This is a genomic window from uncultured Phascolarctobacterium sp., assembly GCF_958349595.1.
Lineage (GTDB): Bacteria > Bacillota > Negativicutes > Acidaminococcales > Acidaminococcaceae > Phascolarctobacterium.
In genome coordinates, this window is the sequence record NZ_CATWDQ010000013.1 from 1 (window position 1) to 56,481 (window position 56,481).

Genomic DNA, 56,481 nt, shown 5'->3' on the forward strand with positions numbered 1-56,481 from the left:
TTTGGTTATTGTTCAGTTTTCAAGGTTCTGCTTGCCGTTTTTGACGACTTGTATATAATAGCATTCCCCGTTATTTCTGTCAACACCTTTTTTGTAACATTTTTTATATTTTTCGATGATACACCAGGCAGCGTTGGCAAAGCCTTCCGCTTGACCACAAGCCATTTTCCGGTTATTTTTTCTCAAAATTTCATATCTTTGGCCTTGTCCTCCATTCAAAAACGTTTCTATTTCCTTTGCATTCCACTGAATTCAGCAAGCTTCTGCCAAAAAGAAAACCCGGTTTTGCCTGCTTAAGCAAAACCGGGTTCAAACACTTTACTTATAAACCGTTATTCCTGATGTACTTCCATTGAACGGCTGGCAACAATATCTACGCCCAAGCCCAGAATATTTTCTACAATAACCTGACCTTCAGACACCGGAGCCTCTATAATAACCTGGCGCAGTGCAGCGGCACAATCCAAAATACGTTCTTTGGGCAGCGTATTTTTAGATACTACCGACACCAATGGTAAAAGTCCCCCGTTTACCCGTACCGTGCTTGTCAGCATCCGCTTAGGCGCAACAACCTCGTCATGGGCATATTTCGGCCCGCGGGGGCAGGTATTGCCGGTAACGCCCGTTACCGCACCATCTTCTATAGTAACAGTCATCTCACAGCCTAAAGGACACATGATACAGTTCATTATGCGAGTTTCTACAGCCATCTTTATGCCTCCTTGTTCAGTGCCACAGTCAAAGTGTCTCCGATAAGCGCTGTTTTCTCCGCCGGAATATCCACAGCAATCATTTCACTTGGTTTGGCAACAGGCAGCATTTTTGTCAAAATGACATTTTCGCCGCTTTTTACTTCTAATTTTACTTTACGTTCCGGATTAGCCACACGCATAAACAAGCGTGCTTTTTCACCATTTTCAGGCAAAGACAGTCTTTGCGGCACGCAGGTACGTACGCCGTCAGCAGCAGTTACATTCACCGTCCGCAGCTGCCCTTCCAATTTTCCCTGAGCATCTAAAGCGGCAAATTTACCCGCTATTTCCGCTTCTTCCGAAACAAAATCTACCAGGTCATGTACGTGCACTACATTGCCGGCCGCATAAAAACCAGGCAGACTGGTACGGCGGCGTTGATCCACGATCGGACCGCTGGTCAGTGGATGCATTTCTAAAGCCAACCCGCGCGACAGCTCATTTTCCGGAATCAAGCCGACAGAAAGCAGTAAAGTATCACATTCAATATCAAATTCAGTCCCGGCGATCGGCTGCATTTTTTCATTGACCTTTGCTACGGTCACGCCGGTAACGCGGTCACGCCCATGGATTTTTACGATCGTATGGGAAAGGTGCAGAGGAATATTATAATCATCAAGGCACTGCACTATATTACGTGTCAAGCCATTGGAAAAGGGACAAATTTCCAGCACAGCCTGTACTTTACAGCCTTCTAGACTCATTCTTCTGGCCATGATGAGGCCAATATCACCACTGCCTAAAATAACGATTTTATGTCCCGGCAGATAGCCTTCCATATTTACCATCCGCTGTGCCGCTCCGGCAGTAAAAACGCCTGCCGGGCGTTCACCCGGAATTCTGATCGCGCCGCGGGTACGTTCACGGCAGCCCATAGTCAGGATGACGGTTTTACCTTCAATTTTCAAAAGTCCGTGCTCCGGGCTGACAGCGATAACAGTTTTATCCTGCAAAACTTCCAAAACCATTGTATCAACTAGGGTCTCAATTTCCGGTTTATCCTTGATCAGTTCAATGCAGCGATAAGCATAGCCAGGCCCTGTCAGCTCTTCTTTGAAATGATGCAGGCCAAAGCCATTATGGATACACTGCTGCAAAATTCCGCCCAATTCGCGGTCACGCTCAATGACCAGAATACTTTCGGCACCGTTCTGCCAGGCGCTGTAAGCGGCAGAAAGACCTGCCGGTCCACCACCGACAATAATTACGTCATATAAATTTTTCATCTTTATGCCTCCCCCTCATCTGCAGAAATTTTTTCATAAAACAAATGAGAATCAGCACGTTCTTTTAGAACTTCCGGTACTGGTATTCCCAGTTCACGGGCTAAAATCTGGGTAACGCGCGGGCCGCAGAAGCCTCCCTGACACCGTCCCATACCGGCACGTGTCCGGCGTTTGACACCATCGACCGTTTTAGCTCCGCAGGGAGCTTTGATCGCATTGATGATCTCCGCTTCCGTAACTGTTTCACAGCGGCAGATAACGCGTCCATACAAATTATTTTTTTCAATAAGTTCAGCCTGCTCTTCATGCGACAATCTGTGAAAAAGCGGATTATGCGGCAAGGCAGCTTTAAAATCAGCTTTTTTAGCAGCCGGACAATAAGCCAATACCGCTTCCGCAAGCATTTCAGCTACTGCCGGAGCAGCGGTAAGTCCAGGCGACTGCATACCGGCCGCATTAAACAGACCGGCTACGGGAGAAGCACCAATAATAAAATCTCCGCTGCCGGAAACTGCGCGCAGTCCTGCAAATTCAGTGATCGAAGCACCCATTGGTAAATTCGGGATCAGCTTCCTGGCAGAATTCATGATCTCGTCCATGCCCGTCAAAGTCACTGCAGTATCTTCCTTATTCTCCAGCTCCTGGGCATTAGGCCCGATAAAAGTATTGCCATGAGTAGTCGTACAAATCAAAATACCTTTAGAGGTTTTGCTGGGTGTCGGAAAAACAACACCTTTCACCAGGCTATCTGCAGCCGTTTTATCAAAAAGAATATATTCGCCGCGGCGCGGATGGATAGTAAAGCTTTCATCACCGGCCAGCCGTGCGATACCGTCTGCATAAACGCCGGCAGCATTGATTACGCAAGCCGTCCTGATCAGACCTTTGGAGGTTTCTACCGCCGTGATTTTACCGTCTTCCTTGATAAAGCCAGTCACGCGGCAGTCAGTAATTACTTCAGCGCCATTCTGCACCGCGCACTGGGCAAAAGCCACAGCCATGGCAAAAGGCCAGCAAACGCCGGCAGAAGGTGCCCATAAAGCACCGACTACTGTTGTCAGATTTTTTTCTTTAGCTAAAACTTCTTCTCTATTTAAAATCCGCAGACCTTCAACACCGTTTTTCTGGCCGCGTTCCAACAATTCCTGTAAAGTCTGCATTTCTTCTTCACTGGTAGCGGCAACAAGCGAACCTGTCCATTCGATATCCAGTCCTAATTCCCTGTGCAGCTGATGATATAATTCGTTGCCGCGCACATTGGTAAGTGCTTTCAAACTGCCTGTTGGTGCGTCAAAACCGGCATGCAAAATAGCACTGTTAGCTTTGGTAGTACCAGCAGCAAGGTCCGGCTCCTTTTCAACGAGCACACATTGCAAATCATACTTCGATAACTCACGCAGAATCGCCGTACCAACAATACCGCCGCCGATAACAACAACATCTGTTGTTTTGAAAAATTCCATCATTTCACATCCTAAACAAAAATTCTAAGTTATACTTAGTAATTTTATCACATTCTTTACAAAAAAAGAACTTACTTTATACTTTTCCCTAATAAAATTTCATTTTTGTCACCACAGGGACTTTTATCGTCCCTATAACCTGAAAAAATAACCTGTCTGCTTTTGACAGGCTATTACAACTTTTTACTTAGTCTTGCTGTCAGGAATCATTTTATCCAACAAAACTATACATCTATCGCTTAACGGCGTCAATAAAACCCAACTCAACCCAACCAAAGCAATACTTAAAGAACCTACGGCAATATCTGTGAACCAGTGCGCTCCGGCCATAATCCGCGGCAGGACGAAAATCATTAAAATAACGCAGCTGCCTGCAAAAGCCTTTTTCCCAAAATATTTCAGCATGAATCCGGCATAAATCATCAGCATCAGACCATGATCGCCCGGGAAACTGTCAAAAGAATAGTCCTTGGCTTTAAAAGCCAGCATTTTACTGACCCGGTGGATATCTTCAAAAAATCCTGTCGGGCTGCAGCGCTGCACAGGGAGCAAATGTCCCAGCTGATTTAATACCACCGCAAAAAAAAGCATTGTGATACCAATAAACCACATTTTACGTTTACCATAATGATCCTGCTGCAAATAATAATAACCATATAAGGCCAGCATGGCCATTAAAGAAATGATATCGAAATGCCGCATGTTCGTAAGCCCGACTATGTATGTAAAAATACTTCCCGGCAGAAGCTGTTCATTAAAATAATAAAAAATATTTCTATCCAAAGTAAACCAGAAACCATGTTCAGCCGGTAAATACCAGCTGAAGAAAATTGCCAGGCCTACAGCATTTAAACAGATGATTTTTACAAAATTTTTTCTCACTTCTTACTCCTTATTCCTTTTACTGCGCCTCTTTCTGCAAAGCCTGCAGCAATTCCTGCTGTTTGCCGGCATCTAATAATTTACGCATTTTATTTTCTACTATTCTTATAGCTGCCTCATCAATAGCGGCAGCCGGCAAATTATTTATTTTAACGGCTTCCAGCACGCCTTGATAAACCTGCCGCTGATGCTCATAATTATGGCAGACCAGCAAAATATCGGCACCGGCCTGCACCGCCGCGACACCCATCTCACGGAAACCGTACATGCTCGTCAAAGCACCCATTTCCATATCGTCGGTAATAACGATACCCTGGAATCCAAGCTCAACGCGCAGAAAATCATTGATTACCCGGGGTGAAACACTGGCCGGCAGAGTATCCAGTCCTGTATAAATCAAATGCCCTACCATGACCATAAAGTCCTGATTATTAAAATTTTGGATAATATTTTTAAACGGTACCGCATCTTCTCTCAGTAAAACTTCTTTCGACGCTGTAATACGGTATTGCTCTGTATGCGGGTCAACTTCACTTTTTCCCATACCGGGAAAATGCTTCAAGCTGTAAATCATACCTGCCTGCTCATAACCCCGGCAGGCTGCTTCGGTAAATTTACTTACAGTAGCGGCATCCTGCCCATAAGATCTGCTGTAAGGAATATCAATATCCAAAACCGGGGCGAAATTAACATTGAACCCTATCGTTTCCAGTTCGCTTGCTGTCTGGTATGCCCAGCGCCGTGCCTCCTCAGGTGTTCCCTGTGCAGCTATTTGGGCTGCTGCAGGAGCAACGGTCAGCTTGTCTTTCATTCTGGCCACCAGGCCGCCTTCCTGATCAACGCCTAAATACAACGGCAATTTATTATATTCTTTATTCAGCCGCTGCAAATTGGCATTCAAGCCTGTTACCTGATATTTGTTATTCATATTACGGTCAAATAAAATCACTCCGCCGATATGATAATCACGCAGCATACTTAAAGCCTCGGCATCGATTTCCTGACCGTCAATACCGATCAGCAGCATTTGCCCGACTTTTTCCTCCAGACTCATACCGTCAACCATTTTTACCGCAGCCTCGTGCAGCGTCGGCGCTTTAACTTCCGGCTTCGGTTCAGCACTGTGCCCACAGCCGGTAAATAAAAAAGCAGTCAAAAAAACAATCAAAGCCAGCCCTCTGCCGACCGCAAGTATCTTCTTCATAGTGACCTCATTTCTAGAATTTAGCTATATGTGTATTTTAACATACTTTCTTTAACTTTTACAAAGGTTTTACCAACAGTCATACTTGAAAAATTGACAGCTTCCTTAGATTAAATTAGAATAAAATCAAAAAGAAAAGCAGGTGATAAATAATGAAACGTATCTTATATCTGACTTTCACTATCATATTTGCTCTGACTATTTTTACTGCCGGAGCCTGGGCCGCCGAAAAAACTTCGGCTGTTTCGGATAAACTTCTGACGCAGCAGCAGGTCGATGAACTTTTACAGGACAGTAAGAATCAGGCCGCATATGTCAAGATCGACGAAGATGCTTATAAGGTTTATCCTGCTTTAAAAGACAAAAAATCACTCCGCAAAGAACTGCTTAAAAATCTTCCCACTAATAAGGTACTTTATTTTTTAACAGCCAGTGAACAGACTTTTACTCTGGCATTTGATGTCATCAAGGATCTGGAAAAATCCGGACGTCTTTATGATAACAGCCGTTATATGGGCGGTAAGGATGATTCTGATGCCGGAGCGGAAACTGCCAATGAAAATATTCATAAGTTCTGGTTTATGAAGATCCCCCGTGGCAGCACTGTTTATGATGACGGCGTCAATGTCGGTATCGGCATCGGTATTGGCCGACATCACCGCGGCGGCGGTATTGGTATCGGCTGGTAAGTCTGCTAAGTAAAAAAGCACAAGCCCTGCATAGCAGGGCTTGTGCTTTTTTTCTTCTACAGCTTGCTTTTAATTTTCCTCAGTAATCACTGCTGTTTCCGTATTTACTACGTCAGCAGTTTCAGTAACAGTCTCACCGGTCACAGCATCTTCTGCGCAGGTTTCTTCATCCTGCTGAACAGCAGCTAAAGAAACTACTTTATCATCATCGTTCAGCGTCATCAGTTTCACACCCTGAGCATTACGCCCAAACTGGGAAATGCCCTCAACGTCGATACGGATAATGATACCAGCAGCAGTGATCATCATTATCTCCTGTCCCGGAGTAATAACTTTCATACCGATCACGATACCGGTTTTTTCGTTGACTTTGATATTGATCACGCCTTTACCGCCGCGGGTCTGTTTCCTATATTCGCTGACAGCGGTACGCTTGCCGAGCCCCTGCTCAGTCGCAGTCAGTACCTCACTATTTTCGCCGGTCACGCTGTCCATGGCCACAACTACATCGCCATAGTTCAGCTGGATACCGCGTACACCATGAGCAGTACGGCCCATCGGACGTACATCCTGTTCGTCAAAACGAATCGCGATACCGTTTCTGGTGGCCAGAATGATTTCCGAATTACCGTCAGTCAACTCTACCCCGATCAGCTGTTCATTGTCATCCAACGTGATAGCGATCAGGCCGACTTTACGGGCGCTGTTGAAATCTTCCAGATTGGTCTTTTTAACAGTACCTTTATCTGTGGCCATGAACATATACTGCTCTGCCTTAAACTCTTTGACGGGAATGACCGCCGTGATCTTTTCACCCTGCTCGATCGGCAACAGATTGATGATCGCAGTGCCTTTGGCCGTCCGTCCGGCTTCTGGGATTTCATAACCTTTTTGTCTGTAAACACGGCCCTTATTGGTGAAGAAAAGAATATTATGATGAGTTGTCGATAAGAACAAATGCTCGGCACAGTCATCGTTTTTCTTGCCGCTGCCGCCTGTTTTACCAACGCCGCCGCGTTTTTGATTACGGAAATTATCCAATGTCTGGCGTTTGATATAGCCCTGATGACTGATCGTGATCACAATATCTTCTTCTGCGATCAGATCTTCCATATCCATGGAAGAAGTATCGTGCGAAAGGATCGTCCGGCGCGCGTCGCCAAATTTCTTCTTCATTTCCAGCAGATCTTCTTTGATAATATTTAGGACTTTCTGTTCGTCTGCCAAAACGCTCTCCAACCAGTCAATCGTTTCCATAACGTCGATATATTCGTCATCGATTTTTTTACGTTCCAAACCTGTCAGACGCTGCAGACGCATATCCAAAATAGCCTGCGCCTGACGCATACTCAGGGTAAATCTTTCTACCAGGGCAGTCTTGGCAATATCGGCATTAGCGCTGCTGCGAATAGTCGTAATAACTGCATCCAGATTATCCAGTGCAATTTTCAAACCTTCCAAGATATGCGCGCGATCTTTAGCCTTGCCCAGTTCATATCTGGTACGGCGGGTAATAACTTCTTTCTGGTGATTCAGATAGTGGACCAGGATCTCTTTCAGGTTCAAGACCCGCGGATGGCCGTCAACCAGCGCCAGCATGATAATGCCGAAGGAATCCTGTAATTTGGTATGTTTATATAACTGATTTAAAATGACATCGGGAACAACGTCATTTCTCAATTCAACAACAATCCGCATCCCGCGGCGGTCAGATTCATCACGCAGATCGGTAATACCTTCGATCACGCCGTCTTTAACCAGCTGAGCAATGCTCTCGATCAGCCGGGCCTTGTTGACCTGATAAGGGATCTCGGTAACGACGATGCGGTGCTTGCCCTTCTGCATCGGCTCGATTTCTGCCTGAGCGCGGATCTTAACTATACCACGGCCGGTAGTATAAGCACTGCGGATACCTTCAGTACCGAGGATCATAGCGCCGGTCGGAAAATCAGGACCTTTGATAGCCGTCATCAATTCCGGTATTTCCACATCAGAATTATCGATCAGCATGATCAGTCCGTCAACTACTTCGCCCAGATTATGCGGAGGGATATTAGTCGCCATACCGACAGCGATACCGGCACTGCCGTTGATAAGAAGAGCAGGTACCTTCGCCGGCAGAACGCTTGGTTCTTTCAGCGACTCATCATAGTTAGGCACAAAATCAACAGTCTCTTTTTCAATATCTTCCAGCATTACTTCGGCAACCTTGGCCATACGCACTTCAGTATAACGCATGGCAGCAGCCGAGTCACCGTCGACACTGCCAAAGTTACCATGCCCGTCTACCATCAGATAGCGTGTGGAAAAATCCTGTGCCAGACGTACGATAGCATCATAAACGGAACTATCACCATGAGGATGATATTTACCGAGAACTTCACCGACGATACGGGCAGATTTTTTATAAGGCTTATTGGAAGCCATGCCAGCTTCCTGCATCGCGTATAAAATTCTGCGGTGAACCGGTTTCAAACCGTCACGCACGTCAGGCAAAGCACGCTGCACGATAACGCTCATCGCGTAATCGATATAGGATTTTTGCATTTCTTCTTCAATGTAGACCGGTAAAACTTTACCAGCACCTGTCTCTAAATCCACAATATCACCTCAACATCTCATAATTACTTAAACAATAATTCATAAACCTGTTTGCCTATCAAAAGTGTAGTTACGATCAAATACAGCGGTTTAACATAAGAAGCTCCATGTTTGATCGCCATACGGGAACCGAAATAAGCACCCGTGACCATGGCAACGCCCATTAAAAGACCGTAAGTCCACAAAACTGACCCGCTTAAAGTAAATGATAACAGCGCCCCGATACCGCTGGCAAAGTTCAAAGCCTTGGCATTACCGGCTGCCGTTACAAAATCATAACCTAAAAATAAAAATCCGAAAATCAGGAACGAACCTGTTCCCGGACCAAAAAAACCATCATAAAAGCCGATACCGAAGGCCATTGCCGCTGAACCCAGTAAAGCAGCCAATCCCAATTGCTTTACTGCCGAAACATCGCCCCAGTCCTTACGGCGATAAGTATAAACGGCAACTACGACCAAAAGCACGACGATCACATTTTTCATCAGCTGTTCAGGCAGCAGATAGACTACATACGCCCCTAAAGCTGACCCAAGAAAAGAAAGCGGCATCAGGCTTAAAGCAACTTTTTGATTGATCTTGCCTGCCCGCCAGAATGAAAACACACTCATCAAACTGCCCATGGACGCAGCCAGTTTATTGGTCCCTAAGGCAAAATTTACCGGCAGACCCAACGCCAGCAATGCCGGTGTAGAAATCAAACCGCCGCCGCCTACTGTAGAATCGATAAACGAAGCAACAAATCCTGCCAGTAATAAAAAAGCGATCGTACTCGGATCTAAAATTTCCAAAATCTTCCCCTCACCCATCAACAAGCTTAAATTTTATATTTAAGATAAAAACCTACACTGCCCTGATCGCAGGTAAAAATAACTTTTTCCTGCTCAATCATATTGCTGACAGCATAAGGATGTGTCAAAAATAATGGCGAATGCTCTAAGTTCCACTGTACGCCCTGCAAAGTGACTTCATTCCTGTCTGCCAACGGCAGCAGCGACAAAGCCTCGATATTTTCAGGCCGGGCAGGTTTAAAAAGCAAGCTTTCACCCTGCTGCAGCAAGACCATGATTTCCTTTTCATCAGCTAAAACAACCTGTACGCCACGCTGATTTTTATAATGCAGCAAGGAAAAAACATTACTGTAAAGATGATCAAACCTTCCGCCCCAAATACCGCTGGCAACGATATTCACAGCTTCCGGCAACGCAGCCAGAAGCAGCTGTAAGTCTGTATCATCCTTTAATGGCTCATGCAGCAATATTTTTACTCCCGCCGCCTGAGCCTGCTGCCAGCAGTCTTGAGCAGCACTGTCGGCATCACCGCATAACCAGAGCGGCTTTAAATTATTTTCATAGCAGCATTCGATACCTTTATCTGCACAATAAATATCTTTCGCTGCCGCTGTTTGTACCAGCCATTCAGCAGCAGGTTTTCTGCCGCCCGCTAATAATACAGCTGTTGAAGAGCCCTGCCTGGAAGTTTTTATCTCCAGTTTTCCCTGAGGCAAAAACAACTGCCAGCTGCTCATTATTTCAAAACCTTCTTTTTAGCAGGAGCAGGTTTGATGATGATCTGTCCCTGTTCCTTCTGTACTTTCCAGACAACCTCACCATTACCATTTTTAAACCAGTCCATGCTGACTTCCAGCAGGTATTGATTCAATTTATCCTGAGCTTCGGCCGGCAATAATAATTCTTTAGCCGGCACTGCTGTTTTATTTTTTATTTTAGCAGCAACAGTTTTTTCATCGGCATCGAAGGTATTTTCAAAGCTTTCTTTTTCTATATACCCTTTAAACATTTCTTCGTCAGAAAGATTTTTTTTGATTTTCATAATGACCTCCGCGTTTACAGGTCCAGATTTCTTACTTTACCGGCATTAGCTTCGATAAACTGACGCCGCGGTTCTACTTTATCGCCCATCAGTATGGAAAAAATAGCATCTGCTTCAGCAGCATCTTCCAAATGGACCTGCAGGATCGTCCTGCCTTCAGGATTCATCGTTGTTTCCCACAGTTGTTCAGGATTCATTTCACCTAAACCTTTATAACGCTGGATATAAGGATTACTGTCACGGCCTACTTCATCCAGAACAGTCTGCAGCTCATCATCACTGTAAGCATATAAATGTTTTTGTCCTTTACGCACCAGATATAAAGGCGGCTGTGCGATAAAAACATGTCCTTCTTTTATCATAGGCTGCATATAACGATAAAAGAATGTTAACAGCAACGTCCTTATATGCGCGCCGTCGACATCGGCATCTGTCATGATAATGATTTTACCGTAACGGGCTTTTTCCAGATCGAAATCTTCACCTATACCACAGCCAAAAGCAGTGATCATATTTCTGATTTCATCGCTGCTCAAGATTTTATCCAGTCTTGCTTTTTCAACATTCAAAATCTTGCCGCGCAAAGGCAGGATCGCCTGAAAACGCCGGTCTCGTCCCTGTTTGGCACTGCCGCCTGCAGAATCACCTTCGACGAGGTAAATTTCTGTCTCTGAAGCGTCCTTGCTTTGACAGTCGGCTAATTTGCCGGGCAGGCTGCTGATCTCCAAAGCACTCTTACGCCTTGTCAGTTCACGGGCTTTGCGGGCAGCCATACGCGCTCTGGCCGAAAGGATCGATTTTTCTACGATTCTTTTGGCAATAACAGGATTTTCCTCAAAAAATTCTCCCAAGCCTTCGCTGACCAGATTATCGACGATCGGCCGGATCTCACTGTTACCAAGCTTTGTTTTAGTCTGGCCTTCAAACTGAGGTTCCTGGATCTTGATACTGATAACGGCAGTCATACCTTCACGAACATCATCGCCGCTGAGATTTTCTTCACCGTCTTTCAAAGCGCCTATTTTCCGGACATAATCGTTGATAGTACGCGTCATAGCCTGTTTAAAACCGCTTAAATGCGTACCGCCCTCTTCAGTATTGATATTGTTGACAAATGTAAATAAATTCTCTGTATAAGTATCGCAGTACTGCAGAGCTACCTCGACGATATTCGTATCTTTGATACCTTCGATATAGATAGGCTCATCATGGAGTTTATCCTTATTCTCATTCACATATTTTACAAACTCGATAATACCGCCTTCGTAATGAAAGCTTTCCTGTTTGCCGGTACGCTCATCATTAAGATTGATACGGATACCCTTATTCAAAAAAGCCAGCTCACGAATCCTTAACCGCAGCGTTTCATAACTGTAGATCAGCTCCGTAAAGATCGTTGCATCAGGTTTAAAATGTACAGTCGTGCCTGTTTCTTCAGTAGTACCTTTTTCATAAAGCGGTACTACGGTTTTGCCGCGTGAAAATTCAATTCCATAAATCTTACCGCTGCGGCGTACTTCAACTTCCATATGCTCACTGAGCGCATTAACGCAGGATACACCTACGCCATGCAGACCGCCGGAAACCTTATAACCGCCGTCACCAAATTTACCGCCGGCATGCAGGATCGTCATAACTACTTCTACAGCAGGTTTGCCAACCTTATGCATTTCTACAGGAATACCGCGGCCATTATCACGCACAGTAATACTGTTATCGCTGTGAATAGTTACATCGATCGCATCGCAATAACCTGCCAAAGCTTCGTCTATACTGTTATCAACTGTTTCATATACCAAATGATGCAAGCCACGGGCAGAAATACTGCCGATATACATACTCGGTCTTTTACGTACAGCTTCCAGACCCTCCAGGACCTGGATCTGCCCGGCACCATATTGTCCCTTAACCTCAGTTGCTTCTTCCAAATTAGACATAGTAACCTCCACATTCCTATAATTCAAGTATCTTCACTGCTTATTTTCAGCAATCAAAAACTTTTATAAATAGCATCACTGCCAAAATCTTCTTCTGCCCGGCGTTTTAAAGTTAAAGCCGAAATGCCAGACAAATATAAGGTATCAGCTGTTAAAATACAACTGGAACATTCACCATTCTCTGATAAATCGATAATTTTATATCTGTCTTTATAAATAGAAATATAGCTATCATAGATTTCCGAATGCTGATCACGAATATTAAAAATAGCTATAATATCAGTATTTTTGATCATACAGTCAGCACCAAGATGCAGATACATAGCAATTATTTCCTCCGTAATCCCTTAATAATATTCTGGGCAAGCTGTTCACTGATCTTATCAGGATGCATACCTGTTTTTAACATCACAGCTGTCATTTCTTCTCTGACATCAGCCTGACTGTTATATACCTTAGCATAATAATACTGTTTTAAAGCATTTTTTACACTATCGAATAACATTTTATCACATTTAACATATTTTTGACAGTCACTGTAATTCAACCAGGGTTCAGATGTCAAAATAGATACTATTGCTGTCCGTAATTTTTCCTTTTCATAGCGCTGACAAACACGGCAAAGATCATTTTTTTCAGTTACAGCCGCACCACAACATTTACATTGCAGATCGTTATTTTCTATAAGCAATGCTTTTTTTCTCTGCAGGCAAACCTTGCGAAAATGAGCCAGTTTTTTTTGCAATTCCTGATCCTGAACATTCACCAAAGCCTGACTGATAGAAGTTTTTTCAGCATCTGTCAAAGGCGCGAAATTTAATTTTACTTCCTGCTCTTCTTTGGGCAGATGCAGTAGATTTTCAATAGAACCTGTAAAAAACTTTATATCCTTCACAGGATCATTAGTCATAACGCGGTTGATATTATTGATAAACTGCTGCTTCATCATCAAAAGATGATTGGCCCAGACGGAGCTGTCAGTATTTATATATAAAACCTTGCGTTCCAGACGCACAGGTTTAGAATGTCTGGCTACACTTGATCCACAGATCTGTTCCCATTTACTCTGCATAGCAAAAATAAAATATTTATTACGTCCTTCCTGATTCGGAAGCATTTTTAAAAGGACTCTTTCTATGCCTTCCATTTTTTATCCCTCTGCTATCCTGCCTTCAGTGATCCTGAAATAGGCATTGCCGCTTAAATCAGGAATCAGGGCTTTATCATTTACCGTAATAAAAGTTTGAACTTTACCGTCGATAAATTTTAAAAGCTGACAACGCCTTTGATCGTCAAGTTCACTCATTACATCATCCAGCAGTAATACCGGAAATTCGTCTATTTCCTGACGCACATATTCAAGCTGCGCCAGCTTTACAGCCAAAGCAGCACTACGCTGCTGTCCCTGTGAACCAAAAGCTTTTAAAATTCTCCCATTTACTTTGAAAAGTAAATCATCACGATGGGGACCTATACCTGTACTGCCGCGCAGAATATCGATCTGCCGGCGTTCTGCCAGCTTCTGACTATAAAAATCTTCCCAGCAAAAAGTTTCTTCAGGATAAAGAAGTTCACCATTATTAGCTTTTAACTCGTAAAAAACAGTTAATTCTTCTTTTTCACCTGTCAAAGCAGCATAAACAGCCTTAGCAAGCTTTTTTAATTTCTGCAGAGCGGCCAGTCTTTTAGCGGCTATTTTTGCAGCAGTCAAAACAAACTCCTGATCCCAGGTCGCCAAAAGTTCAGCACTTGCTCCGTTATCGCGAATATCTTTAAGCATTCTGTTACGCTGCTGTAAAATACGATTATATTTTACAAGCAGATCATAATAAGCTTTATCTGTCTGAGATATCTGCATATCAAAAAAACGTCTGCGCAGGGCAGGTTCACCTTTGATCAGCTGCAGATCTTCAGGCGAAAACATAACCATATTCAAAGTTCCATAATGTTCTTTAGGCTTGACCTTAACATCATTTAAAAATAATTCTTTTTTCTTTTTACCATCAAGAGATTGCCTTTTGATCTTAACGTCATTGAGTCCATGCAGGTCTTCAAAATTAACTCCGACAGCAAACTGATCTGTATCCAGACGCTGCATATCATCTTCCTGCGCAGTACGATGCGACATTCCAAAAGCAGCATAAAACATTGCTTCTAAAAGATTGGTCTTCCCCTGAGCATTTTGGCCATAAAAAATATTGACCATAGAAGTAATATTTAAACAGCATTCCTGATAGTTTCTGAAATTAACGGCATAGAGTCTTGTTACTCGCATAAATTATTCCGTTACAACGCTTATTTCGATCTGTTCATCCAGAACAACAATATCATGAGGAAAAACTTTTTTACGTTTTTCCGTAACGACAACGCCGTTCAATGTAACCACTCCTGCGGCAATAGCTTCATGAGCCTGGCCGCCGGACTCTAAAATGCCGGCATATTTTAAAAGATTGGAGATCGTAATAAACTCAGTATTGATACCAACGGTTATTTTTTCCATTTTTTACCTTCTTTTTAAAATACGACTCTGACAGGCGTAACAATATAAATATAATTACTTTCAGTAGTCGGTTTGATGCAGACAGGGCTCAAAGAAGTATTCAGCTCCATTGTAGCCTGTTCATCAGCCAGATTTTTTAAAATATCGATGATATATTTGGAATTAAAAGCAACATTGATCGCTTCGCCCTGAGTCTGACATTCGATAACTTCACGGCCTTTGCCAACATCAGGACTGCTGGAGCTGACGACGATCTCATTATTGCCGACGCTGACTTTAATAATACTGTAATCGCCATCGCTGGAGAATAAAGAAACACGTTCTACGGCTCCTGCAAGTTCTTTAACATTAAACAGGGTTTTGATATTAAAGGCAGGCGGAATAACTCTGCGATAATCCGGGAACTTACCTTCGATAAGACGTGAAACGATCACTACTTTTTCGATCTGAACCATGATCTGGTTATTTAAGAGCGAAAGCTTGACTTCCTGAGGCAATTCACTTGTTAAGTTACGCGCGATCTCACTTAAAACTCTGGAAGGAATGATCATCGACATTGCTTCGCTGCTTTCCTGCTCCATAGTTTTGATCGATAAACGGTGAGTATTAGTACCGACAAAAGTTATTTTACCATCCTGAAGTTCCACTAAAATACCGGTAAATAAAGGTCTGGCTTCGTCTGTAGAGCAGGCAAAAATAGTCTTTTTGATCAGTTCCTTGATTTTTTCATCTTCCAGTACGATCTGTTTATCAGCGTTGAATTCAGGGAATTTAGGATAATCGTCTTCATTCATCAGTAAAAGCTGAAAATCAGATTTATCGGACTGAACATTGATAGTTTTTTCTTCTTTATTTTTTAAGATAGTAACATTTTCACCGGGAAGTTTTCGCATCAATTCTGAAAAATGCTTGGCTGAAACTACTATTTCACCTTTTTCCTGAATTTCCGCTTCAATGCTGCAAGCTATGGCCATATTCAGATCCATTGCCTGGATCTCTAAAATATTATCATCTGCGATTAAATGAATACCGGAAAAGATAGGAGTACTAGGTTTGGAAGAAATAGCTCTTTGAACTGTTTGGATTGCTTTGTTAAGGTTAGTTGTTTTACAGGTAAAAATCATGTTATACAGACCTCCATCTTTTTTATTATTGCTATATTAATTTAAAATCTTAGTAGACGTCGTAGTAGGGAGTGTGAATATGTGGAAACAGCTTACAAACGCTGACAACAGCATTTATAAAACTTGTTGATAGAAATGTGGATATTTGGGAAAATTAATGCACATTATCAACAGTTTTAAGATTCCTGTTTTTTATTAACTTCTTATCCACAGAAATCATACAACTTATCCACAGAAACTGTAGATAAGTATAATATAATAGTAGAATTTTGAAAGTTATTGTTTTAGTTTATCTGTCAGATAAGTAATAGTTTTTTCACAATTGGGATCTTCTTTAATTTTTTTAGCTATTTTTTCATAAGCGTGAATGACAGTTGTGTGATCGCGCCCGCCAAAAAATTCACCGATTCTTGGATAGGAAAAATCTGCCATTTCACGACACAGATACATGGCTATCTGCCTTGGATAGGCAATATTCTGCGTTCGTTTTTTGGTGAAAAATTCTTCTTTTTTGATTTTAAAATAGTCAGCGGTTACCTGAAGGATATCATCGAAAGTGACCTGTTTATTTTTAGTACTGGTACCCATGGCATCAAGAATTTTCTTGGCCAGATCTATCGTGATCGGACTGCCCATCAGAGAGGCATATGCTACTATTTTGGTATAAGCGCCTTCTATTTCACGAATATTGGTATCAATACTGGATGCAACCAGCGAAATGACATCGTGGGGGATAGAGATATTTTCTGATTCTGCTTTTTTTCTTAAAATAGCTATTCTTGTTTCCAGATCCGGTGATTGAATATCGGCCAGCAGGCCTGATTCGAAACGTGAACGTAATCTGTCTTCCAGAGTTTCGATTTCACGAGGCAGCCGGTCACTGGAAATAATGATCTGTTTATTTGCTTCGTATAAGGTATTGAATGTATGGAAAAATTCTTCCTGCGTCATTTCCTTATTTTTTAGAAATTGAATATCGTCGATGATTAAACAGTCTATATTACGATATTTTTTTCTAAAGGCGTCGGTATTTTTATTTTGAATAGAATTGATTATCTCGTTGGTGAATTTCTCACTGGAAATATATAATATTTTCATTTTGGGATCGTTCATTTTTATCTGATTGCCGATCGCATGCATCAGATGTGTTTTACCGAGGCCTACACCGCCGTAAATAAAAAGAGGGTTATAGGCTTTAGCCGGATTTGAAGCTACTGCCTGGGCTGCCGCATAAGCAAATCTATTGGAATTACCTATAACGAAAGTTTCAAAAATATATTTTGGATTAAGATTGCTCTGAATATCTTCTTCAAAAAGATCCTGCTGTGTAAAATTGTTTTTTAACGGCGGTAAAACAGTTGCTGCAGGTGAAGAAACTGTTTTAGTATCCATCACAGCAGTTTCTGCTGCAGCTGCAGTAATATCTTCAGATTTCAGGTCCAGATTTTCGATTTTAAATTGCAGATTTGTACCGGTAATGCTGGATAACATACCTTCAATGACTGTAGTATATGTTTCTTCAAGCCATTTTTTTGTGAAATTATTTTTGGCGCCTACTTTTAAGTAGGTATCTGTTATTTCCAAGGGTATCAGAGGTTTGATCCAGGCGTTATAAACATTTTCACTGGTAGATTCGTGAAATTTTTCCAGGAATTTTACCCAAACCTCCGCTAAATCATACGAACTCATAAAATACATCCTTCCTGTGGCTGCTTGCAAACGGCTTGTAAGGCGTTCAAATAATGTTTCGAAACAAAAAATAATAGTAAGGCTTATAAAAAATCCTACAGTCGTCTTTATGTGGCTGTAAAATATAAAAAATGGCATAGTAAGACTATTATTACTATCACTATATTTTATCAAAATTAAGAGTTATTAGCAATTTTTAATTGTGAAGAAAATTTTGAATGAGGGAAAATAATAAAAATTTCTCGAACTAAGTGCTTTATTCTTGACACTTGAAGTTGTTTCTAATATAATTTCTGTAGCTATCAATTCAAATCAATATAGAATTTGATAAAACTAGTGAGTGGTAAGGAGGTAAGATTTCATGAAACGTACTTTTCAACCTAACAACCTTAGAAGAAAAAGAACCCATGGTTTTAGAGAAAGAATGAAAACTTTGGGCGGTCGTCAAGTTCTCAAAAGAAGACGTGCTAGAGGCAGAAAGAAATTGTCTGCATAATATCATAAAAATAGGCCGCGAGAGTGGCCTATTTTTTCCATGCGGGCAGGTGCAAGAATTTGGAACTAAGAAAAAAGTTCACTTTTCCTAAAAAAAATCGAATCAAGTCTAAAGCCGGTTTTCAGTTGGTGTATACTACCGGCCGTTCTGTCGTTGACAGTTTATCTGTCCTCTATGTTTTGCCTTTAGACGCGGAAGGGCCCAAGATTGGTTTTGCTGTCGGTAAAAAAATTGGTAATGCCGTAGTACGCAATCGTGTCAAAAGGATGATGAGAGAAGTGTTTCGTCATCATAAATCGGAATTGCTGATGAATGTACAGCTTATTTGGGTAGCCCGTAAAAAGCTGGCTACCGCAGATTTAAAAACTTATGATCGAGTATTTATGCGTTTAGCTAAAAGAGCCGCTTTGTTGAAGTAAGGTGAATTTCTGTGAAAACATTGATGATTGTTTGTATCCGTTTTTATCAGTTATTTATTTCACCGTTATTTCCGCCTACGTGCAGGTTTTATCCTACATGTTCTCAATATGCCATTGAAGCGATCCGTAAAAAGGGCGCTTTAAAAGGAGGCTGGCTGGCAGTTAAAAGGATTGCCAAATGTCATCCTTTCCATCCGGGCGGTTATGACCCTGTTAGTTAACAACTTGATAATGCAAATTAAAGTAGTACATATATACACTAACCTCTAAGGAGTGATATCTTGGATTTTCTCAGCAATATTGTTCAGCAGGTCATTACAGTACTTTATAATATGACTGCTACTGTTGGTTTACCAAATTATGGTCTGGCGATTATTATTATGACGATCATCGTTAAAATACTGTTGTATCCTTTAACGAAAAAACAGATCGAATCTACTAAAGCTATGATGGCTATGCAGCCTAAAATGAAAGCTATTCAGGAAAAATATAAGAACGATAAACAGCGTTTGAATATGGAATTGGCTAACCTTTATAAACAGGAAAATGTCAATCCTTTGGCAGGCTGCCTGCCTTTATTGGTACAAATGCCGATCATGATCGGTATTTTCTATGGCATCCGTGATTTTCATTATGTTGGACCGGCTAATTTCTTATGGATCCAAAGTATTTCCAATCCTGATCCAATGTATATCCTGCCGGTTTTATCAGCTTTGACTACTTTTGTGCAGTCTAAACAGACGATGCCGGATACTTCTTCAGCACAGAATAAAATGATGCTGTATTTTATGCCGCTCTTTATCGGTTATATCAGTTTTAGCTTCCCGGCAGGCCTGGTGCTTTACTGGGTCGTAATGAACCTGATGCAGATCGGTCAGCAGGCATTGATGAACAAGGCTACTGTAAAATAATTGCTACAGGAGGCGAAAAAGATGGGTTTCCTCGAAAAAACAGGAAAAAATGTTGATGAAGCTTTGGAACAGGCTTTAAATGAGTTAAAAACTACTCGTGATAAAGTAAATATTGAAGTTGTCGAAGAAGCAAAAAGCGGTTTATTCGGTTTATTTTCTAAAAAAGCCAAAATTCGCGTTACTTTAAAAGATGCTGCTGCTAAGATCAGTGATGTCGTTGAAGAAGCTTTGGATAATATCAAAGCGGATGTCCAGGCCGGCAAAGAAGAATATAAAAGCACAGCAGCACCAGCTGATCCGGAAACTGCAGTCAAAAAAGAATTTGTGATCGATGAAGAAGCAGTTCAGGCCGGTAAGGAATTTTTACAGAAAATTTTCCTCTCAATGAAAATTGAGGTGGTTATGGAAAAATTCGTCAATAAAGCTGACGGTACTGTTACTTTAAAACTGCATGGGCCGGATATGGGGATCCTGATTGGTAAACATGGCCAGACCCTGGATGCTCTGCAATATCTGACCAATCTTGTTGCCAATAAAAATTCCAGTGAAAGAATCCGTCTCATCATCGACGTTGAAGATTACCGGGAACGGAGAATCGAAACTTTGAGCCGTCTGGCTGTACGTCTGGCTGACAAAGTTAAACGTAATGGTGAAAGAGTCGTTCTTGAACCGATGAATCCGCATGAAAGAAAGATCATTCATATGGCTTTACAGAATGATCGCCGTATCACTACTTTGAGCGAAGGCGAAGAACCTTATCGTAAAGTAGTGATCGAATTAAAAAAATAATTTGTGTCTGAGACCCAGTAATTTATGTTACTGGGTTTCTCTATTGGAGAGTAATTATGGTAAAGAAGCATCCTGTTGCGGAAACTGGCGATACGATCAGCGCTGTTATTACGGCTTTAGGCGAAGGCGCAGTGGGCATAGTCCGTATCAGCGGCAATGAAGCAGCAGCTATCGGAGATAAAATGTTCCAGTCGGTATCAGGTAAAAAACTGACAGAGCATGCATCACATCTGCTGGTTTATGGACACGTAGTTGATGAAGCAAATAATAAAATAGACGAAGTGCTCGCTGTTTATATGCGGGGACCGCGTTCTTATACTGCTGAAGATGTGGTGGAGATCCAAAGTCATGGCGGTCTGCAGTCTTTAAAAACCATACTGGGTTTAACTTATAAACTGGGCGCGCGCCCGGCCGAACCGGGAGAGTTTACGAAAAGAGCTTTTTTAAATGGGCGGATCGATCTGATCCAGGCGGAAGCGGTAATGGATATTATCAAATCCCGCAGCGAAGCATCTTTAAAAATGGCAGTACGCCAGCAGGACGGTCAGCTGTCCAAAAAGATCAAAGGCCTGCGCCGGAATTTACTGGATCTTGTCGTTAATTTGGAAGCGGTTATCGACTACCCGGAAGATGATATTGAAGAAATAACTTTTCATACGGTCAGCGAAGGTATGGAAAAAGTAAAACAGGAACTGGAATACCTGATGCAGCATGCCCATACCGGGAAAATATTACGTGAAGGATTGCAGACAGTTATTGTCGGCCGTCCTAATGTAGGAAAATCAAGTCTTTTAAATGCCCTGCTGAGTGAGGAACGGGCCATAGTTTCAGAATATGCCGGTACTACGCGCGATGTGATCGAAGAACAGCTGCTCTTGGGCAGCGTACCTTTGGTTTTAGTCGATACGGCCGGTATCAGGCAGACTGAAGATTATGTGGAGCAGATCGGCGTTGCCAGAAGTAAAGAACGTCTGGATAAAGCAGAACTGGCAGTAGTCGTCTTAGACGGCTCGCAGACTTTGACTGAAGAAGATGAAGAAATTTTACATGCGGTCGAAGGCAAGCCATGTGTTATAATAGTAAACAAAGGTGACCAGCCGCAGGTCAATGATCTGGCAGCTTTGCAAAAACGGTTTGGCGCAGACAGAGTACTGCTTTTATCTGCTAAGACCGGCGGCGGGCTGGAACAGTTTACGGCCTGGCTGCAAAATTATGTTTATGGCTCGGAGCATGCTTTGGCAGGCGGCGCTTATGTACAGAACGCACGTCATGAAAAACTGCTGCGTGAAGCCTTGCTCAGTGTGGAAGAAGCCATAAGGGCAGCCGCTTCGATGCTTCCTTATGATTGTATCGTTATCGATCTGCATAAGGCGATAGCTGCGATGGGTTCGATCACTGGTGATACTCTGCAGGACGAAATCATTAACGAGATCTTTTCAAAATTCTGCGTTGGGAAATAAGAGTTGAGTTTGTAGGTGACAGAATGTATATTACTGATAATTATGATGTCGTCGTTATTGGTGCGGGCCATGCCGGAGTAGAAGCGGCTCTGGCTGCCGCACGCATGGGCGGCAGGACACTGCTGGCGACGTTGTCTTTGGATAATATTGCGTTGATGCCCTGTAACCCTTCCGTCGGCGGGCCTGCTAAGGGACATTTAGTGCGCGAGATCGATGCCTTGGGCGGGCAAATGGGTCTGACTGCTGATGAAGCCTGCATCCAGATGCGGCTTTTAAATACCGGCAAAGGTTACGCTGTCCACGCTTTAAGAGCGCAGGCAGATAAGCCCTTTTACCATACGCTGATGAAGCAGGTCGTAGAAAATCAGGAAAATTTAGACGTCAAGCAATTGATGATCGATAAATTGTTAGTCGAAAATGGCGCCGTAGTGGGCGTGGAAGCCGAGACAGGCGAAGTTTTTGAAGCGAAATGCGTTATTCTGGCTACCGGCACCTATCTGCGCGGCCGTATAGTTTACGGTCAGGTCAATTATGAATCAGGTCCTAACGGACTGCGCTCAGCCAATAAACTGTCATCCTCTCTGCTGGAGTATGGAGTAGAACTGATGCGTTTTAAAACAGGTACGCCGGCGCGTATCGACGCCCGCAGCCTGGATTACAGTAAAATGGAAGCCCAATACGGCGATGAACAGGTGCGTAATTTTTCTTTTATGAGTACGATCACGGAAAGAAAGCAGGTTCCCTGCTGGCTGACCTATACCAATGCGGCTACTCATAAGATCATCCGTGATAATCTGCACCTGTCAGGAATGTTCAATGGTATGATCGAAGGCGTCGGGCCGCGCTACTGTCCTTCTATTGAGGCAAAGATCGTACGTTTTGCCGATAAAGAACGGCATCAGCTATTTGTCGAGCCGGAAGGTCTGCGGACTAATGAAATGTATGTGCAGGGAATGTCTTCGTCTTTGCCGGCACATGTGCAGCTGCAGTTTATGCAGACGATACCCGGGCTGGAAAACTGCCGGATGATGCGTGCCGGTTATGCTATCGATTATGACTGCCTTGATCCGCTGCAATTAAAAACAACTCTGGAACATAAGGCTATCAGCGGACTTTTTTCTGCTGGGCAGGCCAATGGCACCAGTGGCTATGAAGAAGCTGCGGCGCAGGGTCTGCTGGCTGGCGTCAATGCCATGCAGAAGATCCGGGGCAAAGAGCCGCTGCTTTTAAGCCGCAGTGACGGCTATCTGGGTGTTCTGATCGACGATCTGGTAACAAAGGGAACGAACGAGCCTTACCGCATGATGACTTCGCGTGCTGAATACCGGCTGCTGCTGCGGCAGGATAATGCTGATCTGCGGTTGACGGAAAAAGGCAGGGCTGTTGGTCTGGTAGACGATGCCCGTTATGAAGCCTTTACTGCCAAGCGCAGCTTACTGGAACGGACTTTGCAGACGTTGGGCAGTACACATTTGCCGCCTAATGCAGAGGTACTGGCGAAATTGGCAGAACTGGGAACGGCGCCGATCCGTTCGGGAATGTCGCTGCTGGATCTGCTGCGGCGCAGTGAAATGACTTATGAAAAATTGAGACAGGCTTTTGCAGTGCCGGACTTGCCGGGGGTAGTTGCCGAGCAGGTAGAGATTTTTGCCAAATATGAAGGCTATATCAATAAACAAAAACAGGAAGTTGAAAAAGCATTAAAGTTGGAAAATAAAAAAATACCGGCAGCTGTTGATTATCTGAGCATCAAAGAGCTGTCTTCTGAAGCGGCTGAAAAGCTGGCTAAAGTCAAACCGACTTCTATCGGGCAGGCTTCACGTATTTCCGGTGTTTCTCCTGCTGATGTCAGTGTTTTGATGATCGCTTTAGAAGTCATGCGCAGGAAGGAACAGCAATCATGAATTTTGCAGAGATAATGCGCCTAAAGGGACAGGAAGCAGGGCTGAGCTTTACAGACCGGCAGCTGGAGCAATTCAGTATTTATTATGAGCTGCTTGTAGAAACAAACAAAGTAATGAATCTGACGGCGATCACAGAACCGGAAGAAGTAGCTGTAAAGCATATGATCGATTCTTTGCTGGCCTTTGATGAGAAGCTGTTTACTGGAAAAATTTTGGCCGATGTCGGTACCGGGGCAGGCTTTCCGGGGATACCATTAAAGATCTACTGTCCTTCTTTAAAGGTGACGCTGATCGATTCGCTGGCTAAAAGGCTGAATTTTTTAGAGACAGTTATTGACGGGTTGGGGTTAAAAGGCATCCGCTGCGTGCATTTACGGGCCGAGGATGCCGGCAGAGACCCGCAGCATCGTGAAAAATATGATCTGGTAACGGCGAGGGCCGTGGCCAGGCTCAGCGTTTTGGCTGAATACTGCCTGCCCTTAGTCAAAACAGGCGGCAGCTTTATTGCTCTGAAAGGCAGCAAATATCAGGAAGAAATCGCTGCTGCCGGTAAAGCGCTGCAGCTTTTAGGCGGGCGTCTGGTAAACGCTGAAGCCGTAAAACTTCCAGGACTGGATGATGGACGTGCTATTGTGAAAATAGCCAAGCTGAAAACTACTCCTAAAGCGTATCCGCGTAAAGCGGGTTTACCTGACAAACAGCCCCTGGAATAAATAGTGGAGGTTAAGTTTATGACAGTTGATGATGGATTTTCTGTTTTAGAAGCAGGACGTACGGAAATGGGGACTAAGCACAGCAGCAAAGCGATCGAGGTCGTGCGAGTGCCTGTGGCTAAGGTCATACCTAATCCCTATCAGCCTCGCAAAACCTTTGATGAAGAAGGTCTGCAGGATCTGGCAGCTTCGATTGCCCAATATGGCGTTTTACAACCGCTTTTGGTTGCGCCTATGGAAGATGGCAGCGGCAATTATCTGCTTATTGCCGGCGAGCGGCGGCTGCGTGCTTCCAAAATGGCGGCACTGGGTGAGATCCCTGTTATTATCAGTGATTATACCCAGCAGCAGATAGCGGAGATCGCTTTGATCGAAAACCTGCAGCGTGAAGATCTGCATTATTTGGGAGAAGCCGAAGGCTACGAAATGCTGATGAACGAATTCCATCTGACTCAGGATTCTATGGCTGCCAGAGTTGGTAAAAAGCAGTCTACTATTGCTAATAAGCTGCGTTTGCTGCGTTTGCCGCAGGCTGTGCGTGAAGCTCTGCGCAAAAACGGACTGACGGAACGGTATGCCAGAGTTTTGCTTAAATTGCCGACAGAAGCAGAGCAGCTGCAGATCGTAGAAGCGATTGTAAAAAATAATCTCAGTGTGCGGCAGACAGAAGAATATGTCAAAAAATATCTGGAAGCCGGAGCAGGAGAAGTAACGCCTAAGAAAAAACGTCTAGTGATCGTTAATGATGTGCGTATTTATCTGAACAGCATCAAGCAAATCGTTTCTACGATCAAAGATGTCGGTATTCCCGTATCGATGGAACAGGATGTTGAAGACGGCGATGTGCTGGTGACTTTAAGGATCCGCAATACAAAGAAACCCAAAGAACCGCGGTTATTTTGATTTTACTGAAGCAGTGGTCTGCAAAAAGGCCGCTGTTTTTCTTTATCTGTTTATAAGAATATTTCTGTACAAATCCGGCGGATGTAGTAAAATAGAAATAAGGTGACAGGAGAATAAGGGAGGGGTAATTCTATGGATTATAATGAAGTTTTACAAACAGCACGTACAAAGATCGGTACTAAATGTAAGGCTTGCCCGGTCTGCAACGGTGTAGCCTGCAGAAATACGATGCCGGGACCAGGAGCCAAGGGTGTAGGCGATACAGCTATCCGTAATTATCAGAAATGGCAGGAGATCCGTGTCAATATGGATACGCTGTGTGAAAAAAAGCAGATCGATACCAGTCTGGAGCTGTTTGGCAAGCAGTTTCGCTATCCTTTTTTTGCAGGTCCCGTCGGAGCGGTGGCAATGCATTACAGCGATGTTTATAGTGACGTGACTTATAATGAGGTGCTGGTGTCCGCCTGTGCGGAAAATGGTATTGCCGCTTTTACAGGCGACGGGCTGGACAGTAGCGTGATGGTGGCGGCAACACAGGCTATCAGCGCCGTCAATGGACAGGGTATTCCTACAGTCAAACCCTGGAACCTGGAAACGATTCAGGAAAAGCTGGCGCTGGTGCGGCAGGCAGGAGCCTTTGCCGTAGCTATGGATATTGATGCGGCAGGGTTGCCGTTTTTGCAGAATATGACGCCGCCGGCAGGCAGCAAATCTGTTGAAGAACTGGCAGAGATCGCACACATGGCAGGAGTACCGTTTATCGTCAAAGGTATTATGACGGGCAAAGCGGCTTTAAAAGCGCAGCAGGCCGGCGCGCAGGCCATCATTGTTTCTAATCATGGCGGACGCGTGCTGGACCAGTGTGCCGCAACGGCAGAAGTATTGCCGGAGATAGCAGAGGCAGTAGACGGAAAAATGAAAATTATTGTGGACGGCGGTATCCGCAGTGGCGTGGATATTTTTAAAGCACTGGCCTTAGGAGCCGACGCTGTCGTTATAGCCAGACCTTTTGTGACGGCTGTTTTTGGCGGCGGTAAAGAAGGGGTCAGGATATACATCGAAAAGCTGTCTGCTGAACTGAAAGATACCATGGCGATGTGCGGGGCGTTTTCTCTGCGTGAGATAACTGCTGAGATGGTGCGCCATAATTAACGGCTCATCAAGGCAGAAGCATTGTCAAGAGGATGTTTCACGTGAAACATCCTCTTTTTACTAATAACACAAGCGAACAGAGGAAAGCATAATGGAAATAATAAAAATCACAGAACGGGAACCGGAACTGCTGGAAGCATTGGTGCTTATTTGGGAAGATTCGGTGCGTCAGACCCATACTTTTCTGGAAGAAGCTGATATTGAAGCCTTACGACCGCTGGTGCGCCAGGGTCTGGAATTTATTCCGGAATTGTGGGTGCTGAAAGCTGCGGACAATGTTTATAAAGGTTTCATGGGTATCGATGGGAAAAAACTGGAAATGCTCTTTATTGAAAGCAGTATGCTGGGGCAGGGCGGGGGTTCAAAATTGTTAGACCACGCTGTCAGCAGGCTTGGCGTTACAGAAGTAGATGTTAACGAGCAGAATCCTCAGGCCTATGGTTTTTATCAAAAGTACGGCTTTAAAAAATATGCGCGCTCGGAGCTGGATGGACAGGGGAAGCCGTTTCCAATTTTGCATCTCAGGTGTCTGCCAGGGCAAGGGCAGAAATAATAAAGAAGGAAGGTAGAGATTGATGAAATTTCAGGCAGCATTGCTGGTTGTGGCCGATATGGAGCGCTCAGTCAAATTCTATAAAGAGGTTTTAGGACTGAGAGTTACTATGGATCTGGGTGCGAATGTTACGTTGACAGGCGGAGTGGCTTTGCAGACTAAGGAAAGCTGGTGTGAATTTATCAGTAAGGATGCTCAAAGTATAAATTTTGGCGGTAATGCTGCGGAACTGTACTTTGAAGAAGATGCTTTTGATGAGTTCCTCGAGAAACTGGCAGCAATGAAAGGACTTGTTTATGTTCATCCTGTGCGGGAGCACAGCTGGGGTCAACGGGTGGTCCGTTTTTACGATCCGGACAGGCATATTCTGGAGGTCGGCGAAAACATGAAGTCTGTCTGCAGAAGATTTCTTGACAGTGGTATGACAGTAGAAGCGGCTGCGAGAAGAATGGATGTCCCGGAAAAATTTATTCGCGCCTGTACGAGATAAAATTGGAAGGTGAATAGAGGATGTTAACAATAGAAATATTGCCGATGGAAAAAGTTGGTGCCTTGAAACCTATGTTGATGGAGCTGGCCGACCACCACAATCAGGTCGCTGTAAATTTTCAGGGGCTATATCCTCTGCTCAATATTGACGAAAAGATACAAATCCTGCAGCAGGGTATCGGAGCAGGGAATACTGTTGCCGCTATTCTGAGCGATGGAAGTAACTGGCAGGGTTTTTGCGTTTTTTCACATACTGGCGGCTGCGGCAGTATCGACTATCTTTATATCAGACAAGCGCTGCGCGGACAGGGCGCCGGTAAATTGCTGATGCAGTGGATGCTGGAGCAGCTGGGACAGCTGCGGCTTACTTTGTTAGAGCTGAAGGTGGTTGTGGGCAATGAACAGGCTGTCCGTTTTTATGAACAATATGGTTTTACTGCCAGGACGGTGACTTTGGCTAAAAGAATCTAACAGATATTGTTGTTTGCAGAAAAGCAGTGGTAAATAAAGAAAATGGAGTGGCGGGCTGATGAAAGCTAAAAGGACAGTGCCGTTCTTAATAACTGAGCGGCTGGAATTTTCTCTGCTGGAACCTGGTGATCTGGCGGAGCTGGAAATACTGCTGGGCGATCCGGAGGTCATGTATGCCTGGGAGCATGGCTTTACTAAGGCGGAGGTACAGGACTGGCTGAAAGAAAATCTTCGCCGTTATGCCGCAGATGGTTATAGTTACTGGGCTGTCCGATTAAAAAGTGATGGCAGCTTTGTTGGTGTGATGGGAATTTTGAAGGAGCAGGCAGCAGGCGAAGTTTGTATCGGGATAGGTTATATTCTGCACAGGAAATACTGGCGGCAGGGTTATGCAGGAGAAGGCGCGGCGGCTTTGTGTCAATATGCTTTTCATAAAATGCAGCTGCAAACCTTGACGGCGCAGATCAGAACGAATAATTTTGCCTCACAGCATGTTGCTGAAAAACTGGGCCTGAAAGTAAAACGCAGGTTTATAAAAAGCTACCGCAGTCAGGAAATGCCGCATTTTCTTTATACCATTGAACGTGACATTTGGCTGCAGGACGCGCCGGACAGCCTGGCTGTGCTGCTGGTGACAGAAGCGAAAAAAGATTTTTTACAATTACTGCTTTTAGGCGACGAAGATGAGAAAATGCTGGATAAGTATCTGGAACGGGGAGAGCTGTTTGCTTTATATAAGGGCGGTCTGAAAGCAACGGTTGTCGTAACCAGGGAAAAGAAGACGGTATTTGAAGTTAAAAATCTGGCAGTCTGGCCGCAGGAGCAGCGCCGGGGTTATGGACGCTTTTTAGTGACAGAAATGTGCCGTTTGTATAGCCGCTGGGGAACAAAAATGCTGGTCGGCACAGGTGATGTCCCCTGGACGTTGCATTTTTATGAAGCCTGTGGATTTAAGAGAAGCTACATTGTAAAAGACTTTTTTACAGATAATTATCCTCAGCCAATTTTTGAAAAGGGCAGACAGTTAAAAGATATGATTTATCTGGAACGGTCTTTAAAGACGGTGTGACTGATGAAAGAGTAGGAGCGATATGAAAAGTTTTAGCATTATCAGAGCAGAGGCAGAGGATTTAGAAAGCATTTTGCAATTACAATATTTGGCATATCGGAGTGAGGCCCTGTTATTGGGGGATGAGGATATTCCTCCGCTTAGGCAAACTCTGGCTGAAGTACAGCAAGAATTTGCACGGGGCGTGATTTTAAAACTTGTCGATCAGACAGGTAGAATAATCGGTTCGATTCGCGCACAGAAGCAGGAAGACAGTGTATATATTGGAAAATTGATGGTGCATCCTGCCTATCAGAGGCAGGGGTTAGGCGGCCGCTTGCTGCAAGAGATTGAGCGTACTGTTGTGGGAAGGCGTTATGAGCTTTTTACGAGCAGCAGGAGTATGAGAAATTTACTGCTGTATGAAAAGGCTGGTTACAAGAGTTTTAAAGAACAACAGGCACGTGAAAATTTGACGCTGGTATTTTTGCAGAAAGATGTGACAGACTCTGCAAGATGATATATAGATCAAATGAACCGTAGGCAAAAAAAAGAGATGTTTCACGTGAAACATCTCTTTTTGCTTTATGCAGTTATCTGGTAACCGTTGGTGCTTAAGGCCGTAACGGTTTTGTCTAAGTGAGCCGCCTTGATCAGGATATAGTCGGTATTATATGTAGAAACGGCAAAAATACTGATACCGGCTTCTGCCAGCAGGCCGGAAATTTTAGCGAGGATACCTACCAAACCAAAATCAAGTGTGCCGCAGATCTTCAGGGCGCGCCAGCCGCGTTCGCATTGCAGCACTGCCGCAGGAAGATCGGCTTCGGGGCAGACCAGTGAAAGTTCATCAGCTGTTTTGCTGAAAAAATATAAGGGCAGCTGCCAGTTTATCTGTGAGGTATCCTGCAGCTGGCATACGGCAAAGGTCTGAGGTAAAAGCTGTAATTGCATACAAAGACTTCCTTCCATATGATCTTAACTTAAGTATAAGCAGTTCAGACGATTACTGCAAATTTATTTGTCAGTAAAGACCTGCCGGGCAACGGCAACAGCATTCAAGACCTTGGGGAAACCTGTGTAGGGGATGCAGTGCAGCAAAGCTTCAAGGATTTTTTCTTTTTTTACGCCGACATGTAATGCTGCCCGGATATGTACCCGGAGCTGCGCTTCACAGCCGCCGGACGTTAAAAGGCTTACCAGTGTCAGCAGTTCCCGTTCCTGCAGGCTGAGACCGGGGCGGGCATAGATTTGGCCAAAAGCGAATTCTACGATATAGCGACCCAGATCAGGGGCGATGTCGTTTAGACTTTCGATGACCTTGATACCTGCCGCACCGTCGATTTTCTTTAAATTTTGCATTCCTGTTGTAAAATGAGTATCATACATTTACTTTCACCTCCAAAATGATTACAATTGAAGTATAAGTTTTAGACTATACTCTAAGTCAAGGGCTGAGGATAAAAAATGAAAATCGGTGCATTTGCGGAATTAACAGGCATCAGTGCCTATACCTTAAGGTATTATGAAAAAAAGGGCTTACTGGCTGTGCAGCGTGATCAAAATGGCTGCCTCAATTATATGGAAGCGGATAAGGAATGGGTACAGTTTTTATGTAAATTAAAAGCAACCGGGATGCTGCTGCGTGATATAAAAAACTATGCCCGGCTGCGTTATGCAGGGGCCGGTACTATTGCCGAACGCTTAGAGCTGCTGCTTGCGCATCAGGAGTTCGTAGCGGGAGAAGTAAAAAAATGGCAGCAGTACAGCGAAAACCTGCAGGATAAAATAAACGTGTACCGGCAGCAGCTATTGCAGCAGGGCGGGGAGCAGATATTGAAATAACAGGATGCGTATGTTATAATGACGGCAATTAAAAAGTAGAGAGCTTAATTCTTTGTCACCGGATGAAGAAAATAACTAAGTGTTCAAGTTTACGCCGTAGGTCTGGAAGGTGTAGATTTGGGCACTTTTTTACTGAGGGAGCAGGCAAATGATAAAAATTTATAATTGTTTATGTGCAGAAGCCAGGAATATCAGAGAGCAGGTTTTTGTGGAAGAACAGGGCTTTGAAAATGAATTTGACGAACTTGATGCACAGGTACCGCATGCGGTTTTATTTATGGACGGGCAGGCTGTTGCCACAGGCAGGTTACTGCCGGGAGAGCAGCAGGGTGAATTTGTCATTGGCCGGGTAGCTGTTTTGCAGGAGTATCGGGGCAGGCATTTAGGGGAACAGATCATGCTGGCTTTGGAAGAAGAAGCTCGCAGAGCGGGTGGAAAGAAAATAAGCCTGTCAGCTCAGTGCCGTGCCAGCGGTTTTTATCAGACTTTAGGGTATGCGGAACGGGGCGCGGTATATTTAGATGAATTTTGTCCGCATATTTTGATGGAAAAGGTTTTGTAAAGTAAAACGCATATCTAAATAAAATTACGGTAAAACAGATTTTTATTGAATATGTGGATAAAGCTGTGGGTTCTGTTGATAAAAACACCGGAAATTAGCGGTTCAGGCCGCTGCCGGCAGCCTTCGAGCTATAGACAGCACGGGCAGCCGCAGTTTTAGCTGTGATGTTTCACGTGAAACATTTTTAGGAAAAGAGCTTTGAAAATACTTAAAAAGGGAAAGAAAGTGAGTGATTTTTAGTTTTTACTATAGGTGAAACACATAATTTGTGATAAAATGGGAAACAGATGAAATGCAAATATTTTATTTGGAAGATAGTAAGGGTGAGGTGAAGATTTTGGTCAAGGTTATCGCTATTGCCAACCAAAAAGGCGGTGTCGGCAAAACTACGACGACTGTCAATTTAGCTGCCTGTCTGGCACAAAAAGGACGCAAGGTTTTATTGATAGATTCCGATCCGCAGGGCAATTCTACCAGTGGTTTGGGCTTTGATAAGCGTGATATCAAAAAGTGTATCTATGATACGCTGATCGACGATGTACCAATGAAGGAACTGATCATGCGCAGCGCTTATGAAAATTTGGACGTGCTGCCGGCGACGATCCAGCTGGCGGGAGCAGAGATCGAGCTGGTAAGCCTGATGAACAGGGAAGGACGCCTGAAGCGGGCTTTGGAACGGGTCAAGCATGACTATGATTATGTATTGATCGATTGTCCGCCGTCTTTGGGGCTGCTGACGATCAATGCGCTGACGGCGGCCAGTTCAGTGCTGATTCCGATCCAGTGCGAGTTTTATGCGCTGGAAGGCGTCAGCCAGCTGATGAACACTATTAAATTGGTACAGCGGAACCTTAATCCGGCCTTGAAGCTGGAAGGCGTAGTAATGACGATGTATGATGCACGGACCAATTTATCTACAGACGTCGTTGATGAAGTAAAAAAATATTTTGAAACAAAAATGTACAATACTATTATCCCCCGCAATGTGCGACTGAGTGAGGCTCCCAGCCACGGGCAGCCAGTCATTGTCTACGATCCCAAATCTAAAGGAGCAATGGTTTACCAGGAGCTGGCGCGGGAGGTGATCGGTGATGAATAAAAAAGGTCTGGGTAAAGGTCTGGGCGCAATTTTTGGCGATGCGGCAGGGCCGGTCGATACCGTTGTAGAACCTGTACGCAGCGATGAAGAGAAACAGGAGCTGCTGCTGAAAGATATCGTTCCTAATCCGCATCAGCCGCGGCAGGTTTTCGACGCCGAGAAACTGGCGGAATTAGTTGAATCCATCAAGCTGCATGGGGTCATCCAGCCGCTGGTGGTACGTAAACACGGCCGTAAGTATGAGATCGTCGCCGGTGAACGCCGCTGGCGTGCTTCGAAGGAAGCCAAGCTGAAAACGGTACCGGTGATCATTCGCGATTATGACGATGCAACGATGATGGAAATAGCGCTGGTCGAAAATATCCAGCGGCATGACCTTAATCCTGTAGAAGAAGCAGAAGGCATCAAACGTCTGATGACTGAGTGCAAGCTGACGCAGGAAGAGGCTGCTAAAAAGGTTGGCCGCAGCCGTACTGCGGTAGCAAATATACTGCGGCTGCTGAATCTGCCGCAGCAGATCAGGGAATATGTTTCACGTGAAACATTGACGATGGGGCAGGTTAAACCATTGCTGTCTCTGGATAATGAAAAGCAGCAGCTGGAAGTGGCGACGGCGATCATGGAAAGAGGCTGGAGTTCGCGGACCGTGGAAGATGTGGTCAAAGAGCTGAAGGCCGGGCGCAAGGTTAAGGTAGCTAAGGAAACCGTAACGGTGCTTGGCAGCAAGGCGCCTGCAAAGAAAGCAGGATCGGCAGCGCAGAAGGACGTTTTTGCCAGTGATTTCCAAAACCGTCTGGTGGAGTTATTGGGCACGAAAGTCAAAGTAGTTCCCAAAGATACCAGACAGGGTAAAATCGAGATCGAATATTATTCTCCGGAGGATCTGGAGCGCATCTATGATCTGCTGAACAAACCGGCACAGGAGCCGGTAAAAAGAAAGAAACCCTGGCTTTCTGTTTAAAATGAAGCAGGCTACATTGATGAGGGGAAGACGTAAGTGCAAAGAAGCCTGCAAGCGCAGCGCTTACCGGGAGGGGAGTTATGATCGGTTTGGGAACGCTGGTTAACTCCGGGTCGATTTTGATCGGAGCTGCCGCAGGATTGCTGCTGCGCCGCGGACTGCCTGAAAAATGGCAGGAAAGCATCATGCAGGGTGTGGCATTGTGCATCATTGTTATTGGCGTGCAGATGGCTTTTAAAAGTGAAAATATCATGGTGGTCATTTTCAGTATTGTTTTAGGAGCTATCGTTGGCGAAGCTGTTGATATTGATGCTAAACTGCAAAGCTTTGGTGACTGGATCGGCAGTAAGCTTATTGGCGGGCGTGATGCCGGAGCTGCCAAAGCGATCGGTGAAGGTTTTGTGGCAGCCAGCCTGATCTATTGTGTAGGTGCGATGGCTATTATCGGCAGCCTGCAGGACGGACTGAAAGGCGATACCACGATTTTGTTTGCGAAGTCGACACTGGATGGTATCATCGCGATCATCCTGACGGCTAACCTGGGTATCGGTGTCGCGCTGTCGGCAGTAAGCGTACTGTTGTATCAGGGGACACTGACGCTCTTGGCAGGTGTGCTGGAACCGGTATTGACTGCCGGTATTTTAAATGAAGTAACCGCTACAGGCGGAGTACTGATCATGGCGATCGGCGTCAATATGCTGAAGGTAGTGCAGATCCGTATTTCCAATCTGCTGCCGGCAGTACTTTGGGCAGGCGTCATCGTTACAGTTTTAGGTCTTTTATAAAGGGAGAAGAAAGAACAATGGAACAGATCAATCAAATTTTAAGCGGTAATCTGCTGATCATAGTAGCAGTATTGCTGGTATTGATAGTATTTTTGCTGGTGATGCTGGTAAAGATGAACAGTAAGCTGAGCAAGCTGCAGTGGAAGTATGATTATTTTACCAAAGGCACGACGATGGATCTGGATGAAGTACTTACCCAGACTCTGGAAGATGTGCGCAGCGCGGAAGCCCAAATAGCGGCTTTAGAAAAAAGCCGTGATGAGTTGAGACTGCGCCTGAAAAGCTGTGTGCAGAATCTGCGGGTATTAAGATATAATGCTTTTGATAATACCGGCAGTGACTTAAGTTATTCACTGGCGCTGGTTGACGAAGAAAATAACGGCGTCGTACTTTCCAGCATTTATGGCCGTGAAGAAAATCGCTGTTATGCCAAACCGGTGACAGCCGGAAAATCTCAGTATGTACTTTCTAAAGAAGAACAGGAAGTATTACAGCAAAAATAAGAAAAAAGCAAGTTCAAAAGTCATCGCTATAAATGACTTTTAAAGCCTGTCTGGCAAAAAACGAATACGTTGGCTCGTAAACGAGATAAAAAACGCTCACAATTGATTTGTGAGCGTTTTTTGTACTGGTTATTAAAATAGAGCTTAAAAAATTATTTGCAATCTTCACTAAGGCTTTTCTTGCCATATAAAGTTTTCAGGTCTGCCTGAGTATGTTGGTAGTTTTTGTTAGCGAGGGAATTTTCTGTTTTTAATGCAGGCAAATGAATCTGCATAATATCGGTCATGGTATCAAAAATAAGATCGTTAGTAAAATATGCATAACGATTCTGCTGGCAAGCGTCGATGACCTGTGGATTATTTTGGGCATAAGCTTCAGAAAAATAGGCGTAGAACGGAATATGCACCATATTAAATGTAAATCGTGAAGAATCATGGGCTAAGCCGGCATCAACATCATCGGCGTGATCAGAAAAATAAACCAGTCCCTGAAAGCCGGGCAGCTGTTCAATAAACTGAAAAAGATTCTGCATAACGTAATCGTTATAGAGAATGCTATTATCATAAGTATCGATATTTCTGCCTTTACCGGTATTGGACCAGCGCTGGAATTTGTGGGGATAACGCTCCTGATAAGAACCATGATTGCCCATGAGGTGAAGCACTACCAAAGTTTTGTCAGCTAGTGGTAATGTTTTTAAAACATCGACAAGACTAAGGTCATAACGGGTGGTCTGGGTAGTTTCGCCGAGATGGCCGTTAAGCCAGTATTGGGTTTGCGCCTGATCGGCAATTACGGATACCGGTGTGTCCCAGGCGCTGTATTTTACCTGATTGCTGATCCAGACAGTTTGAAACCCGGCAGCCTGGGCGACTTCGATAATAGAAGCGGCGTTTTCCAATGCTAAAGCATTATACTGATTTTTAGCAGTCAGCGCATAGGTAAGTACCGGAACGGTATGGCTGTGGCAGGCATAAGCGTTTTGAAAGAGAAAAAAGTTTTTCTGATCTGTCATGGAGTCAAGCCAGGGCGTTGTTGGTCGTTCATAACCATAAGCGGACATATGGTCTTTGTTCTGCGATTCACCGATGACTAAAAAGTAGACGCCGGAGGCGGAAGCAGAGTTCAGCTCTGTAAGGGCGGCAAGAGCTTTTTGACGGACGGCTTTCTGCTGCGCGAAGCTGTCATAATTATGTAAAGCTGTCTGTGTTTCACGAAAAATATTGACAAGAAAATTATCTGTGCTAAAAGCAAGCGTCCAAAGATTACCGGTGCTGATCAACACGAGCAGAAGGAGGGGCAGCAAGGTTATTTTAAGAGCAGTCAGTCGTTTGATAAAACAAGTCATCCAGGAAAGATAGGTTAAAATAAGTCCGATAAAAAGGACAAATGTAATAGTAGTAAAATTTGTCTGCAGGTATTCAAGGGCTTCGGAGGGATTTGTCTGGAGAAAGGCCAGAAGTGCAGCAGCATTTGGAAATTGTCCGCTGGCTGCGTAATAGCCCCAAACGAGAAGAGAGAAAATAAAGCAAAGGAACTGGAATAAAAAAGCTGGTAAGAAAAAAATCTTAGCGTAACGAGTATAGGAGGTATAGTAATATAAAAGGAAGCCGGTATTGGTTACTGCTAAACAAAACGTGATATAAAGCGCAGAGTCACTGGCTGTCAGAGTTTTGTCAGCAGTTATTTTGAGGAAAAGCAGGGAAAGCAATGGCAATAATGCTGCCAGATAATTATAAAAAAGTATTTTTCTATTTTTTAATAAGATAGAAAAAATACAGGTTGTGATCAAAGTAGTACATAATAGCTGCCGTATTTTAGTAAAAATAAAAAATTCGCTCGTTAAGAATTGAATTACCAATGCTATACTAAAGATAGCAAAAAATATAGTAAAAAAATGAGGAAATAGAGATTTTTTTACGCAATGTAGTTTATTTTTAATATTTAAATCCAAGAAAATCGCCTCCGGACAAAAGTATAACACATTCGCCCCCCCCCCACAAGACTTCCTGGAAAACTGGGTGTTTTTGAGGGTTGTAATTTCTTCTGCAGGCAATAAAAAAGCGATTCCCTTTCGAGAATCGCTTGAGGTAATACATATGAAAGTAAATTTTATTACGGTTGCCGTTCTCTGAAAAAAGAGCTTTACATGTTGCCGTGGAACAGCTGCAGAAGAATGAACATGATCTGGGCGCTCATCAGATATTTGAACCAGATCCGGGCGTAGACGTAGCCCTGCGGGCTTATTTCATAAGCACCGGCAATGCGGCCCTGAACGCCGTAGGATTCCAAAGCAGAAAGAAACAGCAGCATACAGCCAGGCTCCCAGCTGTCGCCTGTAATGAGCCAGATACAATAAAATAAGAAAAGAATATCAATGAGAAAATAGATCAGAAAAAAAATAGTGGTTTTATCAAGAAAAACGACATGTACCTTCTGGCGGCTTTTGCGTGTTTCAACTATGACGCGGAAATTGTGCAGGAATAGAGCCAATTCGCGGTGATATATAAAGGAAAAAACTTTCGCGCATAAAAAAAGTAAGGGTATATAATGCATGGGAGCTCCTATCTGTAATCAATTAACTTACAAGAATATTATACATCATAGAAAGAAAAGCTGCCAAGCCATTTCCATGAATTTTGTATACAATCCGCAAAGAGAGGAAAAATGTCTTCTGCAAACACATTAAAACGAAAAAAGTCAAAAAAATACAAAATGGCGGAGTAAATTATTTGTTTTTTGTACGGATTTACAAAAAAAGAGTTGACAAAAGTGTGAAAAACTATTTATAATTGTGAGCAGATAGTTACAAACGTAGCTTTGCCAGAAGAACACACTGTTAAGAGGGGAACAGCATCGGCTGCTGCATAGAAGTAACCAATTATACTATAAGGAAAAGGGGAAAGAACACATGAAAACCTGGAAAAAAGTTGCCAGTGCCGCTTTGGCTGCAATGGTATTTGCTTCGCTGACAGCAGGCTGCGGCGGCGGAGACAAAAAGAAAGAGGCTGCAAACAGCAATGAGATCGTAGTAGGCGCAAGCTTTGAGCTGACCGGCAATGTTGCCAATTACGGTAAATCTACGCTTTCCGGCTTAAAAATGGCGTTTGATGAAGTCAATAAGGCCGGTGGTATTGACGGTAAAAAACTGCGCATCGTGGAAAGCGATAATAAATCGGAGCCTTCTGAAGCAGGCAACTCAGTTACCAAACTGGTAACGCAGGATAAGGTAATAGCTGTTGTCGGACCGGCAACCAGCGGCTGTGTGGCTGCTTCCACACCTATTACTACCGCTAATAAAGTACCTTTGATCGCGCCTTGCGCAACAGCTCCGAATATCACCGTTGAAAACGGTAAGGTAAAAGAATTTGTTTTCCGTTCCTGCTTTATCGATCCCTTCCAGGGTCGGGTCATGGCAGAGTTTGCCGATAAAAACCTGCAGGTAAAAAACATAGCGATCTTATATGATGCTTCCAGCGACTATTCTAAAGGTCTGGCTGAAGTCTTTACTAAAACCATGGAAGAAAAAGGCGGCAAGATCGTTGCCAAAGAGGCTTTCCTTGCTAAAGACCTGGATTTTAAATCTGCCCTGACTAAAATTAAATCTACAAATCCTGAAGCAATTTACATTCCCGGTTATTATGAAGAGGTTGCCAAGATCATCAAACAGACCCGTGAATTGGGACTGAATGTTCCGCTTTTGGGCTGCGACGGCTGGGATAGCCCGAAACTTGTTGAGATCGGCGGTCCGGCAGCATTGAACAATACTTATTTCTCCAGTGCTTATTCCGCACAGGATAAAGAGCCTTCCGTACAAAAATTCATTGCCGGTTATAAAGCCATGTATAACAAAGAACCTGATGTTTTCTGTATGCAGGGTTATAATGCCGGTCTGATCCTGGCTGACGCTATCAAACGCGCCGGTACTGCTGATGGCACCAAACTGGCTGCTGCTATTGCTGCTACCAAAGACCTGCCTGTTGCCAGCGGTAAACTGACTTATGATGCAGATCATAATCCGATTACAAGCGCGATCGTAATTGAACTGAAAGACGGCGTACAGACCTTTAAAGAAAAAATTACTCTGTGATCCAGAACAAATAAGCTGTTGTAAAAAGAAGATATTGAAAGGCAGAACCCAGGTAGATCCATTGTTTTTTAGATGTTTTTTAGTCCGGCGCGGCTGAGCCGCGTCAGATTAAATATATTTTGCAGTTTCATCAGAGGGGGAAAAAACAATGAAAAAAGTTACCAAGGTATTCTCAGTAATGGTAGCGAGCGTGGCTTTAGCAGCTATGCTTGGCGGCTGCGGCGGCGATAAGAAAGCTGCCGGCGATACCATTAAGGTCGGCGGTAATCTTGAGATGACCGGCGGCAGCGCCAGCTTTGGCATTTCTTCAAAAAATGCGATCGAACTGGCATTCAAAAACATTAATGACAAAGGCGGCATTAATGGTAAAAAACTGGAGCTCGTTGTGGCAGACAATAAGTCCGAAGCAGCCGAAGCTACCAATGCCATGCAGAAGCTGGTATCTCAGGATAAGGTCGTTGCCGTTATCGGACCGAACCTTTCCTCTGCTACGATAGCTGCAGGGGCGATCAATAACGGTAGTAAGGTGCTGGATATTGCGCCGATGGCAACTAATCCGAACGTTACAGTGGACCCGGCGACAGGTAAGACAAAAGAATATAATTTCCGCGCCTGCTTCATTGATCCGTTCCAGGGTACTGTTATGGCGAATTTTGCTAAAAATGATTTGAAAGCAAATAAAGCAGCGATCCTTATCGATAATTCTTCTGACTATGCCAAAGGTCTGGCGGCGTTCTTCAAAGAAAACTTTATTAAGAACGGCGGCACTGTTGTGGCTGAAGAATCCTATCTGCAAAAGGATACCGATTTCAAAGCTACTTTGACTAAAATCAAAGCTGCAGCTCCGGATATTCTTTATGTTCCCGGTTATTACCAGGAAGTTGGTATGGTCGTTAAGCAGGGCCGTGAAATGGGTATCGAGATCCCCATGGCCGGCGGCGATGGCTGGGACAGCGCTAAGCTGCCGGAAATAGCAGGCAAGGCGGCACTCAATAATACTTATTTCTCCAGCTTGTATTCTCCTGATGATGATTCCGCTTTGAATAAAGCGTTCGTCAGCGAATATGAAAAGGCTTATAAAGTAAAACCAGACGTTTTTGCAGCGCTTGCCTATGATTCTGCTTTACTGGTTGCCGAGGCAATCAAAAACGCAGGCGATACCGATCCGGTGAAAGTCGCGCAGGCTATGGCCAAAATCAACGGCTTCCAGGGCGTATCCGGTACGGTGACTTTTGACGCGCAGCATAATCCGGTCAAGAGTGCGGTAATCATTGAACATAAAGACGGCGCTCAAACCTTCAAGACAAAAATCAATCCTTGATAAAAATCCACAATTAATTTTTTGCAATGGTGCGGGCTGTGGTATTACCACAGCCTCATTGCGTTTAAACCACGAGATCAGGAGGACGGGAATTATGGATATGGGTTCCTTTATGCAGCAATTTGTCCAGCAGCTTATCAATGGCATTTCGCTGGGCAGTATTTATGCGCTGGTAGCATTGGGATACACAATGATCTACGGTATCATCAAGCTCATCAATTTTGCTCACGGCGATATTTACATGTTGGGGGCTTATTTCGGCTTTATAGCAACCACGATGTTTGGTTTTTCTTTTATTCCGGCTATTCTTTTTTCTATGGCCTGTGCCGCGTTAGCTGGTATTATTATAGAGCGTGTGGCTTACCGGCCGATGCGTAACGCTCCGAGAATCGCAATTTTAATTACGGCTATTGGCGTATCTTTCTTTTTGGAATACAGTATGATCCTGGTTGCAACGCCGCAGCCACGTACTTTCCCGTCTGTATTTGAAGCTACTATTTACCACTTCGGTCCTCTGGTCGTTAATAGCCAGCAGGTCGTCATTCTGATCAGTGCGCTGATTTTGATGGCCGTACTGACTTACATTGTACAAAACACCAAAGCGGGCAAAGCCATGCGCGCCGTATCGTTTGACGCCGACGCCGCCCGTTTGATGGGTATCAATATTGACCGCGTTATCTCCATGACTTTTGCTTTAGGCTCTGCTTTGGCAGCAGCCGGCGGAGTTCTGGTAGGTATCTACTATAATTCGATCGACCCGCTGATGGGTATGGTCCCCGGTATCAAAGCCTTCGTTGCCGCTGTACTCGGCGGTATCGGCATCATTCCCGGCGCGATGCTGGGCGGTTTGATTCTGGGCGTTGTCGAAGCTATGGTCAGCGGTTTCTTTTCTTCGACCTTCCGCGATGCTGCGGCATTCGCTATTCTGATCCTCATTTTGCTCTATAAACCGGCTGGGATACTGGGCAAAAATGTACGTGAGAAAGTGTAGGTGAGCGCTGTGAATGCATTGAGAAAAAAAGATTTGCTGACATTAGTAGCCTGCGCCGTACTTTTTGCCGTTGTGCAGGGGCTGATGGCGGCAGAAATCATTGGTCCGTTTTGGGAACTGAACATCGTTCTGATCTGTATCAATATCATTCTGTCCGTTAGCCTGAATCTGATCAACGGTTATACAGGCCAGTTTTCCATCGGCCATGCGGGCTTTCTGGCAGTCGGTGCTTATACCGGCGCTATCGTGACGGTCAAGCTGGGCTTTCCGTATGAGCTGGCATTGGTCGTGGGTACTGTTGCCGCAGGTTTTCTGGGCTTTTTGATCGGTTTGCCGACACTGCGCCTGAATGGCGATTATCTGGCGATCGCGACTTTGGGCTTAGGCGAGATCATTCGTATCTGTATCCTGAATATCGATTACGTGGGCGGGGCCTCCGGGCTGATGGGTATTCCCCGGATGACCAACTTCCCCTGGGTCTTCTGGATCATGATCTTTATTATTTTCTTCATCAAAAACTTTAAGAACTCAGCACCTGGACGCTGCTGTCTGGCGATCCGTGAAAATGAGATCGCTGCCGATACCATGGGTATCGATACTACGAAATACAAAGTTATGGCTTTTACGCTGGGTGCCGCTTTTGCCGGTACTGCGGGCGTATTGTTCTCGCATTATTTTTATATCGCGCATCCGGCTTCCTTTACCTTCATGCGTTCGTTCGATATTTTGACCATGGTGGTTTTGGGCGGTCTGGGGTCAATGACCGGCGCTATCACCGGCGCTGTGCTGCTGACTTTTATTTCCGCTTATCTGGCGGAGTATCCTGAATGGCGGATGATCATTTATTCGATCACTTTGATCGTTTTGATGCTGCGCCGTCCGCAGGGACTGTTCGGTAATAAAGAGCTCAGTTTGAAAATGTTTCATTTAGGAGGTGGCAAAGATGGAAGCACTGCTGAAAGTAAATGATATTTCGATGGTTTTCGGCGGCTTGCGCGCTGTCTCCAACTTTTCTATGGAAATCAAGGCTGGTGAGCTGATCGGCCTGATCGGGCCTAACGGTGCCGGCAAAACTACGGCTTTTAATATGATCACCGGTGTTTATACGCCTACCGAGGGCGAGATCATGTTCAATGGCACGCGTACCAGCGGTAAAAAATCCTATCAGGTGACGCAGCTGGGCATGGCCCGTACCTTTCAGAATATCCGCCTGTTTTCCGAGCTTTCGGTCATCGACAATGTCAAGATCGCTTATAATATGCATGTCAAATATACTTTAGGCGAGGCTATTGCCCGTGTAGGACGCTATTTCAGCGAAGAGGATGAGATCACCAATAAGGCGCTGGAGCTTTTAAAAATCTTCAAGCTGGAAGATAAGGCTTATGAAACAGCCAAGAACCTTCCTTATGGTGAACAGCGCCGTCTGGAAATTGCCCGCGCCCTGGCTACGGAACCGAAGCTGCTGCTTTTGGACGAACCGGCGGCAGGTATGAACCCTCAGGAGACCAAAGAGTTGATGGAGATGATCCGCTGGATCCGGGATAAATTTTCTTTGTCGATCTTGCTGATCGAACATGATATGGGTCTGGTCATGGGTGTCTGCGAGCGGATCTATGTTCTGGAATATGGTTTCTGTATCGCTAATGGCACGCCGGAGGAGATCAAAAATAATAAGCGTGTTATCGAAGCATACTTGGGCGAGGAGGTATCCTGATGTTAAAGGTAGACAATATCGATGTATATTATGGTGCTATCCACGCTATCAAGGGCATCAGTATCGAAGTACCGAAAGGTGAGATCGTAACGCTGGTCGGTTCCAACGGCGCCGGTAAAAGTACGACTCTGCGTACTATTTCAGGGTTGATGAAACCCAAAAACGGCGCGATCTTATTTGAGGATAAAAATATCGTCGGTGTGCCGGCGCATAAGATCGTGGGTATGGGACTGTGTCAGGTTCCGGAAGGACGCCATGTTTTTGCAAATATGTCGGTCATGGAAAACCTGGAGCTGGGCGCCTATCTGCGCAGTGATAAGGACGAGATCGCCCGCGATCTGGAAGATGTTTTCAAGAAATTTCCACGGCTGTTAGAACGTAAGGATCAGATTTCCGGTACTCTTTCCGGCGGCGAGCAGCAAATGCTGGCGATGGGGCGTGCGCTGATGAGCCGTCCTCGGCTTTTGCTTCTGGATGAGCCTTCGATGGGTCTGGCACCGTTGCTTGTTAAAGAAATTTTTAATATAATAAAAGAAATAAACGAGAGCGGCACTACGGTGCTTTTGGTAGAACAAAACGCCAATATGGCTTTGTCGATTGCCGATAAAGCTTATGTATTGGAAACCGGCCGCATCGCTTTGGCAGGCACGGCACAGGAATTAGCCAGCAGCGAGGCTGTGCGTAAGGCTTATTTGGGCGGCTGATGCCGGAAAAAGGAGCGTGTTGACAATGTTAGTTAAAGATTTTATGACCCCTAACGTATTAACTATTTCGGAAGACAAAAGCATGCTGGAAGCCAGGGAACTGATGAAGAGCAGCGCTTTTCGCCGTATTCCCGTAGTAGATGATATCAAAAGAGTGATGGGCATTATCACGGACGGCGATGTCGGACGGACTTCTCCTTCTGATGCCAGCACTTTGTCGCGTTATGAAGCCAATTATCTGCTGTCGCGCCTGAAGGTGCGCGACGTAATGACCCGCGACGTGATCACTGTGCGCGATAACAGCGCGATCGAGGACGTTGCCTATATCCTGTATAAGCATAAGATCAACGCTCTGCCGGTCGTTAATGAAGATAACAAGTTGTGCGGTATTATTACAGACAGCGATATTTTCCGTGCTTTTGTTACTATTATGGGCATTGCCAAAAGCTGTACCCGTATCACTATCGACGTTACTGATAAAGTCGGCGTCATCGCTGATATCGGCGGGATGTTCCGCGATCAGGGCATCAATATCATTTCGGTCGTTACCAAACGCAATGATGCCGATACTACCGAGCTGACGATCCGTGCCGATCTTTCGCAGCATGGTATGGATATCATCGAGCAGATCCGTGAAGCCGGTTACGATGTAACGGACATCAGTACGGTGAAAGGTGTAGAATAAGCTATGTTGGACGTCAAGTTCAATGTTGGTGACGTAGTACGGATGAAAAAGGCCCATCCCTGCGGTTCCTTTGAATGGGAAATTACCCGTACAGGTATGGATTTTGGGCTGAAATGCAAGGGCTGCGGCCATTTTGTCATGATCGCCCGGCCGAAGTTCATCAAGGCTGTCAAAGCTGTAGTTGCTGCGGCTGACGAGCAGTAAAAAGCAAAGCTCTGCCGAACGGCAGAGCTTTTTGATTAAAAACAGTATCGTGAAATGGAAAGTGAGCTGAAAAAGATGCAGATCACAGCTTTGGATCATTTTGTTTTGACTACTCAGGATTTTGACCGCTGCGTCTGGTTTTATCGTGACGTACTGGGTATGGAACTGCTCTGTAAAGACGGTCGTTATGCCCTTCGTTTTGGCACGCAGAAGATCAATATCCACCGTCGCCCGGCCGAGTTTTTACCGGCGGCAGGGAACCCTGTTTCCGGCAGTCTGGATCTTTGTCTGCTGACATCAACGGAATTGACGCTTGTACGCATGGAACTGGAAAAGCAGGGCCTTACTTTAGAAGCAGGTATTGTTGAGCGTAATGGCGCGTCGGGAAAGCTGCAGAGCCTTTATGTGCGTGACCCGGATGGAAATTTGATCGAGATCAGTAAATATTAAATGTTTTTTAAAAATTGCCCCCTGTTTCTAAAGAAACAGGGGGCAACTTTGTTTACAGTAATTATAAAATCAATACAGCCGCATATAAAAGAAGAGAATGGGTCTGTTCACATAGTTTATGATAACTAGACAGGCTGCTTGTTTTATTCCAGTTTGCTTTTAAAGGTCCAGCCGGCAATGCTCAGTGTCAATGCTGCGATCAAAGCCAGAGGGATCAGGTTCAGTAAAACGTAAGGCATTGCCATATCCTTCAGTAAGACGCCTTTGGCGATGACCAGAAAAAAGCGCAGCGGATTAAGATAGGTAAGATACTGCAGCAGGACCGGCATATTGTCTATCGGGGAGATAAAGCCCGATAATAATACTGCCGGCATTTGAAAGGTGAAAACACCCAGAATGGCCTGCTGCTGAGTACGGCACAGGGAGGAGATGAATAAGCCGACGCCGACCAGGGCCAGAAGCGCTACAAAATCGGCGGCCAGAAAGACAAAGAGCGAACCGGCTAAAGGGAAATCAAAAAACCAGACTGAAATAGCCAGCATCACCATCGTCAGCAGCCAGGCTAAAAGCTGTGCGGGCACAGCCTTGCCGATCAGGATCTCAGTTGAAGAAAGGGGGCTGACGATCAGCTGATCGAAAGTACCGACTTCTTTTTCCCGGGCAATAGACAGTGAGGTCAGTAAAAGCGCTATGACCATAGAAATCAGCGCCATCAGGGAAACCAGTGAATAATATTTATAATCCAGATTGATATTGAACCAGTTCCTGGTGACGATCTCTACTTTGGGATCAGTGCCGGCCAGACTCTGGGCATAACCCTGGATGATCTGGGTGGCGTAACCGCCGATGATGGCGGCAGAATTAGTCTGCCTGCCGTCGGTTATCAACTGGACGGCAGTGCCGGTCTTATTTTTGATGGCTGCGGCAAAATCGCCGGGTATCTCTAAAGCGATACTGGCCTGCTGGATGTCGATTTTTTCTTTGAGCTGCTGCGGGGTGTCGACCAGCGTGACAGAATTGAACCAGGGCGAATTTTCAAAATGGCTGATCAGCTCGCGGGAATAATAGCTGCGGCTGTTATCCAGCACCAGCATGTCGATATTTTTTACTTCCATAGTCACAGCGTTGGCAAAAATTATCAGTTGGAAGATGGGCAGTATGGTAACGATGACCCGGCTGCGGGGGTCTTTCCAGATAGCTTTAAATTCCTTGATGATCAAAGTAAATAATCGTGCCGTCATTTTTCCAACCTCGCTAATGTGTTTTTGTAGACAAAAAATAACAGCACCAGACAGAGAATCCCTAAATAGACTGTATTGATCAGCACGATCTCACTGATCGTGCCGGCCAAAAATTCGCTCTCGATAAAGGAAACAAAATAACGCTGAGGCAGTACGGCTGTTAAATATCTGAAAAAGGCCGGCATGGAGGAAATGGGAAACATCAGGCCGGAAAGCAGCAGTGCCGGCAAAAAGCCCATGACCAGTGAGATCTGGCAGGCCAGGAACTGGTTTTTAAAAATGGTCGAAACCAGTAGACCGATCCCCATACAGGTGAGTAAAAACAGACTGCCGACCAGAAATAACATGATATAAGAACCGCGGAAGGGGATTGCAAAGACTGTAACGCATAAAAGAACATTGAAGAGCAGCGAACAGATACCTAAAATATAATAGGAAAAATATTTACCGGCGACAAACTGCAGCCGGCTGAGGCGCGTGCTCAGCAAAGCTTCCATCGTGCCCCGTTCCCATTCGCGGGCGACGACAAGCGCTGTTAAAAGGATGCCGACTAAGCTGATTGTTACTGCCAAAGAGCCGGGCAGGATAAAGTAATGACTGTCCACTTTCTCATTGTACCAGACCCGGAGTTGCGGTTCGATCAGGTTTGGCTGCTGGCTGGTGTGGCCCAGCGTTGCCAGCCATTGGGCAATAACGCCGCTGGCGTAGAGCTGGACATAGTTGGCCGTGTTGGTTTCACTGCCGTCAGTAATGACCAGGATCTGCGCCGGCCGTCCATTATTCAGATTTACAGTAAAATCATTGGGCACGACCACGGCGCCCTGCAATTTGGAATTGACGATGTCGCTGTACATGGCGTATCTGCTGTCATAGATCTGGGTCTGCAGATAGCGGTTATTGCTGAAAGACCGGGCCAGAGTGGTCACGCGCGGGTTGGCATCATCCAGCTTGAGCCCCAGGCTGATATTGACAGAATCCATATTGATGCCGTACATATAGATCAAAGATAACAAAGTCGGCAAAATAAAAGCGATCAAAATACTGCTGGGATCGCGCACGATCTGCAGAAATTCTTTTTTGATAAAAGCCCGTAAAATTTTCATGGCTGACCGCCTTCTGCGTCTTTACTCTGGATCAGCGTGATAAAAGCTTCTTCCATCGTGGCTGCGCCTGCTTCTGCTTTTAAGGCTGCCGGTGTGCCGATGGCGATCGTTTCGCCTTTATAAAACAGGCTGATGTTATCGCAGTATTCTGCCTCATCCATAAAATGAGTGGTAATCAAAATCGTAACGCCTTTTTGGGCCAGCGCCCGCAGATGACACCAGAATTCCTTGCGGGTCACCACATCTACGCCCGAGGTAGCTTCATCCAGAAAGAGGATCGGCGGATTGTGGATCAGCGCGCAGGCCAGGGACAGACGCTGCTTGATGCCCAGCGGCAGTTCTTCGGACTGCTGGTCAAAATAAAACTCCAAACCGAAATAACCGGCGATAGCCTCGACCCGCTTTTCGATCTCGGCCAGAGGGATACCATAAATGCCGGCAAAAAATTCCAGATTCTCACGGACGGACATATTACCGTACAGGGAAAATTTCTGCGCCATATAACCCAGAAAGGAGCGTGCCAAAGTTGGATTTTCCCTGATGTCTACACCCATGATTTTGGCCGTCCCTTCTGTGGGCCGCGCCAGTCCGCACATCATTTTGAAGGAAGTGGATTTACCGGCGCCGTTAGGTCCCAGTAAACCGAAAATCTCACCTTTTTTGATGTGAAAGGTATTATTTTTGACAGCAGCAAAACTGCCGTACATTTTTAAAAGGTTCAGGGCCTCGACAGGATATTCGACAGCGCTCTCCTGATAAACGTAATGAGCGGCGATCTGCGATTCTTTTTCCTCGTACCCGCCCATCAGTCTGATGACTTCGCTTTCAAATTCAGCGGGGGTGGCCGCCAGCGCTGCCGGCGGGCCCTGATAGATGACTCTGCCTTTGTCGATGACAACGGTGTTGTCAAAGCTGTTGGCCTCGTCCAGATAGGCGGTCGACCAGACGACGGTGGTATCATTTTTGATCGTGGCCCTGACCAGACGCATCAGATCGCGGCGTGAAATAGGATCAACGCCGACGGAGGGTTCATCCAGTACCAAAAATTTAGGATTGCCTAAGAGAGCACAGGCCAAGCCGAGTTTTTGCTTCATACCGCCGGAAAGCTTGCCGGCCAGACGCTCCTGAAAAGGGCGCAGGCCGGTGAATTCTAAAAGTTCGTCAAAATTTTTATCGACGGATTTTAAATCGGCATAAAATTCCAGATTTTCACGGACAGTCAGATCTTCATATAAGCCGAATTTCTGCGGCATATAACCAATCTGCGGCATCAAGGCTTTTTTTTGCAGAGCAGGATCATAGCCGAGTGTGGAAACAGTCCCCGTATCTGCCGTCAAAAGGCCGATAATGATGCGCAGCAGCGTAGTTTTGCCTGCGGCATCAGCGCCGACGATGCCAGTCATCTGCCCGGTGGGGATAGTAAGGCTTAAACCGTCCAGTGCTGTAGTAGTACCAAATTTTTTAGTAATATCATTTATTACTACCGTAGCCATGTTATTTACCTCTGTTAGACTTCAGGTCAAGCGTAACAGTTGTAGGCATGCCCTGACGCAGAAACTTATCAGGATTATCGGCATAAACGCGGATCATATAGACGAGATCGGTACGCAGGTCAGTAGTCTGCACGCTTTTGGGCGTGAATTCGCTGACAGGAGAAATGTAGCCGATATGGCCCTGATAAGTCCTTTTGGTACCTGTCTGCGGGTCGATGCTGTCAGTTATTATTTCGGCCGGCATGCCGTCGTAAATATTACCTAAATTGACTTCACTGACGTACGCCCTGATCCAGATCGGCCGCGGTTTGGATAAGGTATAGACTGCCGTGCCCTTTTGGACAATGGCGCCTGGTTCTACCAAACGTGCCGTAACGATACCATCTTCCAGGGCATAAAGCCGGGAATAATCACTTTGTCTGACTAAGAGGTCTTTGGCCGTTAAAGCGGCATTATAGACAGCCTGCGTTTCTTTCAAGGTATTTTCTGCCGTTTCAAAATCCAGCTTGGAAATGGCGCCGGTACTGTATAAGACCGTATATTTGTCATATACGGAACGGGACTGGATCATTGATGCATAGGCTTTGGCAACTTCGCTTTCTGCCTGGGCTTCCTGCAGTTTATAATCGGCAGCGTCGATTTCTGCAACGAGACTGCCTTCTTTGATAGTGTCGCCTTCTTCAAAATACATTTTAGTGATTTGACCGGGAACCTGAAACCCAATGTCAAACTGGCGAATATCCACATTACCATATAAAGTTATCCGGGCATGGTCCTGCTTGTCCGGTTGCAAGAAGAACCACAGGCCGCTTATTACTGCCAGTACTGCTGCTATAATAATAAAAAATTTTTTATTCATCATAAGGCTCCTTTAGGTGTTTTCTTAATTTAATAATAGAAGAAGCACCGCCGCTTGGCAAGCAACAGATTATAAAGTTGTGTCGGATTTTGCTGCCATTGCCGCCAGCAGGGCCGGCTGGTCGATAAAACTGCGCAGCTTGAGCCAGAAATCAAGCGGAGAAAGCGGACTTTGATGTTCGTAGCAATAAACCAGCACCTGCAGATGGCCGTTGATGATAAATTCTATCAATAATTGCAGCTGGGGCGTCATCTCGTCTACCGTCAGCTGCAGGTTTTGGATCAGCACTTTCCGAATATGGCTTTTCAGCTTATGTACAAAACGCGGGTCACCATTAGGGCCCAGAAGCATTACTAAAATACGGGCGTTAGTTTTGAAAAAGCTCTGAGTCAACAGGCGCTCTTCAGTTGTAGGAACGCCTGTACGGAAAATACGCAGCCCACGCGGCAGAAACATATCGACCAGCTGAAAGAACTCATTTTCCAGTTGTTTGAGCAGGTCGTCCGTATTGTTGAAGTAAGCATAGAAAGTACTGCGATTGTAGCCGGCTTTTTTCGTCAGCTGGGAAACGGTTATTTGATCGCAGGGCAGAGTCTGACACAGCTGCAGAAAAGCTTCTACGATACAGTCACGGGCGGTTGTCGGCTTAGTCATGGCAAAATCCCCTTTACTTTTGTTAGTTTTATTATACTATAATCCGATAGTCTGCAAAAGAGAAGTCGGGTAAGCGAAGGGTAATTAATAAACATAAAGTAAAATTATTGCCCGGGTAATATTTACAGCTTCTTTACGCTGAGCAGCGTTATTTTTATGTTTTCTGACCTTTCCCGGCAGCGCCACTGGCAGTATGATATGGCTGTGAGGGAAAGAGGTGAAGAAAAATGACGACCGTAACTTTTGATACTTGCCTGGGCCTGGCAGTTTTAAGCGTATTGACCTTTGCCTGCTGGCGTAAATACAGAATTTGTCTGCATACTGGCGCACATAAATAAGCTGATGATTGAAGGAAAGAAGTGACCCAGATGGAGGATTTGCTGGTCGTCCTGTTTTTCCCAACAGTGCTGGCAGTATTATTGGGAATAGCCGAAAGCCGCGGTAATTTTGCGGGTAAATAGAGTAAATAAAAAGAACGCTTTTCGAAAAAAGCGTTCTTTTTATTTACTCTATTTATCGTCCTGCATATAGATGTTCATGCCGGGAACTGCGCCGTTGACGCCGTTGGCAGCGTAAGCCTTGCTGATGTTTTCCAGCAGATCGAAATAGATGTTCCAATAGTCGGCACCCTGGGCCCAGACGCGGATCGTGTATTCCACAGCATATTCTTTATAACCGGAAAGCCTGACAAAGGGTTCAGGTTCATTTAAAGTATTAGCTGTTGCCGCAACAGCTTCGTTCAGGGCTTTTTTGACGGTGGCGATATCGTTGTTGTAGCCTGCGCGGATGACGATATCAACGCGGCGGATAGGCTCCGAGGAAAAGTTTGTGATCTTGCCGCCGGCGATCTCACTGTTAGGCACGAAAATATCTTTGTTATCAACAGTGATGATTTTGGTGCAGAGCATGGAAATTTCTTTAACAGTGCCTTCGATACCGGCAGCGGCAATATAATCGCCTGCTTTGAACGGTTTGGTGATCAGCAGCATGATACCGTTGGAAAGATTGGATAAAGCGCCCTGTACGGACAGGGAAACTGCCAAACCTAACATACCTAAAACTGCCAGCAGGGAAGCGATAGGGATGCCGATACTTTCAGCAACGATACAGACAGCGACAAAATTGAGTACTACTCTGATGACTGTGCGCAGAAAGCCGCGCAGGGTCATGTCTACCTTCAGTTTATCCAGCAGTCTTTCGAGTGGACCCATCAGTGCTTTGATAAATGCGTGGCAGACAAGAAAAATAACAAGTGCGGAAATAATGTTGCCAACAGTCAGTTTACCGACTGAAAAATTAAGGATCTCCTGGATTGTTTCCATCATCTAAACAGCTCCTTTTTGTACTTGTTTATACAAACAAGCTAAAATATATTATTATTATAACATAAAATAATGTAATAAAATATCTTTAAGTAAAGTTTTAAGAACTTACTGCAAAAAAATATGTTATTAAAATATAAATAAACAGAAAACGCAGACGACTGATGCAAGTAATAGAACTGATCCTGACACAGTAATAATATTGCATAAAAAGCCCCTTTGAGGTAAAATAAAGTATTACTAATAGATGAGGAGCGATCAGAGTGAGTACCAATTTAGAAGTAGGGATCGTCGGTTTGCCTAACGTCGGTAAAAGTACTTTGTTCAATGCTATCACCAAAGCGGGAGCAGAGGCGGCCAATTATCCTTTTTGTACTATAGAACCTAATGTCGGTGTTGTTGATGTGCCTGATAAACGGTTAACAGTTTTAGGAGAAATGGTCAAAGCCAAAAAAATCGTACCTGCAGCCATGCGTTTTGTGGATATTGCCGGGCTTGTCAAAGGCGCCTCCAAAGGCGAGGGCCTGGGCAATAAGTTTCTGGCGCATATTCGTGAGGTAGACGCGGTCGCCCAGGTCGTGCGCTGCTTTGAGGACGGCAATATCACTCATGTCGAGGGCAGTATCGATCCGCTGCGCGATATAGAGATCATCAATACAGAGCTGTGTCTGGCTGATATGGAAACTGTTGAAAAACGTCAGGAAAGACTGGTGAAGCTTTTAAAAACCGGCGATAAAAAGGTGCCGGTTGAAAAGGCTGTGCTGGATAAAGTCCTGGCAGGTCTCAGTGAGGCAGTGCCGGCCCGTCGTCTGGGACTGACAGAAGATGAACTGGAGTTTTTGCAGGAACTGCATCTTTTGACGATGAAGCCTGTTTTGTATGTGGCTAACGTCAGTGAGGAAGAGGTTGCCGACGCATCTGCCAATCCGCATGTGCAGGCAGTGGCTAAATACGCTGACGGCGAGGGTGCAGAAGTCATTACCGTATCGGCGAAGATGGAATCGGAGATCGCCGAACTGCCGGAGGAAGAAGCACAGGAATTTTTGGCGATGGCCGGCCTGGAAGAGGCTGGTCTTGACCGCCTGATCAAAGCCGGGTTTAAGCTTTTAGGTCTGATGACCTATCTTACCGCCGGTGAAATAGAAGTGCGTGCCTGGACGATCGTACGTGGAACTAAAGCGCCGCAGGCGGCAGGCAAGATCCATACTGATTTTGAACGCGGCTTTATCCGTGCCGAAATCGTTTCCTATGATGATCTGGTTGCCTGCGGCAGCAAAGCGGCTGCCCGTGACAAAGGTCTGGTCCGCCTGGAAGGCAAGGAATACGTGATGCAGGACGGCGACGTAGTCGAATTCCGTTTTAACGTTTGATGGGTAAACTCCTTAACAGATTTTTTCTGTTAAGGAGTTTTTTTATGTAGATTAAATATTGCGAAAATAGCTTTAAATAGTTTTTTGCAGTTGCTTTTTCAAGCCTATTTGATACAATATAAACTACGAAAGGAAGTACTGAAAATGATTTTTGATACGCATATGCATTGCGATTATTCCTGCGACAGTCATATGAAAATTGCTGAAGCTGTTGCGGCGGCAAAGCAGCAGGAGATAGGTATCGTCATTACCGAACATTGGGACGACGATTACCCAACGAATCCAACTGCGTTTATGTTTGATGTGGACGAGTATTTCGAGCGTTTTGCTCCTTATCGCAGCGGGCAGGTGCTTCTGGGCATCGAGATCGGGATGCAGAAGCAGACAGCGGCGGCAGATGAAGCGCTGGCGGCCAGGTATCCTTTTGATTACGTTCTGGCATCGATGCATTGCGTCAACGGCCGCGATCTATACGAAGAACGTTGTTATGCAGGGCAGACCAAAGCTGAAGCAGTATGCGAATTTCTGACGGATACATTGGCGAACCTGAAGCTGCACGATAATTTTGACGCGTTTGCCCATATCGATTATATGTGCCGGTATATGCCGTTTGCAGATAAAGAGCTGCGGCTCGGCGAAGCGCCGGAGCTGTTCGACGAAGTATTTGAGCTGCTGATAGCAAAAGAAAAACCGCTGGAGATCAATACCCGACGTCTGGATGATCCCGGAGCCCTGGCAGCACTGCTGAAGTTATACAGGCGGTATGCGCAGCTGGGTGGTAAATATGCGGTGATCGGCAGTGATGCTCATTATAAGGAGCATGTAGGGCGCGGCCTTAAGGAAGCGTTGACTTTGGCTGACGAGGCAGGCCTGGAGCCTGTATATTTTAAAGAACGCAAGATGAGAAAGATGAGGGGTTAAAATTTATGAGATGCGTACGTTTTGAAGAACAGGGTCGTGCCAGGATCGGTTTTATTGACGGTGATGTGATCCGTGCGGTTTATGGCAGTATCGATACTTATTGGCGTATGACGGATGAAGTTTTTCCGTTGGCAGGAACTAAGCTTTTAGCCCCCTGCGTACCGAAACAGATCATCTGCGTCGGGTTTAACTATCGTGACCATGCTAAAGAATTCCATGTGGACGTACCTAAGGAGCCTGCACTTTTTACGAAGGCGGCGCATACGGTGATCGGCAATGGCGGTAAAATCATTTACCCCCGCCAAAGTAAAGAAGTAGTTTATGAAGCCGAGCTGGGCATCGTTATCAAAAAAAAGATGAAGGACGTGGCCCCGGAAGCTGTTGCTGATTATATCCTGGGTTATACCTGCGCTAATGACGTTACAGCCCGCGATCTGCAGCGGTCTGACGTGCAGTGGCTGCGCAGCAAGTCCTTTGATACTTTTTGCCCATTGGGACCCTGGCTGGAGACAGACCTTGATCCTACGGATCTGGCGATAAAATTATATCTGAACGGTCAGCTTAAGCAGCATGGACGCACCAGCGATATGGTCTACAATCCTTATGAGATCTTGAGTTATATTTCGCAAAGCATGACCCTGGATGCCGGCGATCTGATTCTTACCGGTACGCCGATGGGCTGCGGACCGATTCTGCCCGGTGACGAAGTCGTTGTGGAGATCGAGGGTATTGGTAAGCTGAGGAATGAAGTAGTAAAAGGTTATTGAAAATAATAATAAAAAAAGACGCTGAGGCGTCTTTTTTTATTCGCACTGCCAAAATGCATCTCGTTTAAGAACTTTTAACCAGCAGCAGTGAGATATGATTTATTTGTGAATTCATCCTGAAGAAGAATTGCAAATATTGTGAATAAATGTTAAAATAAAGCTCTGACTGACCAGTCAGCAAACTGTTGGGTGGTGTTTTTTATGGTAAGAAATATGACAGAGGGAGACCCGCTGAAGCTGATCCTGCCTTTTATGGTACCGCTTCTTATCGGGAACGTCTTCCAGCAATTATATAATATCGCGGATATCATCATCGTAGGGCGGACGATCGGTGTCAACGCCCTGGCGGCAGTTGGCGCTACAGCGCCGCTGTTTATGATGCTGGTAGTGCTGACGATGGGCTTGTCAAACGGTTTTACGGTGGTCACAGGGCAGCGTTATGGCGCCGGGGATCTTGACGGCGTAAGACGCAGCGTGGCGATGAGCACGATGCTGAGCCTGTTTTTTGTGCTGCTGCTGATGCTGGTCGCAACCTTTGCGCTCGACCCTGCGTTAGCGGCTATGAACGTCCCGGAAGAGCTGTTTGCCGATGCGAAAAGCTATGTTCTGATCATCAGCCACGGCATTATCGCGATGATGGGCTATAATCTTCTGGCGGGTATACTACGTTCTCTGGGTGACAGTAAAACGCCGTTATATTTTTTGATCATTTCCACGATCGTAAATATTTTTCTGGCACTGCTGTTTATTACCCGGTTTGGCTGGGGTGTGCCCGGCTCGGCTGTGGCGCTGGTCATTGCGCAGGGCTTTTCGGCGCTGCTGTGCATTGTTTATATCGCCAAAAGATTTCCTCTCCTGCGGCTGCGAAAACAGGACTGGCGCCTGGATTGGGATTTTGCCTGGGAACATCTGCGCATGGGCTTGCCGATGGCAGTGCAGTTTTCCGTTTTGGGACTGGGAATGATTTTTATTCAGGCCGTTTGTAATAAATTCGGTCCGACTACGATAGCGGCTTTTACCTCGGCGATGCGGATCGAGCAGCTGGCGCTGCAGCCAATGATTTCTTTTGGCTTATCCATGGCGGTTTTCAGCGCGCAGAATTTTGGGGCGCACCGTTTCGACAGGATCCGCGAGGGCGTCAAAAAATGTTCGCTGCTGGCACTGTGTTTCAGTTTGTTTGCGGCAATCATCATGTATTTCTTTGGCCGTGAAATGATCAGTATTTTTATCAGTGAAGCCAATGAGCAGGTTTTAGCACAGGCGCAGCAGTATCTGCACTTAAGTGTTCCGTTTTACTTTTTTCTCAGCCAGATCTTTATCTACCGTAATGCCGTACAGGGTATGGGCATTGCGATGATACCGATGTTCAGCGGGATCGTAGAGCTGATCCTGCGTACTTCGGCAGCAGTCTATCTGACGGAATATTTTGGTTACAGCGGTATTTGTTATGCCAGCCCGATCGCCTGGCTCGGTTCATCGTTGTTCCTGTTCGCCAGCTACCATTATTTCATCAGGCTGCTGGAAAATTCTTATGAGCGGCATATCAGTGCCAAAAACTAAAAAGAAAACTCCCGAAATAAAAAACTCCCGGTTTTCCGGGAGTTTTTTTGTCAGGTTCAACTGTTTTT

At 45.1% G+C, this 56,481-nt stretch carries 63 protein-coding genes and 1 pseudogene (1 of these 64 only partly in view); 37 read left to right on the forward strand and 27 right to left on the reverse strand.

Annotated features, from left to right (window positions below):
- Nucleotides 1-297 (forward strand): hypothetical protein (locus Q4G98_RS09310; protein ID WP_301961937.1); only part of this gene is annotated, 297 nt, incomplete at its 5' end.
- Nucleotides 298-332: 35 nt separating this feature from the next.
- Here Q4G98_RS09310 and Q4G98_RS09315 read toward each other — a convergent pair.
- The 5 genes from Q4G98_RS09315 to nagZ all read right to left on the reverse strand — a co-directional run bounded on the left by Q4G98_RS09315 (nt 333) and on the right by nagZ (nt 5,527).
- Nucleotides 333-710: a DUF1667 domain-containing protein gene (locus Q4G98_RS09315; RefSeq protein WP_298562900.1), complete on the reverse strand. Its 378-nt coding sequence runs from the start codon at nt 708-710 to the stop codon at nt 333-335.
- Nucleotides 711-712: 2 nt separating this feature from the next.
- The gene (locus Q4G98_RS09320; RefSeq protein ID WP_298562901.1) at nt 713-1,978 is read right to left on the reverse strand and encodes an NAD(P)/FAD-dependent oxidoreductase; all 1,266 of its coding nucleotides are present in this window, start codon (nt 1,976-1,978) and stop codon (nt 713-715) included.
- Between the two features lie 2 nt (nt 1,979-1,980).
- The gene (locus tag Q4G98_RS09325) at nt 1,981-3,444 is read right to left on the reverse strand and encodes an NAD(P)/FAD-dependent oxidoreductase (protein ID WP_298562902.1); all 1,464 of its coding nucleotides are present in this window, start codon (nt 3,442-3,444) and stop codon (nt 1,981-1,983) included.
- A 180-nt stretch (nt 3,445-3,624) separates the two neighbouring features.
- Entirely contained in the window at nt 3,625-4,323 is a 699-nt protein-coding gene (locus tag Q4G98_RS09330; RefSeq protein WP_301961938.1) for a phosphatase PAP2 family protein, read from the reverse strand.
- Nucleotides 4,324-4,342: 19 nt separating this feature from the next.
- Complete coding sequence (gene nagZ / locus Q4G98_RS09335) at nt 4,343-5,527, reverse strand: beta-N-acetylhexosaminidase (protein ID WP_298562904.1); 1,185 nt, start codon at nt 5,525-5,527, stop codon at nt 4,343-4,345.
- Between the two features lie 152 nt (nt 5,528-5,679).
- Between nagZ and Q4G98_RS09340 the strand changes: the two genes are divergently transcribed.
- Complete coding sequence (locus tag Q4G98_RS09340; protein ID WP_177562209.1) at nt 5,680-6,216, forward strand: hypothetical protein; 537 nt, start codon at nt 5,680-5,682, stop codon at nt 6,214-6,216.
- A 69-nt stretch (nt 6,217-6,285) separates the two neighbouring features.
- Here Q4G98_RS09340 and gyrA read toward each other — a convergent pair whose 3' ends face one another.
- The 11 genes from gyrA to dnaA form a co-directional block, all read right to left on the reverse strand.
- Nucleotides 6,286-8,817: a DNA gyrase subunit A gene (gene gyrA, locus Q4G98_RS09345; protein WP_301961939.1), complete on the reverse strand. Its 2,532-nt coding sequence runs from the start codon at nt 8,815-8,817 to the stop codon at nt 6,286-6,288.
- Nucleotides 8,818-8,840: 23 nt separating this feature from the next.
- Nucleotides 8,841-9,608 carry a TSUP family transporter gene (locus tag Q4G98_RS09350; protein WP_298562907.1) on the reverse strand — a complete coding sequence of 256 codons (768 nt, stop codon included), beginning with the start codon at nt 9,606-9,608 and terminating at the stop codon, nt 8,841-8,843.
- A 26-nt stretch (nt 9,609-9,634) separates the two neighbouring features.
- The gene (locus tag Q4G98_RS09355; protein ID WP_298562909.1) at nt 9,635-10,345 is read right to left on the reverse strand and encodes a thiamine diphosphokinase; all 711 of its coding nucleotides are present in this window, start codon (nt 10,343-10,345) and stop codon (nt 9,635-9,637) included.
- Complete coding sequence (locus tag Q4G98_RS09360) at nt 10,345-10,650, reverse strand: hypothetical protein (protein WP_298562911.1); 306 nt, start codon at nt 10,648-10,650, stop codon at nt 10,345-10,347. The genes Q4G98_RS09355 and Q4G98_RS09360 overlap by 1 nt, the downstream gene beginning before the upstream one ends.
- A 14-nt stretch (nt 10,651-10,664) precedes the next feature.
- The gene (gene gyrB / locus Q4G98_RS09365; protein WP_301961940.1) at nt 10,665-12,587 is read right to left on the reverse strand and encodes a DNA topoisomerase (ATP-hydrolyzing) subunit B; all 1,923 of its coding nucleotides are present in this window, start codon (nt 12,585-12,587) and stop codon (nt 10,665-10,667) included.
- A 53-nt stretch (nt 12,588-12,640) separates the two neighbouring features.
- Entirely contained in the window at nt 12,641-12,910 is a 270-nt protein-coding gene (gene remB, locus Q4G98_RS09370) for an extracellular matrix regulator RemB (RefSeq protein ID WP_298562915.1), read from the reverse strand.
- Between the two features lie 5 nt (nt 12,911-12,915).
- Complete coding sequence (locus Q4G98_RS09375) at nt 12,916-13,734, reverse strand: DUF721 domain-containing protein (protein WP_298562916.1); 819 nt, start codon at nt 13,732-13,734, stop codon at nt 12,916-12,918.
- A gap of 3 nt (nt 13,735-13,737) precedes the next feature.
- Entirely contained in the window at nt 13,738-14,862 is a 1,125-nt protein-coding gene (gene recF, locus Q4G98_RS09380; RefSeq protein ID WP_177562225.1) for a DNA replication/repair protein RecF, read from the reverse strand.
- Nucleotides 14,863-14,865: 3 nt separating this feature from the next.
- A complete protein-coding gene (locus Q4G98_RS09385) occupies nt 14,866-15,087 on the reverse strand; it encodes an RNA-binding S4 domain-containing protein (protein WP_177562227.1) in 222 nt (73 codons plus the stop codon).
- 14 nt (nt 15,088-15,101) lie between these two features.
- Complete coding sequence (gene dnaN, locus Q4G98_RS09390) at nt 15,102-16,211, reverse strand: DNA polymerase III subunit beta (protein ID WP_177562229.1); 1,110 nt, start codon at nt 16,209-16,211, stop codon at nt 15,102-15,104.
- 276 nt (nt 16,212-16,487) lie between these two features.
- On the reverse strand, nt 16,488-17,900 hold the full coding sequence (dnaA, locus tag Q4G98_RS09395) for a chromosomal replication initiator protein DnaA (RefSeq protein WP_293662707.1): 1,413 nt from the start codon (nt 17,898-17,900) through the stop codon (nt 16,488-16,490).
- Nucleotides 17,901-18,261: 361 nt separating this feature from the next.
- On the opposite strand from dnaA, the gene rpmH reads away from it, so the two are divergent.
- The 16 genes and pseudogenes from rpmH (at nt 18,262) to Q4G98_RS09470 (ending at nt 29,728) form a co-directional block, all read left to right on the forward strand.
- Nucleotides 18,262-18,396, forward strand: coding sequence for a 50S ribosomal protein L34 (rpmH, locus tag Q4G98_RS09400; protein WP_021718820.1), 135 nt, complete (start codon nt 18,262-18,264; stop codon nt 18,394-18,396).
- A gap of 59 nt (nt 18,397-18,455) precedes the next feature.
- Nucleotides 18,456-18,815, forward strand: coding sequence for a ribonuclease P protein component (rnpA, locus tag Q4G98_RS09405; protein WP_298562919.1), 360 nt, complete (start codon nt 18,456-18,458; stop codon nt 18,813-18,815).
- An 11-nt stretch (nt 18,816-18,826) separates the two neighbouring features.
- Entirely contained in the window at nt 18,827-19,036 is a 210-nt protein-coding gene (gene yidD, locus Q4G98_RS09410; protein WP_113077623.1) for a membrane protein insertion efficiency factor YidD, read from the forward strand.
- 60 nt (nt 19,037-19,096) lie between these two features.
- Complete coding sequence (locus Q4G98_RS09415) at nt 19,097-19,726, forward strand: YidC/Oxa1 family membrane protein insertase (RefSeq protein WP_021718818.1); 630 nt, start codon at nt 19,097-19,099, stop codon at nt 19,724-19,726.
- A gap of 21 nt (nt 19,727-19,747) precedes the next feature.
- The gene (jag, locus tag Q4G98_RS09420; protein ID WP_177562236.1) at nt 19,748-20,515 is read left to right on the forward strand and encodes an RNA-binding cell elongation regulator Jag/EloR; all 768 of its coding nucleotides are present in this window, start codon (nt 19,748-19,750) and stop codon (nt 20,513-20,515) included.
- 56 nt (nt 20,516-20,571) lie between these two features.
- Entirely contained in the window at nt 20,572-21,975 is a 1,404-nt protein-coding gene (gene mnmE / locus Q4G98_RS09425; protein ID WP_301961941.1) for a tRNA uridine-5-carboxymethylaminomethyl(34) synthesis GTPase MnmE, read from the forward strand.
- A gap of 23 nt (nt 21,976-21,998) precedes the next feature.
- Nucleotides 21,999-23,879 carry a tRNA uridine-5-carboxymethylaminomethyl(34) synthesis enzyme MnmG gene (gene mnmG, locus Q4G98_RS09430; RefSeq protein WP_298562921.1) on the forward strand — a complete coding sequence of 627 codons (1,881 nt, stop codon included), beginning with the start codon at nt 21,999-22,001 and terminating at the stop codon, nt 23,877-23,879.
- Nucleotides 23,876-24,592: a 16S rRNA (guanine(527)-N(7))-methyltransferase RsmG gene (gene rsmG, locus Q4G98_RS09435; protein ID WP_298562922.1), complete on the forward strand. Its 717-nt coding sequence runs from the start codon at nt 23,876-23,878 to the stop codon at nt 24,590-24,592. Before mnmG ends, rsmG begins: the two co-directional genes overlap by 4 nt.
- An 18-nt stretch (nt 24,593-24,610) precedes the next feature.
- Nucleotides 24,611-25,495 (forward strand): ParB/RepB/Spo0J family partition protein, encoded by an 885-nt coding sequence (locus tag Q4G98_RS09440; RefSeq protein WP_298562923.1) that lies wholly within the window; start codon nt 24,611-24,613, stop codon nt 25,493-25,495.
- Between the two features lie 132 nt (nt 25,496-25,627).
- A complete protein-coding gene (locus tag Q4G98_RS09445) occupies nt 25,628-26,647 on the forward strand; it encodes an alpha-hydroxy-acid oxidizing protein (RefSeq protein ID WP_301961942.1) in 1,020 nt (339 codons plus the stop codon).
- A gap of 91 nt (nt 26,648-26,738) precedes the next feature.
- Entirely contained in the window at nt 26,739-27,200 is a 462-nt protein-coding gene (locus Q4G98_RS09450; protein ID WP_298562925.1) for a GNAT family N-acetyltransferase, read from the forward strand.
- 22 nt (nt 27,201-27,222) lie between these two features.
- On the forward strand, nt 27,223-27,690 hold the full coding sequence (locus Q4G98_RS09455; RefSeq protein WP_298562955.1) for a VOC family protein: 468 nt from the start codon (nt 27,223-27,225) through the stop codon (nt 27,688-27,690).
- Between the two features lie 20 nt (nt 27,691-27,710).
- A complete protein-coding gene (locus Q4G98_RS09460) occupies nt 27,711-28,160 on the forward strand; it encodes an N-acetyltransferase (RefSeq protein WP_298562926.1) in 450 nt (149 codons plus the stop codon).
- Nucleotides 28,161-28,218: 58 nt separating this feature from the next.
- Nucleotides 28,219-28,665 (forward strand): annotated as a pseudogene (locus Q4G98_RS12415) (GNAT family N-acetyltransferase); the annotation flags it as partial.
- 111 nt (nt 28,666-28,776) lie between these two features.
- The gene (locus Q4G98_RS12420; RefSeq protein ID WP_366916950.1) at nt 28,777-29,229 is read left to right on the forward strand and encodes a GNAT family N-acetyltransferase; all 453 of its coding nucleotides are present in this window, start codon (nt 28,777-28,779) and stop codon (nt 29,227-29,229) included.
- Nucleotides 29,230-29,251: 22 nt separating this feature from the next.
- The gene (locus Q4G98_RS09470; protein WP_298562928.1) at nt 29,252-29,728 is read left to right on the forward strand and encodes a GNAT family N-acetyltransferase; all 477 of its coding nucleotides are present in this window, start codon (nt 29,252-29,254) and stop codon (nt 29,726-29,728) included.
- Nucleotides 29,729-29,793: 65 nt separating this feature from the next.
- Here Q4G98_RS09470 and Q4G98_RS09475 read toward each other — a convergent pair whose 3' ends face one another.
- Entirely contained in the window at nt 29,794-30,162 is a 369-nt protein-coding gene (locus Q4G98_RS09475; RefSeq protein WP_293662732.1) for an ACT domain-containing protein, read from the reverse strand.
- Between the two features lie 63 nt (nt 30,163-30,225).
- The gene (locus Q4G98_RS09480) at nt 30,226-30,597 is read right to left on the reverse strand and encodes a carboxymuconolactone decarboxylase family protein (protein ID WP_298562929.1); all 372 of its coding nucleotides are present in this window, start codon (nt 30,595-30,597) and stop codon (nt 30,226-30,228) included.
- A gap of 78 nt (nt 30,598-30,675) precedes the next feature.
- Here Q4G98_RS09480 and Q4G98_RS09485 point away from each other — a divergent pair, with 78 nt between their 5' ends.
- From Q4G98_RS09485 to Q4G98_RS09510, 6 genes are all read left to right on the forward strand, one after another.
- Nucleotides 30,676-31,053 (forward strand): MerR family transcriptional regulator, encoded by a 378-nt coding sequence (locus Q4G98_RS09485; RefSeq protein WP_298562930.1) that lies wholly within the window; start codon nt 30,676-30,678, stop codon nt 31,051-31,053.
- A gap of 148 nt (nt 31,054-31,201) precedes the next feature.
- On the forward strand, nt 31,202-31,615 hold the full coding sequence (locus Q4G98_RS09490) for a GNAT family N-acetyltransferase (protein WP_298562931.1): 414 nt from the start codon (nt 31,202-31,204) through the stop codon (nt 31,613-31,615).
- A gap of 292 nt (nt 31,616-31,907) precedes the next feature.
- Complete coding sequence (locus tag Q4G98_RS09495) at nt 31,908-32,714, forward strand: AAA family ATPase (protein WP_366780894.1); 807 nt, start codon at nt 31,908-31,910, stop codon at nt 32,712-32,714.
- Nucleotides 32,707-33,675: a ParB/RepB/Spo0J family partition protein gene (locus Q4G98_RS09500; protein ID WP_298562957.1), complete on the forward strand. Its 969-nt coding sequence runs from the start codon at nt 32,707-32,709 to the stop codon at nt 33,673-33,675. The genes Q4G98_RS09495 and Q4G98_RS09500 overlap by 8 nt, the downstream gene beginning before the upstream one ends.
- A gap of 80 nt (nt 33,676-33,755) precedes the next feature.
- Nucleotides 33,756-34,460 carry a DUF554 domain-containing protein gene (locus Q4G98_RS09505; RefSeq protein ID WP_293662740.1) on the forward strand — a complete coding sequence of 235 codons (705 nt, stop codon included), beginning with the start codon at nt 33,756-33,758 and terminating at the stop codon, nt 34,458-34,460.
- 17 nt (nt 34,461-34,477) lie between these two features.
- On the forward strand, nt 34,478-34,963 hold the full coding sequence (locus Q4G98_RS09510) for a DUF4446 family protein (RefSeq protein WP_177562266.1): 486 nt from the start codon (nt 34,478-34,480) through the stop codon (nt 34,961-34,963).
- A 152-nt stretch (nt 34,964-35,115) separates the two neighbouring features.
- Here Q4G98_RS09510 and Q4G98_RS09515 read toward each other — a convergent pair whose 3' ends face one another.
- Both Q4G98_RS09515 and Q4G98_RS09520 read right to left on the reverse strand, forming a co-directional pair.
- Nucleotides 35,116-36,918, reverse strand: a complete 1,803-nt coding sequence (locus tag Q4G98_RS09515; protein WP_298562932.1) for a phosphoethanolamine transferase — start codon at nt 36,916-36,918, stop codon at nt 35,116-35,118.
- Nucleotides 36,919-37,109: 191 nt separating this feature from the next.
- Nucleotides 37,110-37,277, reverse strand: a complete 168-nt coding sequence (locus Q4G98_RS09520; RefSeq protein WP_177562272.1) for a hypothetical protein — start codon at nt 37,275-37,277, stop codon at nt 37,110-37,112.
- A 598-nt stretch (nt 37,278-37,875) separates the two neighbouring features.
- Here Q4G98_RS09520 and Q4G98_RS09525 point away from each other — a divergent pair.
- From Q4G98_RS09525 to Q4G98_RS09565, 9 genes are all read left to right on the forward strand, one after another.
- Nucleotides 37,876-39,054: an ABC transporter substrate-binding protein gene (locus Q4G98_RS09525; RefSeq protein ID WP_177562274.1), complete on the forward strand. Its 1,179-nt coding sequence runs from the start codon at nt 37,876-37,878 to the stop codon at nt 39,052-39,054.
- A 148-nt stretch (nt 39,055-39,202) separates the two neighbouring features.
- On the forward strand, nt 39,203-40,375 hold the full coding sequence (locus tag Q4G98_RS09530; RefSeq protein WP_177562276.1) for an ABC transporter substrate-binding protein: 1,173 nt from the start codon (nt 39,203-39,205) through the stop codon (nt 40,373-40,375).
- Between the two features lie 94 nt (nt 40,376-40,469).
- On the forward strand, nt 40,470-41,366 hold the full coding sequence (locus Q4G98_RS09535; protein ID WP_177562278.1) for a branched-chain amino acid ABC transporter permease: 897 nt from the start codon (nt 40,470-40,472) through the stop codon (nt 41,364-41,366).
- A 9-nt stretch (nt 41,367-41,375) separates the two neighbouring features.
- Nucleotides 41,376-42,335, forward strand: coding sequence for a branched-chain amino acid ABC transporter permease (locus Q4G98_RS09540; protein WP_293662747.1), 960 nt, complete (start codon nt 41,376-41,378; stop codon nt 42,333-42,335).
- The gene (locus tag Q4G98_RS09545) at nt 42,310-43,080 is read left to right on the forward strand and encodes an ABC transporter ATP-binding protein (RefSeq protein WP_177562280.1); all 771 of its coding nucleotides are present in this window, start codon (nt 42,310-42,312) and stop codon (nt 43,078-43,080) included. Before Q4G98_RS09540 ends, Q4G98_RS09545 begins: the two co-directional genes overlap by 26 nt.
- A complete protein-coding gene (locus tag Q4G98_RS09550) occupies nt 43,080-43,784 on the forward strand; it encodes an ABC transporter ATP-binding protein (protein WP_177562282.1) in 705 nt (234 codons plus the stop codon). Before Q4G98_RS09545 ends, Q4G98_RS09550 begins: the two co-directional genes overlap by 1 nt.
- A gap of 25 nt (nt 43,785-43,809) precedes the next feature.
- On the forward strand, nt 43,810-44,469 hold the full coding sequence (locus tag Q4G98_RS09555) for a CBS and ACT domain-containing protein (RefSeq protein ID WP_177562290.1): 660 nt from the start codon (nt 43,810-43,812) through the stop codon (nt 44,467-44,469).
- Nucleotides 44,470-44,472: 3 nt separating this feature from the next.
- Nucleotides 44,473-44,673, forward strand: coding sequence for a DUF951 domain-containing protein (locus Q4G98_RS09560; protein ID WP_177562292.1), 201 nt, complete (start codon nt 44,473-44,475; stop codon nt 44,671-44,673).
- A 75-nt stretch (nt 44,674-44,748) separates the two neighbouring features.
- A complete protein-coding gene (locus Q4G98_RS09565) occupies nt 44,749-45,123 on the forward strand; it encodes a VOC family protein (protein WP_177562366.1) in 375 nt (124 codons plus the stop codon).
- A 143-nt stretch (nt 45,124-45,266) separates the two neighbouring features.
- Here the strand turns inward: Q4G98_RS09565 and Q4G98_RS09570 are convergent, their stop codons facing one another.
- The 6 genes from Q4G98_RS09570 to Q4G98_RS09595 form a co-directional block, all read right to left on the reverse strand.
- Nucleotides 45,267-46,364 carry an ABC transporter permease gene (locus tag Q4G98_RS09570; protein ID WP_301961943.1) on the reverse strand — a complete coding sequence of 366 codons (1,098 nt, stop codon included), beginning with the start codon at nt 46,362-46,364 and terminating at the stop codon, nt 45,267-45,269.
- Entirely contained in the window at nt 46,361-47,467 is a 1,107-nt protein-coding gene (locus Q4G98_RS09575; protein ID WP_298562935.1) for an ABC transporter permease, read from the reverse strand. The genes Q4G98_RS09570 and Q4G98_RS09575 overlap by 4 nt, the downstream gene beginning before the upstream one ends.
- Entirely contained in the window at nt 47,464-48,960 is a 1,497-nt protein-coding gene (locus tag Q4G98_RS09580) for an ATP-binding cassette domain-containing protein (protein WP_298562936.1), read from the reverse strand. The genes Q4G98_RS09575 and Q4G98_RS09580 overlap by 4 nt, the downstream gene beginning before the upstream one ends.
- 1 nt (nt 48,961) lies before the next feature.
- Complete coding sequence (locus Q4G98_RS09585; RefSeq protein ID WP_301961944.1) at nt 48,962-49,822, reverse strand: efflux RND transporter periplasmic adaptor subunit; 861 nt, start codon at nt 49,820-49,822, stop codon at nt 48,962-48,964.
- Between the two features lie 66 nt (nt 49,823-49,888).
- The gene (locus Q4G98_RS09590; RefSeq protein WP_298562938.1) at nt 49,889-50,473 is read right to left on the reverse strand and encodes a TetR/AcrR family transcriptional regulator; all 585 of its coding nucleotides are present in this window, start codon (nt 50,471-50,473) and stop codon (nt 49,889-49,891) included.
- 509 nt (nt 50,474-50,982) lie between these two features.
- Entirely contained in the window at nt 50,983-51,798 is an 816-nt protein-coding gene (locus tag Q4G98_RS09595; RefSeq protein WP_298562939.1) for a mechanosensitive ion channel family protein, read from the reverse strand.
- A 260-nt stretch (nt 51,799-52,058) separates the two neighbouring features.
- On the opposite strand from Q4G98_RS09595, the gene ychF reads away from it, so the two are divergent.
- The 4 genes from ychF (at nt 52,059) to Q4G98_RS09615 (ending at nt 56,413) form a co-directional block, all read left to right on the forward strand.
- A complete protein-coding gene (gene ychF / locus Q4G98_RS09600; RefSeq protein WP_293546898.1) occupies nt 52,059-53,165 on the forward strand; it encodes a redox-regulated ATPase YchF in 1,107 nt (368 codons plus the stop codon).
- Nucleotides 53,166-53,309: 144 nt separating this feature from the next.
- Nucleotides 53,310-54,086 carry a histidinol-phosphatase HisJ family protein gene (locus Q4G98_RS09605; RefSeq protein ID WP_177562307.1) on the forward strand — a complete coding sequence of 259 codons (777 nt, stop codon included), beginning with the start codon at nt 53,310-53,312 and terminating at the stop codon, nt 54,084-54,086.
- Nucleotides 54,087-54,091: 5 nt separating this feature from the next.
- Nucleotides 54,092-54,853, forward strand: coding sequence for a fumarylacetoacetate hydrolase family protein (locus tag Q4G98_RS09610; protein WP_298562940.1), 762 nt, complete (start codon nt 54,092-54,094; stop codon nt 54,851-54,853).
- A gap of 201 nt (nt 54,854-55,054) precedes the next feature.
- On the forward strand, nt 55,055-56,413 hold the full coding sequence (locus Q4G98_RS09615) for an MATE family efflux transporter (protein WP_301961945.1): 1,359 nt from the start codon (nt 55,055-55,057) through the stop codon (nt 56,411-56,413).
- Between the two features lie 56 nt (nt 56,414-56,469).
- Here the strand turns inward: Q4G98_RS09615 and Q4G98_RS09620 are convergent, their stop codons facing one another.
- Nucleotides 56,470-56,481: the 3' portion of a 4-oxalocrotonate tautomerase family protein gene (locus tag Q4G98_RS09620; protein ID WP_177562313.1), read on the reverse strand. It continues 195 nt past the right edge of the window; the window shows 12 of its 207 coding nt (coding positions 196-207); its start codon lies beyond the right edge, outside the window — the gene reads right to left on this strand; the stop codon is at nt 56,470-56,472.

What these genes read in the sequence shown, in the direction of transcription:
- mnmG (WP_298562921.1), top strand. Translation starts at nt 21,999, where the DNA reads ATGTATATTACTGATAATTATGATGTCGTCGTTATTGGTGCGGGCCAT.
- Q4G98_RS09445 (WP_301961942.1), top strand. Translation starts at nt 25,628, where the DNA reads ATGGATTATAATGAAGTTTTACAAACAGCACGTACAAAGATCGGTACT.
- mnmE (WP_301961941.1), top strand. Translation starts at nt 20,572, where the DNA reads ATGGTAAAGAAGCATCCTGTTGCGGAAACTGGCGATACGATCAGCGCT.
- Q4G98_RS09570 (WP_301961943.1), bottom strand. Translation starts at nt 46,364, where the DNA reads ATGACGGCACGATTATTTACTTTGATCATCAAGGAATTTAAAGCTATC.
- nagZ (WP_298562904.1), bottom strand. Translation starts at nt 5,527, where the DNA reads ATGAAGAAGATACTTGCGGTCGGCAGAGGGCTGGCTTTGATTGTTTTT.
- Q4G98_RS09490 (WP_298562931.1), top strand. Translation starts at nt 31,202, where the DNA reads ATGATAAAAATTTATAATTGTTTATGTGCAGAAGCCAGGAATATCAGA.
- Q4G98_RS09340 (WP_177562209.1), top strand. Translation starts at nt 5,680, where the DNA reads ATGAAACGTATCTTATATCTGACTTTCACTATCATATTTGCTCTGACT.
- Q4G98_RS09440 (WP_298562923.1), top strand. Translation starts at nt 24,611, where the DNA reads ATGACAGTTGATGATGGATTTTCTGTTTTAGAAGCAGGACGTACGGAA.
- Q4G98_RS09550 (WP_177562282.1), top strand. Translation starts at nt 43,080, where the DNA reads ATGTTAAAGGTAGACAATATCGATGTATATTATGGTGCTATCCACGCT.
- Q4G98_RS09560 (WP_177562292.1), top strand. Translation starts at nt 44,473, where the DNA reads ATGTTGGACGTCAAGTTCAATGTTGGTGACGTAGTACGGATGAAAAAG.
- Q4G98_RS09485 (WP_298562930.1), top strand. Translation starts at nt 30,676, where the DNA reads ATGAAAATCGGTGCATTTGCGGAATTAACAGGCATCAGTGCCTATACC.
- dnaA (WP_293662707.1), bottom strand. Translation starts at nt 17,900, where the DNA reads ATGAGTTCGTATGATTTAGCGGAGGTTTGGGTAAAATTCCTGGAAAAA.
- rpmH (WP_021718820.1), top strand. Translation starts at nt 18,262, where the DNA reads ATGAAACGTACTTTTCAACCTAACAACCTTAGAAGAAAAAGAACCCAT.
- Q4G98_RS09460 (WP_298562926.1), top strand. Translation starts at nt 27,711, where the DNA reads ATGTTAACAATAGAAATATTGCCGATGGAAAAAGTTGGTGCCTTGAAA.
- Q4G98_RS09555 (WP_177562290.1), top strand. Translation starts at nt 43,810, where the DNA reads ATGTTAGTTAAAGATTTTATGACCCCTAACGTATTAACTATTTCGGAA.
- recF (WP_177562225.1), bottom strand. Translation starts at nt 14,862, where the DNA reads ATGCGAGTAACAAGACTCTATGCCGTTAATTTCAGAAACTATCAGGAA.
- Q4G98_RS09520 (WP_177562272.1), bottom strand. Translation starts at nt 37,277, where the DNA reads ATGCTGCTGTTTCTTTCTGCTTTGGAATCCTACGGCGTTCAGGGCCGC.
- Q4G98_RS09595 (WP_298562939.1), bottom strand. Translation starts at nt 51,798, where the DNA reads ATGATGGAAACAATCCAGGAGATCCTTAATTTTTCAGTCGGTAAACTG.
- Q4G98_RS09505 (WP_293662740.1), top strand. Translation starts at nt 33,756, where the DNA reads ATGATCGGTTTGGGAACGCTGGTTAACTCCGGGTCGATTTTGATCGGA.
- Q4G98_RS09375 (WP_298562916.1), bottom strand. Translation starts at nt 13,734, where the DNA reads ATGGAAGGCATAGAAAGAGTCCTTTTAAAAATGCTTCCGAATCAGGAA.
- dnaN (WP_177562229.1), bottom strand. Translation starts at nt 16,211, where the DNA reads ATGATTTTTACCTGTAAAACAACTAACCTTAACAAAGCAATCCAAACA.
- Q4G98_RS09385 (WP_177562227.1), bottom strand. Translation starts at nt 15,087, where the DNA reads ATGGAAAAAATAACCGTTGGTATCAATACTGAGTTTATTACGATCTCC.
- remB (WP_298562915.1), bottom strand. Translation starts at nt 12,910, where the DNA reads ATGTATCTGCATCTTGGTGCTGACTGTATGATCAAAAATACTGATATT.
- jag (WP_177562236.1), top strand. Translation starts at nt 19,748, where the DNA reads ATGGGTTTCCTCGAAAAAACAGGAAAAAATGTTGATGAAGCTTTGGAA.
- Q4G98_RS09590 (WP_298562938.1), bottom strand. Translation starts at nt 50,473, where the DNA reads ATGACTAAGCCGACAACCGCCCGTGACTGTATCGTAGAAGCTTTTCTG.
- Q4G98_RS09455 (WP_298562955.1), top strand. Translation starts at nt 27,223, where the DNA reads ATGAAATTTCAGGCAGCATTGCTGGTTGTGGCCGATATGGAGCGCTCA.
- Q4G98_RS09585 (WP_301961944.1), bottom strand. Translation starts at nt 49,822, where the DNA reads ATGATGAATAAAAAATTTTTTATTATTATAGCAGCAGTACTGGCAGTA.
- Q4G98_RS09610 (WP_298562940.1), top strand. Translation starts at nt 54,092, where the DNA reads ATGAGATGCGTACGTTTTGAAGAACAGGGTCGTGCCAGGATCGGTTTT.
- Q4G98_RS09615 (WP_301961945.1), top strand. Translation starts at nt 55,055, where the DNA reads ATGGTAAGAAATATGACAGAGGGAGACCCGCTGAAGCTGATCCTGCCT.
- rsmG (WP_298562922.1), top strand. Translation starts at nt 23,876, where the DNA reads ATGAATTTTGCAGAGATAATGCGCCTAAAGGGACAGGAAGCAGGGCTG.
- Q4G98_RS09545 (WP_177562280.1), top strand. Translation starts at nt 42,310, where the DNA reads ATGGAAGCACTGCTGAAAGTAAATGATATTTCGATGGTTTTCGGCGGC.
- Q4G98_RS09320 (WP_298562901.1), bottom strand. Translation starts at nt 1,978, where the DNA reads ATGAAAAATTTATATGACGTAATTATTGTCGGTGGTGGACCGGCAGGT.
- Q4G98_RS09525 (WP_177562274.1), top strand. Translation starts at nt 37,876, where the DNA reads ATGAAAACCTGGAAAAAAGTTGCCAGTGCCGCTTTGGCTGCAATGGTA.
- Q4G98_RS09530 (WP_177562276.1), top strand. Translation starts at nt 39,203, where the DNA reads ATGAAAAAAGTTACCAAGGTATTCTCAGTAATGGTAGCGAGCGTGGCT.
- Q4G98_RS09450 (WP_298562925.1), top strand. Translation starts at nt 26,739, where the DNA reads ATGGAAATAATAAAAATCACAGAACGGGAACCGGAACTGCTGGAAGCA.
- Q4G98_RS09355 (WP_298562909.1), bottom strand. Translation starts at nt 10,345, where the DNA reads ATGAGCAGCTGGCAGTTGTTTTTGCCTCAGGGAAAACTGGAGATAAAA.
- Q4G98_RS09575 (WP_298562935.1), bottom strand. Translation starts at nt 47,467, where the DNA reads ATGAAAATTTTACGGGCTTTTATCAAAAAAGAATTTCTGCAGATCGTG.
- Q4G98_RS09315 (WP_298562900.1), bottom strand. Translation starts at nt 710, where the DNA reads ATGGCTGTAGAAACTCGCATAATGAACTGTATCATGTGTCCTTTAGGC.
- gyrB (WP_301961940.1), bottom strand. Translation starts at nt 12,587, where the DNA reads ATGTCTAATTTGGAAGAAGCAACTGAGGTTAAGGGACAATATGGTGCC.
- Q4G98_RS09565 (WP_177562366.1), top strand. Translation starts at nt 44,749, where the DNA reads ATGCAGATCACAGCTTTGGATCATTTTGTTTTGACTACTCAGGATTTT.
- Q4G98_RS09325 (WP_298562902.1), bottom strand. Translation starts at nt 3,444, where the DNA reads ATGATGGAATTTTTCAAAACAACAGATGTTGTTGTTATCGGCGGCGGT.
- Q4G98_RS09470 (WP_298562928.1), top strand. Translation starts at nt 29,252, where the DNA reads ATGAAAAGTTTTAGCATTATCAGAGCAGAGGCAGAGGATTTAGAAAGC.
- Q4G98_RS09535 (WP_177562278.1), top strand. Translation starts at nt 40,470, where the DNA reads ATGGATATGGGTTCCTTTATGCAGCAATTTGTCCAGCAGCTTATCAAT.
- Q4G98_RS09510 (WP_177562266.1), top strand. Translation starts at nt 34,478, where the DNA reads ATGGAACAGATCAATCAAATTTTAAGCGGTAATCTGCTGATCATAGTA.
- Q4G98_RS09580 (WP_298562936.1), bottom strand. Translation starts at nt 48,960, where the DNA reads ATGGCTACGGTAGTAATAAATGATATTACTAAAAAATTTGGTACTACT.
- Q4G98_RS09605 (WP_177562307.1), top strand. Translation starts at nt 53,310, where the DNA reads ATGATTTTTGATACGCATATGCATTGCGATTATTCCTGCGACAGTCAT.
- Q4G98_RS09500 (WP_298562957.1), top strand. Translation starts at nt 32,707, where the DNA reads ATGAATAAAAAAGGTCTGGGTAAAGGTCTGGGCGCAATTTTTGGCGAT.
- Q4G98_RS09360 (WP_298562911.1), bottom strand. Translation starts at nt 10,650, where the DNA reads ATGAAAATCAAAAAAAATCTTTCTGACGAAGAAATGTTTAAAGGGTAT.
- Q4G98_RS09475 (WP_293662732.1), bottom strand. Translation starts at nt 30,162, where the DNA reads ATGCAATTACAGCTTTTACCTCAGACCTTTGCCGTATGCCAGCTGCAG.
- Q4G98_RS09495 (WP_366780894.1), top strand. Translation starts at nt 31,908, where the DNA reads ATGCAAATATTTTATTTGGAAGATAGTAAGGGTGAGGTGAAGATTTTG.
- Q4G98_RS09480 (WP_298562929.1), bottom strand. Translation starts at nt 30,597, where the DNA reads ATGTATGATACTCATTTTACAACAGGAATGCAAAATTTAAAGAAAATC.